This is a genomic window from Streptomyces sp. P3, assembly GCF_003032475.1.
Lineage (GTDB): Bacteria > Actinomycetota > Actinomycetes > Streptomycetales > Streptomycetaceae > Streptomyces.
This window is the reverse complement of the sequence record NZ_CP028369.1, coordinates 6,531,392-6,589,062: the sequence shown is the minus strand read 5'-3', so window position 1 is coordinate 6,589,062 and position 57,671 is coordinate 6,531,392. Positions and strand designations below refer to the sequence as shown.

The 57,671-nt window shown below is 71.9% G+C and carries 46 protein-coding genes (2 of these 46 running past the window's edge); 29 read left to right on the top strand and 17 right to left on the bottom strand.

Annotation, left to right across the window (positions count from 1 at the left end; translation table 11 throughout):
• On the top strand, window positions 1-148 hold the end of the coding sequence (locus C6376_RS28945; protein WP_254076108.1) for an ATP-binding protein. It extends 338 nt beyond the left edge of the window; only the last 148 of its 486 coding nucleotides appear in the window; its start codon lies off the left edge, out of view; it ends in the stop codon at window positions 146-148.
• A 258-nt stretch (window positions 149-406) separates the two neighbouring features.
• On the opposite strand, the gene argF is transcribed toward C6376_RS28945, so the two are convergent.
• Both argF and C6376_RS28935 read right to left on the bottom strand, forming a co-directional pair.
• Window positions 407-1,432: an ornithine carbamoyltransferase gene (gene argF, locus C6376_RS28940; protein WP_107446104.1), complete on the bottom strand. Its 1,026-nt coding sequence runs from the start codon at window positions 1,430-1,432 to the stop codon at window positions 407-409.
• Window positions 1,433-1,491: 59 nt separating this feature from the next.
• Window positions 1,492-2,715, bottom strand: coding sequence for an arginine deiminase (locus tag C6376_RS28935; protein WP_107446103.1), 1,224 nt, complete (start codon window positions 2,713-2,715; stop codon window positions 1,492-1,494).
• Between the two features lie 185 nt (window positions 2,716-2,900).
• Here C6376_RS28935 and C6376_RS28930 point away from each other — a divergent pair, with 185 nt between their 5' ends.
• Both C6376_RS28930 and C6376_RS28925 read left to right on the top strand, forming a co-directional pair.
• Window positions 2,901-4,064 carry an SPFH domain-containing protein gene (locus tag C6376_RS28930; protein WP_107446102.1) on the top strand — a complete coding sequence of 388 codons (1,164 nt, stop codon included), beginning with the start codon at window positions 2,901-2,903 and terminating at the stop codon, window positions 4,062-4,064.
• A complete protein-coding gene (locus C6376_RS28925) occupies window positions 4,061-4,975 on the top strand; it encodes an NAD(+)/NADH kinase (RefSeq protein WP_107446101.1) in 915 nt (304 codons plus the stop codon). The genes C6376_RS28930 and C6376_RS28925 overlap by 4 nt, the downstream gene beginning before the upstream one ends.
• A 110-nt stretch (window positions 4,976-5,085) precedes the next feature.
• Here C6376_RS28925 and C6376_RS28920 read toward each other — a convergent pair whose 3' ends face one another.
• The 11 genes from C6376_RS28920 to C6376_RS28865 all read right to left on the bottom strand — a co-directional run bounded on the left by C6376_RS28920 (window position 5,086) and on the right by C6376_RS28865 (window position 16,306).
• Window positions 5,086-7,656, bottom strand: a complete 2,571-nt coding sequence (locus C6376_RS28920) for a polynucleotide kinase-phosphatase (RefSeq protein WP_107446100.1) — start codon at window positions 7,654-7,656, stop codon at window positions 5,086-5,088.
• A complete protein-coding gene (locus tag C6376_RS28915; RefSeq protein WP_107446099.1) occupies window positions 7,653-9,182 on the bottom strand; it encodes a 3' terminal RNA ribose 2'-O-methyltransferase Hen1 in 1,530 nt (509 codons plus the stop codon). The genes C6376_RS28920 and C6376_RS28915 overlap by 4 nt, the downstream gene beginning before the upstream one ends.
• Window positions 9,183-9,223: 41 nt before the next feature.
• On the bottom strand, window positions 9,224-9,382 hold the full coding sequence (locus C6376_RS28910) for a helix-turn-helix domain-containing protein (RefSeq protein WP_254076413.1): 159 nt from the start codon (window positions 9,380-9,382) through the stop codon (window positions 9,224-9,226).
• 28 nt (window positions 9,383-9,410) lie between these two features.
• The gene (locus C6376_RS28905) at window positions 9,411-9,815 is read right to left on the bottom strand and encodes a VOC family protein (RefSeq protein WP_107446098.1); all 405 of its coding nucleotides are present in this window, start codon (window positions 9,813-9,815) and stop codon (window positions 9,411-9,413) included.
• Window positions 9,816-10,553: 738 nt separating this feature from the next.
• Window positions 10,554-11,555, bottom strand: coding sequence for a DUF4232 domain-containing protein (locus C6376_RS28895; RefSeq protein WP_107446097.1), 1,002 nt, complete (start codon window positions 11,553-11,555; stop codon window positions 10,554-10,556).
• Between the two features lie 140 nt (window positions 11,556-11,695).
• Window positions 11,696-12,619: an LLM class F420-dependent oxidoreductase gene (locus C6376_RS28890; protein WP_107446096.1), complete on the bottom strand. Its 924-nt coding sequence runs from the start codon at window positions 12,617-12,619 to the stop codon at window positions 11,696-11,698.
• A gap of 153 nt (window positions 12,620-12,772) precedes the next feature.
• Entirely contained in the window at window positions 12,773-13,252 is a 480-nt protein-coding gene (locus tag C6376_RS28885) for a DUF6099 family protein (protein WP_107446095.1), read from the bottom strand.
• Between the two features lie 211 nt (window positions 13,253-13,463).
• Window positions 13,464-13,793 carry a nucleotide pyrophosphohydrolase gene (locus tag C6376_RS28880; protein ID WP_107446094.1) on the bottom strand — a complete coding sequence of 110 codons (330 nt, stop codon included), beginning with the start codon at window positions 13,791-13,793 and terminating at the stop codon, window positions 13,464-13,466.
• On the bottom strand, window positions 13,790-15,169 hold the full coding sequence (locus tag C6376_RS28875) for an ATP-binding protein (RefSeq protein WP_254076107.1): 1,380 nt from the start codon (window positions 15,167-15,169) through the stop codon (window positions 13,790-13,792). Before C6376_RS28875 ends, C6376_RS28880 begins: the two co-directional genes overlap by 4 nt.
• Window positions 15,170-15,251: 82 nt before the next feature.
• On the bottom strand, window positions 15,252-15,641 hold the full coding sequence (locus tag C6376_RS28870) for a cell division protein SepF (protein WP_107446093.1): 390 nt from the start codon (window positions 15,639-15,641) through the stop codon (window positions 15,252-15,254).
• A gap of 149 nt (window positions 15,642-15,790) precedes the next feature.
• A complete protein-coding gene (locus C6376_RS28865; RefSeq protein ID WP_107446092.1) occupies window positions 15,791-16,306 on the bottom strand; it encodes a YceI family protein in 516 nt (171 codons plus the stop codon).
• 120 nt (window positions 16,307-16,426) lie between these two features.
• Here C6376_RS28865 and C6376_RS28860 point away from each other — a divergent pair, with 120 nt between their 5' ends.
• From C6376_RS28860 to C6376_RS28755, 22 genes are all read left to right on the top strand, one after another.
• Entirely contained in the window at window positions 16,427-17,011 is a 585-nt protein-coding gene (locus tag C6376_RS28860) for a MarR family winged helix-turn-helix transcriptional regulator (protein WP_107446091.1), read from the top strand.
• A 1,079-nt stretch (window positions 17,012-18,090) separates the two neighbouring features.
• Window positions 18,091-19,569 (top strand): sugar transferase, encoded by a 1,479-nt coding sequence (locus C6376_RS28855; protein ID WP_107446090.1) that lies wholly within the window; start codon window positions 18,091-18,093, stop codon window positions 19,567-19,569.
• Between the two features lie 102 nt (window positions 19,570-19,671).
• The gene (locus tag C6376_RS28850; protein WP_107446089.1) at window positions 19,672-20,988 is read left to right on the top strand and encodes a nucleotide sugar dehydrogenase; all 1,317 of its coding nucleotides are present in this window, start codon (window positions 19,672-19,674) and stop codon (window positions 20,986-20,988) included.
• Complete coding sequence (locus tag C6376_RS28845) at window positions 20,978-22,249, top strand: glycosyltransferase family 4 protein (RefSeq protein WP_107446088.1); 1,272 nt, start codon at window positions 20,978-20,980, stop codon at window positions 22,247-22,249. Before C6376_RS28850 ends, C6376_RS28845 begins: the two co-directional genes overlap by 11 nt.
• Entirely contained in the window at window positions 22,239-23,615 is a 1,377-nt protein-coding gene (locus C6376_RS28840; protein ID WP_107449252.1) for a Wzz/FepE/Etk N-terminal domain-containing protein, read from the top strand. The genes C6376_RS28845 and C6376_RS28840 overlap by 11 nt, the downstream gene beginning before the upstream one ends.
• On the top strand, window positions 23,612-25,165 hold the full coding sequence (locus C6376_RS28835) for a Wzz/FepE/Etk N-terminal domain-containing protein (RefSeq protein ID WP_107446087.1): 1,554 nt from the start codon (window positions 23,612-23,614) through the stop codon (window positions 25,163-25,165). The genes C6376_RS28840 and C6376_RS28835 overlap by 4 nt, the downstream gene beginning before the upstream one ends.
• Window positions 25,166-25,168: 3 nt before the next feature.
• Window positions 25,169-27,094: an asparagine synthase (glutamine-hydrolyzing) gene (asnB, locus tag C6376_RS28830; RefSeq protein ID WP_107446086.1), complete on the top strand. Its 1,926-nt coding sequence runs from the start codon at window positions 25,169-25,171 to the stop codon at window positions 27,092-27,094.
• A gap of 28 nt (window positions 27,095-27,122) precedes the next feature.
• On the top strand, window positions 27,123-29,321 hold the full coding sequence (locus C6376_RS28825) for a bi-domain-containing oxidoreductase (RefSeq protein ID WP_107446085.1): 2,199 nt from the start codon (window positions 27,123-27,125) through the stop codon (window positions 29,319-29,321).
• A complete protein-coding gene (locus tag C6376_RS28820) occupies window positions 29,318-31,294 on the top strand; it encodes an alginate lyase family protein (protein WP_107446084.1) in 1,977 nt (658 codons plus the stop codon). The genes C6376_RS28825 and C6376_RS28820 overlap by 4 nt, the downstream gene beginning before the upstream one ends.
• A 12-nt stretch (window positions 31,295-31,306) precedes the next feature.
• Window positions 31,307-32,833 carry a right-handed parallel beta-helix repeat-containing protein gene (locus C6376_RS28815; protein WP_107446083.1) on the top strand — a complete coding sequence of 509 codons (1,527 nt, stop codon included), beginning with the start codon at window positions 31,307-31,309 and terminating at the stop codon, window positions 32,831-32,833.
• A 1-nt stretch (window position 32,834) separates the two neighbouring features.
• Window positions 32,835-34,082 carry a hypothetical protein gene (locus C6376_RS28810; protein ID WP_107446082.1) on the top strand — a complete coding sequence of 416 codons (1,248 nt, stop codon included), beginning with the start codon at window positions 32,835-32,837 and terminating at the stop codon, window positions 34,080-34,082.
• 2 nt (window positions 34,083-34,084) lie between these two features.
• On the top strand, window positions 34,085-35,359 hold the full coding sequence (locus tag C6376_RS28805; protein ID WP_107446081.1) for a glycosyltransferase: 1,275 nt from the start codon (window positions 34,085-34,087) through the stop codon (window positions 35,357-35,359).
• The gene (locus C6376_RS28800; RefSeq protein WP_107446080.1) at window positions 35,356-36,591 is read left to right on the top strand and encodes a class I SAM-dependent methyltransferase; all 1,236 of its coding nucleotides are present in this window, start codon (window positions 35,356-35,358) and stop codon (window positions 36,589-36,591) included. The genes C6376_RS28805 and C6376_RS28800 overlap by 4 nt, the downstream gene beginning before the upstream one ends.
• Complete coding sequence (locus C6376_RS28795) at window positions 36,588-37,397, top strand: glucose-1-phosphate cytidylyltransferase (protein WP_107446079.1); 810 nt, start codon at window positions 36,588-36,590, stop codon at window positions 37,395-37,397. The genes C6376_RS28800 and C6376_RS28795 overlap by 4 nt, the downstream gene beginning before the upstream one ends.
• The gene (locus C6376_RS28790; protein ID WP_107449251.1) at window positions 37,394-38,041 is read left to right on the top strand and encodes a PIG-L deacetylase family protein; all 648 of its coding nucleotides are present in this window, start codon (window positions 37,394-37,396) and stop codon (window positions 38,039-38,041) included. Before C6376_RS28795 ends, C6376_RS28790 begins: the two co-directional genes overlap by 4 nt.
• 3 nt (window positions 38,042-38,044) lie before the next feature.
• Window positions 38,045-39,070 (top strand): NAD(P)-dependent oxidoreductase, encoded by a 1,026-nt coding sequence (locus tag C6376_RS28785; RefSeq protein ID WP_107446078.1) that lies wholly within the window; start codon window positions 38,045-38,047, stop codon window positions 39,068-39,070.
• Window positions 39,058-40,341 (top strand): DUF4910 domain-containing protein, encoded by a 1,284-nt coding sequence (locus tag C6376_RS28780; RefSeq protein ID WP_107446077.1) that lies wholly within the window; start codon window positions 39,058-39,060, stop codon window positions 40,339-40,341. The genes C6376_RS28785 and C6376_RS28780 overlap by 13 nt, the downstream gene beginning before the upstream one ends.
• A gap of 5 nt (window positions 40,342-40,346) precedes the next feature.
• The gene (locus C6376_RS28775; RefSeq protein ID WP_173985927.1) at window positions 40,347-41,651 is read left to right on the top strand and encodes a hypothetical protein; all 1,305 of its coding nucleotides are present in this window, start codon (window positions 40,347-40,349) and stop codon (window positions 41,649-41,651) included.
• Window positions 41,648-42,595 (top strand): glycosyltransferase family 2 protein, encoded by a 948-nt coding sequence (locus C6376_RS28770; protein ID WP_107446075.1) that lies wholly within the window; start codon window positions 41,648-41,650, stop codon window positions 42,593-42,595. Before C6376_RS28775 ends, C6376_RS28770 begins: the two co-directional genes overlap by 4 nt.
• Window positions 42,592-43,866 (top strand): polysaccharide pyruvyl transferase family protein, encoded by a 1,275-nt coding sequence (locus C6376_RS28765; protein ID WP_107446074.1) that lies wholly within the window; start codon window positions 42,592-42,594, stop codon window positions 43,864-43,866. Before C6376_RS28770 ends, C6376_RS28765 begins: the two co-directional genes overlap by 4 nt.
• Window positions 43,863-44,414, top strand: a complete 552-nt coding sequence (gene rfbC / locus C6376_RS28760) for a dTDP-4-dehydrorhamnose 3,5-epimerase (protein ID WP_107446073.1) — start codon at window positions 43,863-43,865, stop codon at window positions 44,412-44,414. The genes C6376_RS28765 and rfbC overlap by 4 nt, the downstream gene beginning before the upstream one ends.
• A 7-nt stretch (window positions 44,415-44,421) precedes the next feature.
• Window positions 44,422-45,756 (top strand): glutamate-1-semialdehyde 2,1-aminomutase, encoded by a 1,335-nt coding sequence (locus C6376_RS28755; protein ID WP_107446072.1) that lies wholly within the window; start codon window positions 44,422-44,424, stop codon window positions 45,754-45,756.
• A 41-nt stretch (window positions 45,757-45,797) separates the two neighbouring features.
• Here C6376_RS28755 and C6376_RS28750 read toward each other — a convergent pair whose 3' ends face one another.
• Window positions 45,798-46,568, bottom strand: coding sequence for a phosphatase PAP2 family protein (locus C6376_RS28750; RefSeq protein WP_107446071.1), 771 nt, complete (start codon window positions 46,566-46,568; stop codon window positions 45,798-45,800).
• 370 nt (window positions 46,569-46,938) lie between these two features.
• Here C6376_RS28750 and C6376_RS28745 point away from each other — a divergent pair, with 370 nt between their 5' ends.
• The 3 genes from C6376_RS28745 (at window position 46,939) to C6376_RS28735 (ending at window position 51,801) form a co-directional block, all read left to right on the top strand.
• Complete coding sequence (locus tag C6376_RS28745; protein ID WP_254076106.1) at window positions 46,939-49,731, top strand: LuxR family transcriptional regulator; 2,793 nt, start codon at window positions 46,939-46,941, stop codon at window positions 49,729-49,731.
• Between the two features lie 179 nt (window positions 49,732-49,910).
• Window positions 49,911-50,942, top strand: coding sequence for an alpha/beta hydrolase (locus tag C6376_RS28740; protein WP_107446069.1), 1,032 nt, complete (start codon window positions 49,911-49,913; stop codon window positions 50,940-50,942).
• Window positions 50,943-51,030: 88 nt separating this feature from the next.
• A complete protein-coding gene (locus C6376_RS28735) occupies window positions 51,031-51,801 on the top strand; it encodes a helix-turn-helix transcriptional regulator (protein ID WP_107446068.1) in 771 nt (256 codons plus the stop codon).
• Between the two features lie 83 nt (window positions 51,802-51,884).
• Here the strand turns inward: C6376_RS28735 and C6376_RS28730 are convergent, their stop codons facing one another.
• A complete protein-coding gene (locus C6376_RS28730) occupies window positions 51,885-55,853 on the bottom strand; it encodes an NACHT domain-containing NTPase (protein WP_107446067.1) in 3,969 nt (1,322 codons plus the stop codon).
• A 437-nt stretch (window positions 55,854-56,290) separates the two neighbouring features.
• Between C6376_RS28730 and C6376_RS43970 the strand changes: the two genes are divergently transcribed.
• Window positions 56,291-56,506 (top strand): hypothetical protein, encoded by a 216-nt coding sequence (locus C6376_RS43970; protein ID WP_159083288.1) that lies wholly within the window; start codon window positions 56,291-56,293, stop codon window positions 56,504-56,506.
• 110 nt (window positions 56,507-56,616) lie between these two features.
• Here C6376_RS43970 and C6376_RS28725 read toward each other — a convergent pair whose 3' ends face one another.
• Window positions 56,617-57,060, bottom strand: a complete 444-nt coding sequence (locus C6376_RS28725) for a hypothetical protein (protein ID WP_107446066.1) — start codon at window positions 57,058-57,060, stop codon at window positions 56,617-56,619.
• Window positions 57,061-57,379: 319 nt separating this feature from the next.
• On the bottom strand, window positions 57,380-57,671 hold the end of the coding sequence (locus C6376_RS28720; protein ID WP_254076105.1) for an amino acid transporter. 1,517 nt of this gene lie beyond the right edge of the window; 292 of the gene's 1,809 nt are visible here — the last part of the coding sequence; its start codon lies off the right edge, out of view; its stop codon occupies window positions 57,380-57,382.

The following is a 57,671-nucleotide window of genomic DNA, read 5'->3' as shown; positions in this document are numbered from 1 at the left end:
GCCCGACCCCTGGCAGGAGCACGGCCGCGGGCTGCTGCTGATCCGCGCCCTCAGCTCGTCCTGCGGGCACCGGCCCACCGAGCAGGGCAAGGCGGTGTGGTTCCGGTTGTCCTCGGTCCCCCCGCAGCGCGGTCCGCGTCCCGCGTGAGCATCGCGCCCCGGGCCCGCCCCGAGCCCACCCACACGCCCGCCCGCCCCCACCCCAGTGATCCCTGATCAGGCCTGACCGACGAGCGAACCGGCGAGCGGACCGGCGAGGTACCCGCAGGCGCGGCCCGCGCACGGACCGACTAGGCACCCGTGACCGCGGCCCGCGACCGGACCGGCGAAGCACCCGCAGACCCGCAGCCCCCGCAGACGCCGCCCGCGACCTGAACGACGCCGACCGGGCCGGCCCGGGGCCCGGTCAGCCCCGCGGGTTTCCGGCGAGGGTGGCGACCAAGACGGCCTTGATGGTGTGCAGACGGTTCTCCGCCTCGTCGAAGACGACGGAGTGGGACGACTCGAAGACCTCGTCGGTCACCTCGAGGCTTTCGAGGCCGTGGCTCTCGAATATCCCCTGGCCGACCGCGGTGCCCAGGTCGTGGAAGGCCGGCAGGCAGTGCAGGAAGCGGACGTCCGGGTTGCCGGTGGCGCGCAGGACGTCCATGGTGACGGCGTAGGGGCCGAGGGCGGCGATCCGCTCGTCCCAGACCTCCTTGGGCTCACCCATGGAGACCCAGACGTCGGTGGCGACGAAGTCGGCGCCCCGCACGCCCTCGGCGATGTCCTCGGTGAGCAGGACCGCGGCCCCGCTGTCCGCGGCGAGTTCGCGGGCCTTCGCGACGACCTCGTCGGCGGGCCAGTACTCCTTCGGCGCGACGATACGGACGTCCATGCCGAGCAGGGCCCCGGTGATCAGGTAGGAGTTGCCCATGTTGAAGCGTGCGTCGCCGAGGTAGGCGAAGACGATCCCGCCGTCCAGGCCCTTGGCGCAGTGCTCGGTCATCGTCAGCACGTCGGCGAGCATCTGGGTGGGATGCCAGTCGTCGGTGAGGCCGTTGAAGACCGGCACGCCCGCGTGGGCGGCGAGTTCCTCGACCTTGCGCTGACTGTCGCCGCGGTACTCGATGCCGTCGTACATCCGGCCCAGCACGCGCGCGGTGTCCTTCACGGACTCCTTGTGACCGATCTGGGAGCCGGCCGGGTCCAGGTAGGTGGTCGAGGCGCCCTGGTCGGCGGCGGCGACCTCGAACGCGCAGCGGGTGCGCGTCGAGGTCTTCTCGAAGATGAGGGCGATGTTCCTGCCGCGGAGGTGCTGCACCTCGGCCCCGGCCTTCTTGGCGGCCTTCAGCTCGGCGGCCAGCTCGATCAGGCCGCGGAACTCCTCCCCCGTGAAGTCCAGCTCCTTGAGGAAGTGGCGGCCGGCGAGGGCGGTCGGGACAGTCGCCATGGGGGCGCTCCAGAGGTACGAGAACAAGACACTGGAACTCTATACGAAGATTAGCATTTCTATACAGGGCTGCGTTCGACCGGGCAGCTCATGCAGCGCGGGCCCCCTCTCCCCCGGCCCAGCTCGCTGCCGGGGATCTCTATCACTTCGATGCCCTGTTTGCGCAGGTGGGTGTTGGTGGTGACATTGCGCTCGTAGGCGATGACGACGCCCGGTTCCACGGCGAGCACGTTGCAGCCGTCGTCCCACTGCTCGCGTTCGGCCGCATGGACGTCCTGGGTGGCGGTGAGCACACGGATCTCGCTGAGGCCGAGGGCCGCGGCGACGGCGCGGTGCATGTGCTCCGGCGGATGGTCGGTGACCTTCAGCTCCTTCTCGCCGACGCCCGGTTCGATGGTGTACGAGCGGAGCATGCCGAGGCCCGCGTACTGGGTGAAGGTGTCGCCGTCGACCATCGTCATCACGGTGTCGAGGTGCATGAAGGCTCGCCGCTTGGGCATGTCGAGTGCCACGATCGTCTCCGCCGAGCCGGCGGCGAACAGCTTGTGGGCGAGCATCTCGACGGCCTGCGGGGTGGTGCGCTCACTCATGCCGATCAGCACGGCGCCGTTTCCGATGACGAGGACGTCCCCGCCCTCGATGGTGGACGGGTAGTCGGCCTGCCCCTCGGACCAGACGCGGAACGTCTCGCCGCGGAAGAGGGGGTGGTGCCGGTAGATGGCCTCGAAGTGGACGGTCTCGCGCTGCCGGGCCGGCCAGCGCATGGCGTTGATGGCGACGCCGTCGTAGATCCAGGCCGAGGTGTCGCGGGTGAAGAGGTGGTTGGGGAGCGGGTCGAGGAGGAAGTCGTCGAGCTCCATGACGTGGAAGCGCACGGAGGTCGGTTCCGGATGCGCTTCCAGGAACTCCCGCTTGGTCATGCCGCCGACAAGGGCCTCCACCAGCTGCGGGGCGGGCAGGTCCTCGAAGGCGGCGCGGAGGTGGTCGGTGGCGAGCACCCCGTACTCCTTCTCGTCGAAGACGCGGTCCAGGACGAGCGCTCGGGCCGCCGGGATCGCCAGGGCCTCGGTGAGCAGGTCGCCGAAGAGATGGACGGCGACGCCGCGGTCGCGCAGCACGTCGGCGAACCCGTCGTGCTCGGCGCGCGCCCGGCGCACCCAGAGCACGTCGTCGAAGAGGAGCGCGTCCTTGTTGCTGGGTGTGAGCCTTTTGAGCTCGAGATCCGGCCGGTGCAGGATGACGCGGCGCAGGCGCCCGGCCTCGGAGTCGACATGGAGTCCCATGTCTCCATCCTGACCACCGGGGACCGCCTTCACCCGCTCCTGGACCGTTTCCGCACGGACCTGTTCTGCTCCTCCCGCACGGACCTGCTCCGCTCCGGTTTTCGTCCTCTTGACGACAAGGGGAGGTCGGGCTATCGTTTTCTTATCGTCGCTTTGACGAGAATCGAGACCGAGGGGGGTCACTCATGGCCGACATCACCCGGCGCCTGGGCTGGCGCCATCTGCGCGGCGCGCCGACCGCGCACATCCGCCACCACCGTTCCGGCAAGCTGGCGCACGACGGGCCGGGGCTCAGCTTCTGGTTCCGCGCGCTGAGCGCCGCGCTCTCCGAAGTGCCGGTCGACGACCGTGAGTTGGCGATGACGTTCCACGCCCGCACCGTCGACTTCCAGGACGTGGCGGTTCAGGCGACGGTGACGTACCGGATCAGCGACCCGGCGGTGGCGGCCGCCCGTCTGGACTTCTCCGTCGACCCGGACACCGGAGCGTGGCGCGGCGCGCCGCTCGAACAGCTCGGCACTCTGCTGACGGAGACGGCGCAGCAGCACGCGCTGGACGTCCTCGCCCGCACCTCCTTGTCGTCGGCGCTGGTGGACGGTGTGACGGCCGTGCGGGAGCGGGTCGCGGCGGGTCTGGCGGCGGAGCCCCGGCTGCCGGCCACCGGCATCGAGATCGTGGCCGTCCGGGTGGTGGCGCTCCGCCCGGAGCCCGAGGTGGAGCGGGCACTGCGGACGCCGGCACGCGAGCTGATCCAGCAGGAGGCCGACCGGGCGACGTACGAGCGGCGGGCGGTGGCCGTCGAACGCGAGCGGGCGATCGCCGAGAACGAGCTGGCCAGCAAGATCGAGCTGGCCCGACGCGAGGAGCAGCTGGTCGAGCAGCGCGGCACGAACACCCGCCGCGAGGCGGAGGAGAGCGCCGCCGCGGACAAGGTGCGGGCCGAGGCCGAGGCGACGCGGACCGTGCGGCTCGCGGAGGCGGAGGCCGCCCGGTCGGTGAAGCTCGCTGAGGCGGAGGCAGCGAAGCAGATACAGCTGGCGGACGCCGAGGCGCTGCGCACCGAGCGGCTGGCGCAGGCGGAGGCGGTACGACTGGTCCGGCTCTCCGAGGCGGAGGCGGCGCGCTCGGTCCAGCTCGCCCGAGCCGAGGCGGAGGCGGCGCGCGAGGTCGGCGAGGCGCGGGCCCAGGCGCAGGCCGCCTGGCTGCGGGTGCACGGGGACGTCGACGTGGCGACGCTGCACGCCCTCACCGGGACGCGGCTCGCGGAGAACCTGCCGCACATCGACAGCGTGACGATCTCGCCGGACGTGCTGACGGGGCTGCTCGCCAAACTGGGAGCCCGGGAGTGAGCCTCGCCCCGCGGGCCGTGCTGGTCCATCGCACCACGGAGTACGAGGAGTTGACGGCCCGGCACGGCACGCACGGCCAGGCCGCCTTCTTCCTCTCCTCGCGGGGCCGGGACATCGAGGAGGTCGCCGAACGCCATCGACGCACCCGGCGGGCGCTGGCGGAGGTGACCGCCGCGATTCCGCTGACCTGGCGTCAGACCCAGGTGGAGAGAGCCGACTTGGACCGGTTCCTCTTCGCGCCCGAGGACGTGGTGGTGGTGGTCGGGCAGGACGGTCTGGTGGCGAACGTCGCCAAGTACCTCACCGGGCAGCCGGTGGTGGGCATCGACACCGACCCCGGGCGCAACCCGGGCGTCCTGGTCCGTCACCGGCCGCAGGACGCCGCGACGCTCCTGCCCTCCGTCCTCGCGGCCGGCGTCGGTGCGGACGAGCTGACCATGGTGGAGGCGGTCGCGGACGACACCCAGCGACTGCTGGCCCTCAACGAGATCTATCTGGGTGCGGCCGGTCATCAGACCGCCCGCTACCGCCTGGGCCTCGACGACGACGGGGGTGCCGTCGAGGCCCAGGCCTCCTCCGGAGTACTGGTGGGCACCGGCACGGGGGCGACCGGCTGGCTCCGGTCGGTGTGGCAGGAGCGGGGCGGGGCCGGAAGCGAGGGCCGCCTGCGGCTGCCGGGGCCGACGGAGGACCGGCTGGTGTGGTTCGTCCGGGAGGCCTGGCCGTCCCCGGCGACCGGAACGTCCCTGGTCGCGGGGGAGCTCGCGGCCGGCGGCCGGCTGACGCTGACGGTCGAGTCGGAGCGCCTCATCGCCTTCGGCGACGGCATCGAGAGCGACGCTCTGGAACTGACGTGGGGGCAACGGGTCCGGGTGGGGGTGTGCGGGGAGCGGCTGCGGCTGGCGGGGTGAACGGCGCCGATGTTCCACCGGCGCCGGTGTGGGACGGGTCGGACCCCCGCCGTGGGACGGGTCGGACCCCCGCCGGACGGGGCAGGGGCCGAGCGTCGTCGGCTACGGCTTCACAGCCGGGGGTCCACCGGTTCCGATTCCAGGGCCAGGACTCCGAAGACCGCCTCGTGGACGCGCCACAGCGGCTCGCCCTCCGCCAGCCGGGACAGGGACTCCAGGCCGAGGGCGTACTCACGGATCGCCAGCGACCGCTTGTGGTTGAGGAAGCGGCCGCGCAGCCGGGCGAGGTTGTCCGGGCGGGTGTACTCCGGGCCGTAGATGATCCGGAGGTACTCGCGGCCCCGGCACTTGATGCCGGGCTGGACCAGGCGGCCCTCCTCGTCCCGGCACAGCGCGCCCAGCGGCTTGACGACCATGCCCTCACCGCCGCGTCCTGTCATCTCCAGCCACCAGTCGACGCCGGCCCGGACCGATTCGGGGTCGGCCGTGTCGACGTACAGGCGGCGGGTGGTCCGGAGCAGGCCGGTGGTGTCGTGCTCCACCAGCCGGTCGAGGAGCGACAGCTGTTCGTCGTGCGGCAGGGCGGCGAGGCTGCGGCCCTGCACGGCGAGGATCTGGAACGGGGCGAGGCGCACGCCGTCCAGACCGTCCGTCGTCCAGCAGTAGCGGCGGTAGGCCTCGGTGAACGCAGCCGCGTCCGAGGCGCGTTCACGCTGGCGGGCGAGAAGGTCCGTGACGTCGACGCCCCGGGCCGCAGCACCGTCCAGGGCGGTGAGCGCCGCCGGGAAGACGGCGCCGGACGCGGCGCCCACGGCGGCGTACTGCGAGCGCAGCAGGCCCGACGCCTTCAGCGACCACGGCATCAGCTCCGCGTCCAGCAGCAGCCAGTCGGTGTCCAGCTCCGCCCAGAGGCCGGCCTCGTCCGCCGCCGCGCGTATCCGGCCGAGGATCTTTTCGGTGACCTTCGCGTCGTCGAAGAACGGGCGGCCGGTGCGGGTGTAGAGGGACCCGGTCGGGCCTTGGTCGCCGCCGACGGTTCCGAAACGCTTGCGGGCCGTTTCCGCGTCCCGGCAGACCAGGGCCACCGCGCGCGAGCCCATGTGCTTCTCCTCGCACACGACCCGCGCGACGCCGTCGCGTGCGTACTGCGCGAACGCCTCCGCCGGGTGCTCCAGGTAGCCGTCCACCGAGCTGGTGGCGGTCGGGGCCATGGTCGGCGGGAGGTACGGCAGCAGGCGTGGGTCGACGGCGAACCGGCTCATGACCTCGAGGGCCGCGGCGGCGTTCTCCTCCCGGATCGAGATGCGGCGCTGGCCGTCGTAACGGGTTTCGACGATGCGTCGGCCGTGGACGTCCGCCAGGTCCAGCGGGCGGCCGTCGTTGCCGCCCGGAGCCTCGGACCTCAGCGGTTTCACCGGCTCGTACCAGACCTGCTCCGCCGGGACGTCGACGAGTTCGCGCTCCGGCCAGCGCAGCGCGGTCAGCTTGCCGCCGAAGACGGCGCCGGTGTCCAGGCAGATGGTGTTGTTCAGCCAGGTGGCCTCGGGCACGGGCGTGTGGCCGTACACCACGGCCGCACGGCCCCGGTAGTCCTCCGCCCACGGGTAGCGCACCGGCAGGCCGAACTCGTCGGTCTCGCCGGTGGTTTCCCCGTAGAGCGCGTGCGAGCGGACACGACCGGAGGTGCGGCCGTGGTATTTCTCGGGCAGACCCGCGTGGCAGACCACCAGCCGGCCGCCGTCGAGGACGTAGTGGCTGACCAGTTTGTCGATGAACTCCCGCACCTCGGCGCGGAACTCGTCGCTCTCGCCCTCCATCTGCTCGATGGTCTCGGCGAGTCCGTGGGTGTGCTGGACGTTGCGGCCCTTGAGGAAGCGGCCGTACTTGTTCTCGTGGTTGCCGGGGACGCACAGGGCGTTGCCCGACTTGACCATGGACATCACGCGGCGCAGCACGGCCGGGCTGTCCGGGCCCCGGTCGACGAGGTCGCCGACGAACACGGCCTGCCGGCCCTCCGGGTGGACGCCGTCGGCGTACCCCAACTTGCCGAGCAGCGACTCGAGTTCAAAAGCGCAGCCGTGGATGTCGCCGATGATGTCGAAGGGACCGGTGAGGTGGGTCAGGTCGTTGAAGCGTTTCTCGGTGACGATGGTGGCGTTCTCGACGTCCTCGACGCCCCGCAGGATGTGCACCTTGCGGAAGCCTTCGCGCTCCAGCCCGCGCAGGGAGCGCCGCAGTTCACGGATGTGGCGCTGGATGACGCGGCGCGGCATGTCGGCGCGGTCGGTGCGGACGGCGTTGCGTTCGGCGCACACCTCTTCCGGCACGTCCAGCACGACGGCGATGGGCAGCACGTCGTGCCGGCGTGCCAGCTCGACGAGTTGGCGTCGGGACTCGGGCTGCACGCTGGTCGCGTCGACGACCGTGCGGCGGCCGGCAGCGAGCCGTTTGCCGGCGATGTAGTGCAGGACGTCGAAGGCGTCCCGGGTGGCGCTCTGGTCGTTCTCGTCGTCGGAGACGAGGCCTCGGCAGAAGTCGGAGGAGATGATCTCGGTGGGCTTGAAGTGGCGGCGGGCGAAGGTGGACTTGCCGGCCCCGGACGCGCCGACGAGCACGACGAGGGAGAGGTCGGTGACGGGCAGCACACGGCCTCGCTGCAGGGGAACCTCGGCGACGGTCATACGGCCTTCGCCTCCTTCTTCTCGGTGCCGGCTCCGGCGGTGGCGCCGGCGGATTCGGTCTCGGATGCGGTCGCGGATGCGGATGCGGTGGTCAGCTCGAAGACGGCCATCTGGGTGGGCGGGCCGACCTCCGGGTCGTCCGGTCCGACGGGGGTGAACCGGACGTCGTATCCGTGACGCTCGGCGACCTGGGACGCCCAGCCGCGGAACTCCTCGCGGGTCCACTCGAAGCGGTGGTCGCCGTGCCGGACGTGACCGGCCGGCAGGCTCTCCCAGCGCACGTTGTACTCGACGTTCGGGGTGGTCACGAGGACCGTGCGCGGGCGGGCCGAGCCGAACACCGCGTACTCCAGGGCGGGCAGCCGTGGCAGGTCGAGGTGTTCGATCACCTCGCTGAGGACGGCGGCGTCATAGCCCTTGAGGCGGGTGTCGGTGTACGCGAGGGAGCCCTGCAGGAGCCGCACACGCGAGGCCTGCCGCTCTCCCATGCGGTCGAGTTTCAGCCGACGGGAGGCGATGGTGAGCGCGCGCATCGACACGTCGACGCCGACGATCTCGGTGAACCGCGGATTCTTGAGCAACGCCTGCACCAGCTGGCCCTGGCCGCAGCCGAGGTCGAGGACCCGGGCGGCGCCCGCCTCGGTCAGCACGGCGACGATCGCGTCGCGGCGCTGCACGGCCAGCGGGGTGGGCCGGTCCTCCGTCTCGGTCTCCGCCTCGACCGCGTTGTCGATCTCCTCGATCTCACTGTCGTCGGCCTCGGCGAGCCGGACCAGTTCCAGCCGCTCCATCGCCTGCCGGGTCAGCGACCAGCGGCGGGACAGGTAGCGGCTGGTGATCAGCTTCTGCTCGGGGTGGTCGGGCAGCCAGCCCTCGCCGGCGCGCAGCAGTTTGTCGACCTCGTCGGAGGACACCCAGTAGTGCTTGGCGTCGTCGAGGACGGGCAGCAGGACATACAGGTGGCGCAGTGCCTCGGCGAGGGTCAGCGTCTGCGACTCCAGGACCAGGCTCACGTACCGGGAGTCGCCCCACTGCGGGAACTCCGTGTCGAGGGCGACCGGTTCGGCGCTCACCGTCCAGCCGAGCGGCTCGAACAGGGCGCGGACCAGGCCGGGGCCGCCGCGGGCGGGCAGCGCCGGCACCTCGACGCGCAACTGCCGTGCCTGTGCGGGCAGTTCGGGCTTCGCTGCGCAGACGCCGCGCATCGCGCTGGAGAACACCCCGCTGAGCGCGACCGCGAGCAGCGAGGAGGCCGCGTAGGGGCGGTCGTTGACGTACTGGGCGAGGGCCGCGTCGGGGGCGCCGCCGCGGCCCTTGCCCTTGCCGCGCCGGACCAGCGCCACGGCGTCGACCTCCAGCAGCAGCGCCGCGGTGCAGCGCTCGGCGTCGGCCTGCGAGTAGAAGACATGGGCCGTGCCGTGGGACAGGTTGGCCGAGAAGGCACGATCCGGATGCTTGTGGAGCAAGAACCCCAGGTCAGTAGCCGGGTGCTGCTCGTTGCCGGTGGTGGAGATCGTCAGAAACACAGGTCCGAGTATGGGTGCCGCCGGGCCATGCCGGTAATGGATTACCTCGGACAGCAGAAGACCCCCGCCGTTTCGGCAGGGGTCCCGTTGGACAGCGTGAGGGGCTGTCCGATGTGCCGGTAGAGAGTCGCGCGGGAGACTCCAAGAGTGTTGGCGATGGCGGTGACGCTCTCCCCCTTGGCCTTACGCGCCTTGGCCACAGTCAGCGCGGCCTGACCTGCCACTGCCTCACGAAGCCGTCGGTGTCTGCTCGTGGCTGCCGTAGGGCCGCGTGATGATCTCCATGCCGTGCCCGGCCGGATCCATGAAGTACAGGCCGCGTCCACCGTGGTGGTGGTTGATCTCTCCAGGCTGCTTCAGATGCGGATCGGCGTAGTACGTGATCCCGGCCTGCTGGATACGGTCGAAGGCCGCGTCGAACTCCTCGTCGGAGACCAAGAACGCGTAGTGCTGCATGACGATCGACTCCGCCGGGATGGCGGCGAAGTCCAGGGTGACCCCGTTACTGGTGGCCACGGGAATGAACGGGCCCCACTCGGTCCCGACCTCAAGCCCCAGGATGTGCGCCAGGAACTCGGCCGACTCCCGGCTGTCCCGGGCATGGATGATGGTGTGATTCAACTCGACTGACATGTGTGGAATGCCTCCGCAAGGCACCTCACGGCACCTCCATGCCTCACCCAGCCGGTGACCGACACGCGATGCGTGCGCATGATCCTAAACAGCAGCGCTCACGCCGTCGAGGCGCCTTCCCAGGAAGTAGCCCTTTTCGGCCACGGAGCGTCACCCACCCCCAGCCCAGGCCGAGCACTGGCGACAGTTGAATACGCGAGCCCACCAGTACCAGCCCCCGGGAGTGCCGTCGGTCCATGCCAACTGGAGAGATCTCCGTGGGAACCCAAGGGGCCGTCGTCGTGCTCCACTGAGCTGATTCCGTGAGTTCGGTTCCAACTCGCGACCATGAATCCGACGATCCCCGCCTCGGTTTCGGCTACCGGCACTCCCGATGAAGGCCATTGTGTCTCCGCGATGCGTGTCTTCCACTCGGACTCTTCGTGGCTTGGGTCCATGGCGTCGAGGTGGTGCTGTGGAACAAGACCGGCAAAGGCTGCCTGCCAGGAGCGCACGTAGACACCGGCGACCGCTGATGCGTCATCAGGCCATGCCTGTCGAGTCTGCATGGCCGTATTTCTTCGAGTCCCGTTGATCCCGGCCAAGTTCTTTTCCCGATGGCGATGCCGAGTGGTCGGCTGTTAGTTGCAGCAGTGCCCGCACGGAGTCCGCTTGGCGCATCGCGGTCTCTCGTCGAGCCCGAACACCTCGGCGAGGTCGGGATCGGCAAGGAGACGCCGTCCACATACGGGACAGCGCTCAGGAGCCGGGGACGCCGGTCTGCTCCGCCGTCCTTCGCCACGGGCTGACGCCCAGTTTCCCCGTGGTGCCGAGGTCCAGGTGGGGGGTGACCGTGACCGGTGCGGCGCCGGCCGTGGCGAGCACCCTGACGTACGGGACGTCTACGGCCTCGCCGAAGCCGGTGGTGTTGCGCCACATCAGCCCGGCGCTCGCCCGCTCGCCGGGCTTCAGGGTGACGGCCCGGGGCGGGTCGTCGAATCCCGCGACGGTGGCGATGCCGCCGCTGCCCTTCATCACCTCGACGCCACGGACCGGCTGGAGATCGTCGTCCAGCAGGCTCAGTCGCGGGTAGCCGTCGAGGGTGCGGACCTCGGTCCCGCAGTTCTCCAGGAGCAGTCCCACGACCCGCAGTCCCATGGCGGAGTCGCCGTCGTCGGCGGTGATCCGGATGCCGGAGGGCGGGCAGACTCCCGGTTCGGACGGCGCCTCGGCGGCGGGAACCCTGGTCACCTCGGCGACCTTCACCCTCGTCACCGGTGGCGCTCCCGGTGCGAGCGTCCCCAGCCGTACGGTCCCGGTGACCGTACGGCCGGCTCCGACCGAGCGCACGGTCACCTTCTGGTTGCTTACGGCCCCGCCCGTGCTCGTCGTGAAGCCGAAGATGACGGTGTACGTCAGCGCACCGGCGGTGGAGTTGACCACCTCGTAGGCGGCCGAGACGCCCGGGTCGGCGGGAAGCCCGTCGGGGAGCCGCTCGGCCCGGACGCCTCCGCCGGTCTCGGCGGGCGAGGTGGAAGCGGAGGCGGAGGCGGCAGCGGAAGGAGAAGTGGAGCGGGACCCGGAAGGGATGGTCACCGAGGTGATCCGCACCCCGTCGACCGCCGGCTGGTCGACGGGGGAGGGCGACGTCGGACCGCCCGAGCCCGCGCCGGGGCTCTGCGTACCGGCGTGCTCCGATCCGCACGCCGTGAGCAGCACTGCGGCGGCCACGGCCGGAAGGAGGAGGGCGGGTCTGCGCATCCGGCAACCCCATCAGGGCCGCGCAGGGCCGGCCGTGACGGAGGCCACTCCTCCGGTCACAGCCGTGTCACAGTCACCGGACGGCACCCTTCAGGTGGGCGCGCACCCCGCCGTTCCTCTCGCGTCCCGCCCTCCCGGGACTACGGCAGCTGCGTCTGCACCTGCGTGGAGATCAGTTCCAGGTGGTCCAGGTCGTGCAGGTCCAGGACCTGGAGGTACATCCGCCGGGAGCCGGCCTCGGCGAAGCGGCCGATCTTGTCGACGACCTCCGCCGGGGAACCGGCCAGCCCGTTGGTGCGCAGCTCGTCGACCTTGCGGCCGATCGCGGCAGCCCGCCGGGCGAGTTCCTGCTCGTCCTTGCCGACGCAGACGACGAGGGCGTTGGACAGGGTGATCGCGTCCGCGTCACGTCCGATCTCCTCGGCGGCCGCCCGTACCCGGCCGAACTGCCGCTCGCTGTCCTCGACCGTGCCGAACGGCATGTTGAACTCGTCGGCGAACCGGGCGGCGAGGCGCGGGGTGCGGGTCGCGCCGTTGCCGCCGATCAGCACGGGAACCTTCGCCTGGGCGGGCTTGGGCAGTGCGGGCGAGGCGGTGAGCTCGTAGTACGTGCCGTGGAAGTCGAAGGTCTTGCCGGGCTCGGTGGCCCACAGGCCCGTGACGATCTCCAGCTGCTCCTCCAGCCGGCCGATCTTCTCCTTCGGGAAGGGGATGCCGTACGCCGTGTGCTCCTCCTCGAACCAGCCCGCGCCGAGACCCAGTTCGATGCGCCCACCGGACATCTGGTCCACCTGGGCGACCTGGATGGCGAGCACGCCGGGCAGCCGGAAGGTGCCGGCGGTCATCAGGGTGCCGAGGCGGATGCGCTTGGTCTCCCGGGCGAGACCGGCGAGGGTGATCCAGGCGTCCGTGGGGCCCGGTAGGCCGCTCACGTCGCCCATCTTCAGGTAGTGATCGGACCGGAAGAAGGCGTCGAACCCGAGGTCCTCGGTGGCTTTCGCCACGGTGAGGAGGGTGTCGTAGGTCGCCCCCTGCTGGGGCTCGGTGAAGATGCGAAGATCCATGTCTCCATCCTGCACGCCGGCCGGCCTGTCGACCCCACCGGACCCCGGCCGCCACCGGACCCGGGTTCTCGTCGTCGGACAGGGTCCCCGTCGCTCCCTCGCTCCCGTCGCGTCGGCGAGTGCTCATCGTCTGCCGTCGCGCCGCCGGGGTGCTCATCGCTCCGGTAAGGCGGCCTCCCGCTCCTCGCGTTCCTCGCGCGCCGTCAGTTTGCGCAGCATCTCCAGGACCCGGTCCCTGGACTCGTCCGCCGCGTCGATGGCCTCCATGCACTTCCAGTACGTGCCCTGGTCGTCCGCCGAGCTCGCCAGGCCGACCAGGGCGATGCCGACCTCGCCGAGCAGGCCGGCCAGATCGAGCAGCGCCCGGCGGGCATCCTCCAGTTCGGTCAGCCGGGCGGCGAGCAGATCGCCCGGATCGAGGTCCGGAGCGCCCAGCACGCCGCAGCCCCGGCCGGCCAGTTCGGTCAGGCCCAGTGCCTCGCCGCGCAGTTCGGGCGGGCCCGAGACGGCGAGGCGGCTGCCGATCGCCTGCGCCAGGGCCTGCGCCTGCCATACCTGCGTGAGGATCTCCGCGCCCTCGCCGCTGCCCGCCAACTCGCGTCTGCTCGTCCAGATGAGCCGCACCGCGTCCATACGCCGCCCCGTCTGTCCCGACGTGCTGGTTCGCACGTCCGCCCGAACACCCTTGTTCACTACCCAGAGTGAAGGCGTGAGGGGCGAAAAGCCAGAGGATGACGGAAATTTGTGGACAACAAATCGATTTCGGTCCGCCGGTCGACTGCGGAGAGTGAAAGTGGACTTGGCTGCTCCGCCGGAGTCGCCCGGTCGCCGCTGCGGAGTGCCGCTAGGGAGCCGGAAATCTGCGCTCGTTGCGGTCGATCTTCGCGTCCAGCGCCGCCAGCGGGTCGATCCCGAGCACCTCGCACAGTTGCAGCAGATACGCGAGCACGTCGGCGACCTCGTCCATCACCCGGTGGGCGGTGTCCGGGTCGTCCATCACCCGGGCCGACTCCTCCGGCGTCAGCCACTGGAAGATCTCGACGAGTTCGGACGCCTCCACGCTGAGCGCGGCGACGAGGTTCTTGGGCGTGTGGAAGGGCTGCCAGTTCCGCGCGGCCGCGAAGTCGGCCAGTCTGCGCTGCAGTTTCGCCACATCAAGGTGTCGTTCTGTCACGGACCCAGGTCTACCACCGTCACCCCGTCGGTACGGGCGACCCAGGAGCCGTCGCCCACCGCCGCGACGCAGCGGATGTGCCCGCGTTCGGCCATCCGCACCGCCAGGCGCAGCAGTTCGGCGCGCTGGCGGACGTCGAGGCCGCGGTCCAGGCCGTCGGCGAGCAGGGTGAGGGTCTGCGTCGCGGCCGGAACCTCTCCGGCCGGATCCACGTCGAGGACGCCCGGCCCGGTGAGCAGCACCAGGGCGAGGGCGAGGTAGCGCAGTTCGCCGTATCCCAGCCGGGCGAGTTCCGTGGGTCCGCCGGCAGCGCGGTCGAGCACCGCGCGGACCGTGCCGTCGGCCAGCGGTTCGGCGCGCAGGTCCACCACCGGCCCCGCGGGTCCGGCGGATCCGGCGGACAGCGCGGCCACCAGGGCCGCATGCCGTCGTCCGCACTCCTCGCGGGTGCGCCACAGGACGTCGGCGAGGTTGTCGCAGCCGGTCAGCAGGCGGCCGGAGCCGGTGGGGACGGGGACGCCCATCCAGTCGGGCTGCGGGTCGCAGGCGAAGACGGACCGCAGGGCGACCACCATCTGCTCGGCGGCGGCCAGCACCTGTCGCTGGCCGTCGGTCCTGCCCGCCACGCGCAGCGGCAGCAGGGCGGTGCCGAGCCGGTCGTCGGGCAGCGGGGCGCGCGTCACCGGCGCGGAGCCGCCGGTGTGCCAGGCGGCCTGCACCGTGCGCCGTCCGGGATCACGCAGGGCCGTCTCCAGCAGCACGACACCGCCCGCGCTGAGCCGCTCACCCACGATGCGCAGTTCCGGCTCGGCCTGCACGGCGATGTCGAGCCGGACCGGCCCTGCGGGGCCGTCGGCCGTGCAGCCGATACGGAACCCCCGGCGTCGCTGCGCGTCGGGCCGCGCCCCCTGCGGCACGCACGCGACCGGATCGGCGAACACCTCGGCCAGCCGCGCCCCTCCCCCGAGCCGCGCCAGCGCCTCGTACGCCCGCAGCGCCGTGCTCTTGCCGCTGCCGCTGGCCCCGGTGAACAAGGTGACGGCTCCCAGCAGGAACCGCGCGCGGCGATGCCCCGCGAAAGCGGAGAGCCGCAACTCGGTGACGCACGACCGCGGGTACCGCGCGGGTGCGGGCGCCGTGTCGGCCGGCTCGGACGCCGGGCGGACGCGCGGTGCCGCGAGCGGTACGACGGTCGCCGTCCGCACGCCGCCACGGGGCGCAGCCTGCTGCTCCGCCCCGCAGTGCGCCTGCGCCTGCGCCTGCGCCTGCGGGGGCACGGTGGGGGGCGCGTCCTCGGCGGGCGCTCCGTCGTGCGTGGTGTGCGGCAGCGAGGTGGTCTGCGGCAGGGGGGTGGGGGAGGAAAGCGACGAGGGCATGTCCGGACGGTAGGACTCCGCTGTCAGCCGAACCGTTACGCCCCGACAAGCTTCCCACCATCGAGCGACGTGGCCCGCACCCTCAGAGCCCCGGTGCGCCCGCCCCCTCCATGATCCCGCCCACCTCGGTGCCCGGCGGGGTGAGCAGGAAGACGTTGCGGTCGACCCGGTGCATACCGCTGGCCAGGCCGAAGACGACCCCGGTGGAGAAGTCCAGCACCCGTTTGGCGGTGTCGGTCTCCGCCCCGGTCAGGTCGAGCAGTACCGGGATGCCCGCCATCAGCGTCTCGGCGACCTCACGGGCGTCCGCGAAGACGTTGACCCGCAGGACGACGAATCGGCGTCGGGTCTCCGTCTCGGCGTCCGGGAGCGAGCGGTGGTCCACCGCCGAGGGCCATGCGTCCCGGCCGCGCAGCGGAACGACCTGAGCGAGCCCTTCCCACTGTTCATCGGTGACGTCGTAACGGTTCACCGGTACCCCCAGAACTGACTCGCCTTCAATGCATGCACCAGTCAATTCTTACGCCAAGTCACCCGTTCGGCCCAACAGCGACACGGACCGCCACGGCACCGGTTCCAGGCGGCGCCCGCTCGCTCGCCACCGCCGGGAACCGGCCCGCGTCAGGCCGGCTTGCGCGTGAAGCGGAGGGTGGCGGTGACGGCGGCCGTCCCGCGGATCATGCCCAGCTGGTTCCAGCCCAGGCCGAACTCGCCGCGGTCCACGGCGAACTGCGTGTCCAGGGTGACGGCGTCAAAGTCCGCTGCGCTCACCCGTGCGGTGAGGGACTGCGGTCGGCTGATGCCGCGCACGGTGAGCTGACCGGACACCGCGACCGACCCGTCGGCACCCGGTACGGCGGAGCGCACCGCGAAGGTGATCTCGGGGTGGTTGTCGGCGTCGAAGAAGTCCGCGCCGCGCAGATGGGCGTCCCGCTTGGCGTTCTTCGTGTCGAGGGACGCCGCCCGGAGGGTCAGGGTGCCGGTCGCGGTGCCGTCGGCCGCCACCTCGCCCCCGCCGTCGACGGCGGTGAACACGCCCTTGACGGTGACCAGGCCCCACATCGTCCGGTGCCTGAGGACGACGGTGGAGGCGCCCGCGTCGAGCTGCCACAGTCCGGTTTCCACGGCGACGGTCATGGCGGTACTCCTTGATGGTCCTCGGTGGTCCAAATTTGGATGACGCGGTCCACGCTAGCCGGTAATCCAAATCTGAACAACAGAGTCGTGCAAATTTGGACTACGGATACACTGGACGCCATGGCAGACCCCGCTGAGCACCCTTCCGACCTGCCCGCCTGCCCCTCCGCGCAGGGCTCCGGCGCTGGACTGCTGCCTCCCGAACTGCGCGGCTGGATGCTGCTGCTGGCGGCGACGGGAGCGGTGGAGCAGCGGCTGCGCACGGTGGTCAAGGACCGGCTGGACGTCTCGCACGACGAGTTCCTGGTCCTGTGCCTGCTGGCCGAGCAGCCCGGACAGGGCCTGCGCATGACCCGCATCGCCGAACTGCTCGGACGGCCCAAGACCCGGCTGACGTACCAGATCGCCTGTCTGCAGCACGCCGGTCTCGTCACCCGCCAGTCGGTCTGCGGCGACAAGCGAGGGGTCGAGGTCGCCCTCACCGACAGGGCCCGCCGGCTGCTGCGGGAAGCCTCCGGGGCGCTCGCCGAGACGGTCACCGCGGCGCTGGACCACGTCATGGGTCCCGAGCAGTGCGCCGCCCTGAGCGGTCTGCTGCCGGACACCGCGGCCAGGGCCCAGGCCCACGCCGCCGCGAGCATCGGGGTCGCGGCCCGGGACGGCGCCCAGACCGGCGCGGCTCCGGAACCGGCGGCCTCCGACTGACGGCCCCAGTGCCGAGCGGTGTGCGGTGCCGCTTGTTGGTCCAGCGCCGCTTCGGTGGTGCGGTGCGCCCTTCGGTGTGCGGTGCCGCTTTGCGTGGTGCGTTCCGACCGCGTGGTCTCGGTTCTGTGCGGTCGCGTTCGTGCCGGATGCGCTCGTGGCGTGCGTCGCACCGATCGATCATCAGGTTCCGCTCCCGTAAAGCAAGCCGATCACCCCTCTCGGTGCTCTCCCCGCCGGGACGACGAGAGTGGAGTGAATTGCCTGTGGCATATTCCGGCGTGTTCGAAGGGATTTCCCGGGCCGCCGGCCGACGGCCCTCGACACGCAAGGCCCAGGCGGTTTCGCTCGTACACGGAGAGGTCGCCGCCGATTGCTCATGATCAATTCGTGCGGTCGCGGCACCCGGTCGATCGCGCCGCCGCCCGGCACGCCCCTGCGGCACACGGCCGTGCGCAAACCGGGCGGTCGCAACCGAACCCGCTTGCACAGAAAGGCAGTTGTGGCTCGCCGCCCGCCGACGCGCGAAGGCCGGGCCCGAGGACCGGGCGAGCTGCGGCAATGCGCTTCGGTCACAACGAACCCGCAGGCGGTCACCGGTCGACGGATCAGCCCCAAACCTTAAACACAAATTACACACATCCTCTCTTCATACCGGCTCCCCATGGTCTAGATTGACCTTGCTTCGGCCGTTCGAACACGAGGCGACCGTAATGATCTATTGGTCTGGCGCTGCGGAAGGCCGGTAAGCGCGTCCTCGACGCCGGACGTGGGGGTGATCAATTCCTGGGGCCCGAGAGGGGCTTGGGTGCGGGGAGCACTCAAGGTCTTCGACGGGTCGCCGCACACCTCGAGAGTCGGGCAGGACATACGAGTCCACTGCCGCCGGGGTGGGTGTTCGAGTAGCGCCGGGATACCGGGACGTCATGCGCGGGAGGCGGGGGCCTGCCGCGGGAGGACCGGCGCGGCACGGGGGGCGGGGGCCTCCCGAGGGGAGGGACAGTACGGGGGGCGGGGGCCTCCCGGGGGAGGAATCAGTGTTAGGCGAACACGTCGAACCACTGGGGAACCTGGGGGGTTCTGTGCGGCAAGGGGAGCTAGTCAGCCCGTTTCCGTCGGCGCGCGGGCGTCTGGAGAACGGTTCGATCAGCCGGCCCGCGATCGACTGGGAACAGCGGTACCGACGTACCGTGATCATCAGCGATACGGTGGCCACCGCCTTCGTGGTGGCGGGGATAGGCAACTTCTTCGGGGCCCGGGACGCTGCCAACTGGCATGAGAAGTGGGGCATTCTCGCGTTCGGCACCGAGCTGCTGGTGCTGGGGGCGCTAGCGGTCAGCCGGTCGTGGGCGCCGGCCGTGCTCGGCCAGGGCGCCGAGGAGTTCCGCCGGCTCGGACGCTCGCTGTTCGCCGCGACCGTCGTCCTGGCGCTCGGCGGGATCGCGCTCACCTCGCGCAACATCAAGCTCTGGATCTTCGTGGCGATCCCCGCGATCGCGCTCGTCACCATGACCGCGCGCTATCTGCTGCGCCTCTCGCTGCACCGGCAGCGCAAGGAGGGCCGGTGCCTGCGACCGGTGCTCGCCGCCGGCAGCCCGGCCACCGTGAGCGACCTGATCACCCGCACCCGCAAGTTCCCGCACCTGGGCTGGCGGGTGGACGCGGTGTGCACCACGGACGGTCCCGGGCTCGACGGTGATCTGCTGGACGGAGTGCCGGTGGTCGGCCGACTGGCCGACGTCGCCAAGCACGTCCACGGCGACGGCTACCGCGTCGTCGCCGTCACCCCGGACCCGCACTGGTCGCCGCACCGGCTGCAGCGGCTGGCCTGGAACCTCGAGGGCACCGAGGCCGAGATGGTCGTGGCCCCGGTGCTGATGGAGGTGGCCGGCCCGCGGCTGCACATCGACGCGGTGCTCGGCATCCCGCTGCTGCGGGTCAGCATGCCGACCTTCACCGGGGGGCGCCGGGCGGTCAAGGGCGTCGTCGACCGGATGGGCGCGGCGGTCCTGCTGGTCCTGTTCGCGCCGCTGATGGCGGTCGTCGGACTGCTGGTGCTGATGGACAGCCGGGGCGGGGTGTTCTACCGCCAGCGCAGAGTCGGCAAGGACGGCGGCGAGTTCACCATTCTCAAGTTCCGCACCATGGTCGCCGACGCCGACCGGGCACGGGCCCAGCTGGCCGACCTCAACGAGGGCGCCGGTCCGCTGTTCAAGCTCCGCCGGGATCCGCGGGTGACCCGGGTGGGAGCGGTGTTGCGCCGGTACTCGATCGACGAACTCCCGCAGCTTTTCAACGTGCTCACCGGATCGATGTCGCTGGTCGGTCCGCGGCCTCCGCTGCCGGAGGAGTCCGCCGCGTACGGCCCGGACATCCGGCGGCGGTTGCTGGTCAAGCCCGGCCTCACCGGCCTGTGGCAGATCAGCGGACGCAGTGACCTGTCGTGGGAGGAGGCGGTACGGCTGGACCTGCGGTACGTGGAGGACTGGTCGCTCGCCCTGGACACGGTGATCTTGTGGAAGACGATGCGTGCGGTGCTCTACGGCCAGGGGGCCTACTGATGTGCGGGGGGCAACTGACGCGCGGGGGGCTGCGGTCCAACGGCCCCGCCGGCGTGCGGAACGCAGGCCGCAAGGGCCTGCCCGGGGGGGGAGGAACGGGTCATGAAGGTCAGCGTTTTCGGGCTCGGCTACGTGGGCTGCGTGTCGGCCGCGTGCCTTGCCAGCATGGGGCACGAGGTCATCGGGGTCGACGTCAACCAGGTGAAGGTCGACCTGGTCAACGACGGCAAGGCCCCGGTGGTCGAGGAGCGGATCGGCGAGCTGATCGCCGACGTCGTGCGGACCGGGGCGCTGCGCGCCACCGTCGACGTCCGCGAGGCGATCGTGGACAGCGAGATCTCGCTGGTCTGCGTGGGCACGCCGTCGGAGCCCAACGGCAGCCTGTGCACGACGTACCTGGAGCGGGTCACCGAGGAGATCGGCGCGGCGCTGGCCGAGCGGGGTGGGCGGCACACCGTGGTGTTCCGCAGCACCATGCTGCCGGGCACCTGTCTGAACCTGCTGGTGCCGATCCTGGAGAAGTACGTCGGCGGGACCGCCGGGGTGGACGTCGGGGTCGCGGTCAACCCGGAGTTCCTGCGCGAGGGCACGAGTGTGCGGGACTTCTTCGACCCGCCGAAGACCGTCATCGGCGAGCTCGACCCGGCGAGCGGCGACGCGGTGGCGGCCCTGTACCGGGACCTGCCCGGTGAGGTGTTCCGGGTGCCGGTCCCGACGGCCGAGGCGATCAAGTACGCGGACAACGCGTTCCACGGTCTCAAGATCGGCTTCGCGAACGAGCTGGGCGCGGTGTGCCAGGCCCTCGGGGTGGACTCGCACCAGGTGATGGACGTGTTCCTGGCCGACCGCAAGCTGAACATCAGCCCCGCCTATCTGCGGCCCGGCTTCGCCTTCGGCGGGTCCTGCCTGCCCAAGGACCTGCGCAGTCTGGTGCACGCGGCGCAGCGGGCGGACGTCTCGGTGCCCATCCTGTCCCATGTGCTGCCGTCGAACTCCGACCATCTGCAGCGCGCGGTGGAGCTGGTGGAGCGCACCGGGAAACGCCGGGCGGGCCTGTTCGGGCTGTCCTTCAAGCCCGGCACCGACGACCTCCGCGAGAGCCCGCTCGTCGAGCTGGCGGAGCGGCTTTTCGGCAAGGGGTACGACCTGAAGATCTACGACGCCAACGTGAGCCTGTCCCGGCTGCTCGGCGCGAACCGCGAGTACATCGAGACCCGGCTGCCGCACCTCGCGCAACTGCTCGCGGACTCCGTCGAGGAGGTGCTCGAGCACGCCGAGGTGTGTCTGGTCGGGACGAAGGATCCGGCCGTGCTGGCGGCGCTGCCGCACGGCGACGCCCCGGTGATCATCGATCTCGTCCACCTTCCCGACGCCGACGCGCGCCGGGCCGAACAGGGGTACGTGGGCCTTGCCTGGTGATGCGGGAAGCGGCGACCGGCCGGGCCGGAGCGCGCTGATCCTGGTGGAGAACCTGTCGGTGCCGTTCGACCGGCGGGTGTGGCAGGAGTGCACGACGCTGCGCGACGCGGGCTGGACGGTGCACGTCATCTGTCCGCAGGGGACGAAGCGGGACACCGAGCCGGAGGCCGTGATCGACGGGGTGCGGATCCACCGCTACCCGTTGCGCGCGGCCACCGGAGGGCCGTCCGGCTATCTGCGGGAGTACGGCTCGGCGTTGTGGCACACGGTCCGGCTGGCCCGCAAGGTCGGCCCGGTCGACGTGGTCCACGCCTGCAACCCGCCCGACCTGCTGTTCCTGCCCGCCCTGTGGCTGAAGCGGCGCGGCGCGCGGTTCGTCTTCGACCAGCACGACCTGGTGCCCGAGCTGTACCTCTCGCGGTTCGGCCGCGGCAAGGACCTGCTCTACCGCGCCGTGTGCGCGCTGGAACGGCGGACCTACCGGGCCGCCGACGTGGTGATCGCCACGAACGAGAGCTACCGGGACGTCGCGGTGCGCCGCGGCGGGAAGCGGCCGGCGGACGTGTTCGTGGTGCGCAGCGCGCCCGACATCGAGCGGTTCCACCCCGTGCCGGCCGAGCCGGAGTTGAAGCGCGGCAAGCCTCATCTGCTGTGCTATCTAGGCGTCATGGGCCCGCAGGACGGCGTCGACTACGCCTTGCGGGCTCTGGCGAAGCTGCGCGACGAGGTCGGTCGGAGCGACTGGCACGCGGTGTTCGTGGGCGGCGGCGACACCTTCGACGCGATGGTGGAGCTGTCCGGGCGGCTCGGGCTCTCGGAGCAGGTGCAGTTCACCGGGCGCATTCCGGACGCCGACCTGGTGCGCTACCTGTCCACCGCGGACGTGTGCCTCTCCCCCGACCCGAACAATCCGCTCAACGACGTGTCGACCATGAACAAGGTCCTCGAGTACATGGTGATGGGCCGCCCGGTCGTCTCGTTCGACCTCCGGGAGGCGCGGGTCTCCGCCGGTGACGCCGCCGTGTACGCGGCCGCCGACGACGAGGCCGAGTTCGCCCGGCTCATCGCCCTGCTGCTGGACGATCCGGAGAAGCGGGCCCTGATGGGCAAGATCGGCCAGGAGCGGATCGGCGGGCCGCTGTCCTGGCGGAACTCCCAGCGATCACTGCTCGCCGCCTACGAGGCTGCCTGCGGTGACCGGGCTCCCGTCACGGCGCGCGACCCTGACCCGGCAGGGGAAGGCCGCCCCATTGAGCGATGACACGATACGCCTGGTCACCATCGGGCGGATTGTCCGCCGGCGCTGGCGGCTGCTCACCGTCCTCGCCCTGGTGGGTGCGCTCGTCGGTTACGGCGCGTCCCTGCTGTTTCCGCCGCGCTACACGACCTCGGCGTCGGTGCTGCTGCCGGGGACGTGGGAGGAGCGCGAGCTGCTGACGCAGACGGAGGTGGCGACCAGTTCGGTGGTGGTCGACCGCGCGGCCGCCACGCTCGGCTGGAGCGGGGTGAGCGGCAGCGATCTGCGGGATCAGGTCGGCGCCAAGGCCACGGACGGGAACATCATCAAGATCTCCGGCACGGCCGAGACCCCGGAGCGTGCGCAGCGGCTCTCCGACCAGGTGGCCAAGGAGTTCGTCTCCTACGCCACCCGGATCGCGAGCGACACCGCGGACCCGGGAGCGGCGGAGGAGCTCGCCGCGCTCCAGCAGTCGGTGGAGGACACCAGCCGCCGCATCAGCAAGCTGGCCGACGCGACCGATCCGGGGGAGACCGTCGAGAGCGTGCAGACGCGCACCGAGCTGGAGAAGCTGCGCACCGCGCTGCGGGAGGCCATCAGCACCATCAAGCAGGCCGATCCGGTCGACGACGAGGCGAAGAACATGGTCGTCATGGGGGCGGCGGCCCGGCCGACCGGCGAGGCGCCGCCGACGAGGACACAGCTCGTCGCCGGCGGAGCGCTGCTGTTCCTGCTGTGCGCGGTGATCGGCCATCTCGCCGCCGCGCGGATGAGCCGCCGGCTGCGCGGTGAACCCGAGATCGCCGCGGCGCTGGGCTCGACGCTGCTGGGGACCGTCGACGTACCCGTCGGACGTCCCACGCACCGGTCGCAGGGCCGTGGTCCGCGGGCGTGGATCCGCCGGCTGCTGGGCCTCGACGTCCGGTGGAACATCCCGGCACCGCAACTGTCCGGCGACGAGGCCAGCAGGCAGATCCGCTACCGGCGGGTGTGCTCGCGTCTGCGGGACCGGCTGCCGTCCCCGCAGCGGCTGCTGGTCGTCTTCCCCGAGGGCGACGAGATCGCCCGCCGGGCGGCGGGGCAGCTCGTCGACCTGGCCGGGAGCGATCCGCTGCTGCGCGCGGTGGCGGTGCCGGTGTCCCGGCCGATGGTGCCGGACCGCGGGCGCGAGTCGGGCGCCCTGGTCGTGCTCAGCGCCGGGAGCTGGACCGCGGGGGAGCTCGCCGGCATCTCCGAGGCGTGTGCGGACGCGGGGCACGCGGTCGTCGGCGTCGTCCTCGCCGGTCCGGTCCGTGCGACGCGGTCGGCGGACCGCCCTCGGCGTACCTCCGTGCCCGCGCCCGCGAGCTTCGACGGCGAACGGGACGACGCGACAGGAGTCACAGGGTGACGACGAGTACGACCGCGGAGTCGTCGGCCGCCGCTCCGCTGCTGGATCTGCAGACTCTGGTGGCGGCGGTGCGACGGCGGCGGCGCATGTGGTGCTCCCTCGCGCTGCTGGGGCTGCTCGCCGGCGCGGCGGTGGCGTTCCTGCTGCCGGCGCCGCCGACCGCGGTGACCAAGGTGCTGGTCGCGCACGCGGAGGACCAGCCGAACGACCCGGGAACGCTGATCCGCACCGATGTCGCGCTGCTGCAGACCACCAGGATCGCCGAGCAGGCGCTGAAGTCCCTGCGGTCCCGGGAGAAGGCCGAGGACTTCATGCAGGACTACAGCGGTGCCGGCGTGACCAACAATGTTTTGCAGATCACCGTGACCGGTGACAGCGACGCGGAGGCGGTGGCCCGCGCCAAGGCGTTGGCCGACGCGTTCGTCGCGGACCATGTGAGGCGGATACAGGAGGCCTCGAAAGCCGAGGCCAAGGCCCTGCTCGACCAGCGTGACCAGCTGAAGGGCCAACTGGCCCAGGTCAACAGGACGATCGGGAAGGGGACCGAGGCGAGTGGTCCGGGGGCGTCGGCGGACCTGGAGTCCCTCTACGCCCGCCGGGCCGAACTCACCTCGCAGATCACCGACTTCAGCCAGCGCGCCGGGGAGGCGAGCATCGGCATGCCCCGGCTCGTCGCCGGCACGCAGATCGTGGACGCCCCGTACGCGGTGCGCCACCCCCTGCTCAGGACCGCTGCCACCGACGCCGGGATCGGGCTCTTCCTCGGCCTCTTCCTCGGGCTCGCGTCGGCGGCGGTCGGCGCGGTGGTGGCGGACCGTCCCGTGCTCCGCCGGGAGATCGCCGCAAACCTCGGCGCCTCGGTCATCGCGGAGCTGCCCCACCGGCCGGGCGGGCGGTGGCGGCGCCGCCGGGTCCGGGCGGCACGCGAACGGCTCACCACGTCCCTGGCCCGCGCCGTGCGCGGCTCCGCGGAACCGGTGTCGCTGCTGGAACTGGGCTGCGCGCGCAACACGAGCGTGATCGCCCTGGACCTCGCCGGGGCACTGGCGGCGGAGGGGCCGGTGGTCGTCGTCGACGGTCTGCCGGGCCGGCAGCTCGCCGACCGACGCCCGAAGCCCGGGGACCCGGCCGTGGTCACCGGCGAGCGCGCCGCGGCCGAGTCGCCGCAGGGGCGCAGGATCGGCGTCGGCTCGGTGGCGCCCGGTACGGCGTGGACCGACCTGCAGTACCTCGGCACCCGGGCCGTCCTCGTCGTGCGGGCCGGGCACGGCAGCGCCGCGTGGCTGCACACCGTGGCGCGCCAGCTCGCGGACCAGCACATCGCGGTGATCGGTGTGGTGCTGATCGACCCCGACCCGCGTGACCGGACCGACGGCACGCTGTGGGACGGGCCGCCCGCCTCGCCGCGCGGCCGCGCCGAGCGGCCGGCCCGGCAGATGGGTGGGGGTGCCTCCCACGCCGTTCAGGCAGTGGGGGAGGTCCCGCGGCGGGCGGAGCGGCAGCCGATGTGGGCGGCACGGGTGCCGGACAGCGACCAGGAGGCTCAGTAACACATGTGTGGCATCGCAGGTACCTACCGCTGGCCGGACGGAAAGGCCGTGACCGACCGGCTCACCGACACCCTCGCGCACCGCGGTCCGGACGGGGCGGGACGCTACGGCCACGCCGTCGGGGACGGCGAGGTGCACCTCGGGCACCGCCGACTGGCCATCATCGACCTGTCCGAGACGGGCGCCCAGCCGATGGTCTCGGACGGCCTCGTGCTGACGTACAACGGCGAGCTGTACAACGCGCCCGAGCTGCGCGCCGAGCTGGCGGCCGCCGGGGTGCGCTTTCGCGGCACGTCCGACACCGAGGTGCTGCTGGAGGCCTGGCGGCGCTGGGGCACGGACTGCCTGCCCCGGCTGCGCGGCATGTTCGCGTTCGGGATCTTCGACGAGCGGACGGGCGACCTGGTGCTCGTCCGCGACCAGCTGGGCATCAAGCCGCTTTTCCTGCTCCGGCGCGGCGAGGGCCTGGTGTTCGCCTCCGAACTGAAGGCGCTCGCCGCCGTGACGGGCGGGTCGCTGGAGGTGGACCACGCGGCGTTGGTGGCGTCGCTGCTCTACTACTGGGTGCCCGACTCGCGGTGCGCGTTCCGTGAGGCGGAGAAGCTGCCGCCGGGGAGCTGGCTCAGGTGCCGGCCCGACGGCCGGGTGGAGCGCGGCCGGTTCTGGAACCTGCGGGACGTCGCCGCCGAGGGCAGGGAGCGGGCCCTGGCCGGCGAGCAGCCGGACATCGCGGCCGTCGTCGAGGAGTCGACCCGGCGCCACCTGATCTCCGACGTGCCCGTCGCGACCTTCCTCTCCGGGGGGCTGGACTCCAGTTATCTGACCGCGCTGGCGGCCCGCGACCGGCCCGGGATCTCCGCCTACACGATCGGGTTCCGCGCCGAGGACGCCAGGTTCGAGGCGATGCCGGACGACCTGCGCTACGCCCGGCAGGTGGCCGAGCGGTTCGGCGTCGACCTGCGCGAGATCGAGATCGCCCCGAACGTGCTGGACCTGCTGCCGCGGATGACGTACCACCTGGACGAGCCGATCGGCGACCCCGCCGCGATCAACACGTTCCTGATCTGCTCGGCCGCCCGGGAGGCCGGGGTCAAGGTGGTGCTGTCGGGGATGGGCGCCGACGAGCTGTTCGCCGGGTACCGCAAGCACCTGGCCAACCTGCTGGCGTTGCGTTACCAGCGCGTCCCGCGGCCGCTGCGGCGCGGTCTGTCCGCGGCCGTGGACCGGCTGCCGGTCGCCTCGGCCCGCCGCGGGTACCGGTCGGTGCGTTTCGCGAAGCGGTTCCTGTCCTTCGCCGATCTGCCGGAGGAGACCGCGTTCCGGCGCAGCTACACCATGTACGACCGGGGGGAGTTGCTGGCCCTGATCGATCCGGACCTGGCCCCGACGGTCGACGACGTGCTGACCGAGCACGCGGACGTCTACCGGGACAACGACCTCGACGACTTCGTCAACCGTATGTGCCTGGGCGACGCCCGCATGTTCCTGCCGGGCCTGAACCTCGCCTACACCGACCGGTCGAGCATGGCCGCGTCGATGGAGGTGCGCGTGCCGTACGTGGACGTCGAGGTGGTCCGGGCGGCGTTCGCCGTGCCCGGCGCCCGCAAGATCGTCGGACGGCAGGGCAAGGCCGTCCTGAAGGAGGCGGCGGTCTCGGTCCTGCCCCGGGAGATCGTGTACCGGCCCAAGGGCCTGTTCAGCGCCCCGCTGCGGGCCTGGATGAGCCGGGATCTGGCGCCGCTGGTGCGTGAGGTGGTGAACGACGGCGAGCTCGTCCGTTCCGGGATCCTGCGCCGTGACGCGCTGGCGCGGATGGTCGCCGAGGACGCCGCCGGGCAGCGGGACTTCTCCAAGCATCTGTGGCATGTGCTGACCCTCGAGCACTGGTATCGCGGCGCGACCTCCGGGTCCGGCCGGAACTCCCTTTGACGACGGCGTAGAGACAAGAGGACTTCGGGTGAAACAGGTCGTACAGAACTACAAGAGCGGTGAGCTGGCGCTGCTCGACGTGCCGGTGCCGGGGTGCAAGGCGGACGGTGTGCTGGTCCGCAGCGCCTACTCGCTGATCTCCACCGGGACCGAGCTGATGAAGGTGTCCGAGGCCGGCATGTCGATGCTGGGCAAGGCGCGTTCGCGGCCGGACCAGGTGGCCAAGGTCGTGCAGAGCGTGGCCGCCAACGGGGTGCCCGCCACCTACCGCAAGGTGATGGGCAAGCTGGACTCGTACACGCCGCTGGGCTACTCGCTGTGCGGGGTGGTCGAGCAGGTCGGCGCCGGCATCGACGACGTGAAGGTCGGCGACCTCGTGGCCTGCGCCGGCAACGAGCACGCGCTGCACGCCGAGCTGAACTGGGTGCCGAAGAACCTCTACGCCCCGGTGCCGGACGGCCTCGCGCCGCGGCACGCGGCCTTCGGCACCGTCGGGTCGATCGCGATGCAGGGTGTCCGTCAGGGCGAGTCGCGGCTCGGTGAGGTGGCCCTGGTCATCGGCCTCGGGCTGATCGGGCAGCTGGTGGTGCAGCTGCTCGCCGCCTCGGGGGTCCGCGTCGTCGGCGCCGACCCCGATCCGGTGCGCTGCGAGCTCGCCGAGCGGCTGGGCGCGGCGGCCTGTGGCGATCCCGGGTCCGCGGCGGTGGAGAACGCCGTCGCCGAACTCACCGACGGGCACGGCGTGGACCAGGTGTACCTGGCCGCCGGCGGCGGCAGCAACCAGCCCGTCGAGCTGGCCGCCCGGCTGTGCCGGGACCGCGGCCGGGTCGTCGACATCGGCAAGTGCCGCCTGGACCTGCCGTGGAACGCGTACTACGAGAAGGAGCTCGACGTCCGGTTCTCCCGCAGTTACGGCCCCGGTCGTTATGACCCGGCGTACGAGCTGGAGGGGCGGGACTACCCGATCGGTTATGTGCGCTGGACCGAGCGGCGCAACCTGGCGTGCTTCCTCGACCTCGCCGCCCGCGGCCGGGTCGACGTGGAGCCCCTGATCTCCCACATCGCCGACTTCGACGAGGCCGTCCCGACGTATCAGCGGCTGAAGGACGGCGAGTTGAAGGCCGTGGCCGTGCTGTTCCGGTACCCCGAGCAGCAGGAGGACGCGGCGCGGGCGCCGGAGGCCGAGGCTCCCGCGGTGACCGTGCCGGCGGTGCGTCGCGGCACGGCGGCGCCCGCCCCGGCCCGGACCGCCGGGAAGCCGGTGCGGCTGGCGTTCGTCGGCGCCGGAAACTACGCGACCTCGATGCTGCTGCCGCACCTGGCACAGCGCGACGGTGTGGAGTTGTCCACGGTGGTCACCACGACGGCGCTGTCGGCGGCCAACGCCAAGCGCAAGTTCGGCTTCGCCGCGGCGACCACCGATCTCGACGCGGTGCTCGGCGATCCGTTGGTCGACGCGGTGTTCGTGGTCACCCGGCACAGCTCGCACGCCGAGCTGACCCGCAAGGCGCTGCTGGCCGGCAAGACGGTGTTCGTGGAGAAGCCGCTGGCGCTGTCCGAGGACGAGCTGGCCGGTGTGCTCGCCGCGGTGGAGGAATCCGGCAACGACCGGCTGCAGGTGGGCTTCAACCGCCGCTTCGCGCCGCTGCTCAACGAGGCCAGGAAGCGGTTCGGCGCCCGGACCGGACCGGCGAGCCTGCGCTACCTGGTCAACGCGGGGCGCCTCGATCACGGCAGCTGGTACCTCCGCCAGGGCACCGAGGGCTCGCGGTTCGCCGGCGAGGGCGGCCACTTCATCGACACGGCGAGCTGGCTGCTCGACGCCGACCCGGTGTCGGTGTACGCGACGGCGGCTCCCGGCAACGAGGACCTTCAGGTCGTGCTGCGCTACCCGGACGGGTCCACCGCCACCATCAGCTATGTCACCACCGGGGCGCCCGGCTTCCCCAAGGAGACGCTGGACCTGGTCGCCGACGGCAAGGTCCTGCGGCTCGACGACTTCGTCCGTGCCTCGGTGTACGGGCGCAAGCGGTGGGTCAGTTCGCGGCTGCCCAAGGCCCGGGACAAGGGCCAGTCGGCCGAACTGGCGGCGTTCGTCAGGGCCGTGCGGACCGGTGGGCCGATGCCGGTGCCGCTGGAGTCGCTGGTCGCCACCACGGCGGCCACCCTCGCCGTGCGGACCGGCCTCGCCGGCGGCGCGCCGGTGGCGCTCGCGGAGGCCCGATGACGGTGAGTTCGGGGAGTCCGGGCTGGTACCTGCGGCGGCTGTCCCGGATGGGGCCGCGGGAGATCGGCGGCCGGGTGGGCGACACGGTGCGCAGGCGGCGGTGGCGGTCGGCGCCGCCGGACGGCCCGGGCGTGACCGGCGCCCGGTTCACCGCGGCGCTGCCCGCGGGGACGCTCGACGCGGTGCCGCCGGACGCCGCGAAACGGCTCGTCGCCGAGGCGGACCGCCTGATGGCGGGGCACGCCGAGTACTTCGGGGTGGTCCGCGACGACCTGGCCGACCCGGACTGGTTCCTCGACCCGAAGACCGGGCGCCGGGCACCGGAGGGCTACGCCTTCGACGTGCCGTACCGCGACGAGGACGCGGTCGGTGACATCAAGCAGATCTGGGAGCTGTCCCGGCATCACCACCTCACCGTGCTCGCCGCCGCCTACGCGGTCACCGGGGACGAGCGGTACGCCGAGCGGGTGGCGGGGCACCTGCGGTCGTGGTGGGCGGCCAACCCGCCGCTGCGCGGGGTGCACTGGACCAGCGGCATCGAGCTGGGGATCCGGCTGCTGTCCTGGGTGTGGGTCCGCCGACTGCTCGACGGCTGGCCGGGCGCGGCCGAGCTGTTCGAGGGCAACCCGGTGGCGCACCGGCAGATCTGGCACCACCAGCGCTGGCTGGCGGCCTTCCCGAGCCGGGGATCGTCGGCGAACAACCACGTCATCGCCGAGACGGCCGGGCAGTTCGCCGCGGCCTGCGCGTTCGGCTGGTTCCCCGCCTCGGCGCGCTGGCGGGCCGACGCGCTGCGGTCGCTGGAGCGGCAGTTGCGCGCCAACACGTTCCCGTCCGGTCTCAACCGGGAGCTGGCGAGCGAGTACCACGGGCTGGTGCTGGAGCTCGGTCTGGCCGCGGTGGCCGAGGCGGACGCCGCGAACGTGCCGGTCCCCGCGACGGTGCGGCTGGTGCTGCTGCGGATGACCGACGCGCTCGCGGCCGTCGTGGACGACCGGCTGCGGCCGCCGCGCCAGGGGGACGCGGACGACGGGCACGGTCTGGTCGTCGACGGCGCGGGCACCGATCGCTGGGGCTCGCTGCTGGCCACCGGGGAGGCCGTGTTCGGCCGGCTCGCCTGGTGGCCGGAGGTGACCGGCACCGATGTGCGCACCGGGTTGCTGGCCGCGCTCGTCCGGCCGGACGCGAAGGCGGGGACCACGCCGGCCGTGTCCCGCCCGGTGAGCCGGCCGGCCCATTTCTCCGACGCCGGGATGACCGTCCTGCGGGGGCCGGAGAAGATCTGGTGCCGTTGCGACGGCGGCCCGCACGGATTCCTGTCCATCGCCGCGCACGCCCACGCGGACGCGCTGTCCCTGGAGGTGCGGCACGACGGGGTAGACGTGCTCGCCGACCCGGGGACGTTCTGCTACCACGGGCAGCCCGAGTGGCGGCGGTACTTCCGCTCGACCCTCGGCCACAACACCCTGGAGCTGGACGGCGCCGACCAGTCGGTCTCCGGCGGCCCGTTCCTGTGGACCCGGCACGCGCGCAGCCGGGTCCTGGTCGCGGACACGTCCGGCGCCGGTGACGGGGGGACGGTCCGCTGGTGCGCCGAGCACGACGGTTACCGGCCCTCCGTGCACCGCCGCCGGGTGGAGCTGACGCCCGCGAGCGGGGAGCTGCGGGTGGTCGACGAGGTGCGCGGTGCGCGGCGGGCCGTGCGCCTGGCGTTCCACCTCGGCCCGGCGGTCGGCGCCGAGCTGGCGGGGAACCGGGCGAAGCTCACCTGGACGCGGGACGGCGAGGACCGCTCCGCGGTGCTCGACCTGCCCGGGCGGCTGTCCTGGACGGCGCACCGGGGGGAGAGCGACCCGCCGCTCGGCTGGTACTCCGCCGGCTTCGGGCGCAAGGAGCCCGCCACCACCCTGGTCGGCGCCGGCTTCACCGACGGCGCGGAGGGCTTCACCACCGTGCTCAGGTTCGAGGGTTAGGGGGGAGGGCGCGTGCGGATCGAGTGGCGGCGCCGGGCGCTGCCGGCGGCAGCGCTGGCGCTGGTGTTGGCGGCGGCCGGCTGTGACGGTGGCACGACGGACGCGACGCCGAGACCGACCGCCGCGCCCTCCACTCCCCCGACGTCCGTGGCCCGGGTGTGCGCCAAGCCCGCCGCCGGGCCGGCGAAGGCGCCGGCGGGCGCGGTGAGCGTCGACCCCGCGGTGCCCGGCGACCTGGCCGCGAAGACCGAGAGCAGTCCCCCGCACACCACCTTCTGGCTTCGGCCCGGCAGGCACACGCTGCTGTCGAACCGCTACGACCAGGTGATCCCGAAGGAAGGGGACGTCTACGTCGGGGCGCCGGGCGCGGTGCTCGACGGCCGGGGGAGCAACCACTACGCGTTCGGCGGCGCGGCCTCGGACGTCACCGTCCGCTATCTGACCGTGCAGGGCTTCGCCGCGCCCCGTGACGAGGGCGTGGTCAACCACGACTCGGCCGACGGGTGGGTGATCGACCACGCGACGATCCGGGACAACTCCGGGGCCGGGCTGATGGCCGGGGCCCGCCAGCAGGTCCGCGCCAGCTGTCTGCGCGACAACGGCCAGTACGGGATGAACGCGTACAAGGCCGGTGATGTCGGCGGGCTGGTGGTCGAGGGCAACGAGATCGTGGGCAACAACACGGACGACTGGGAGCGGCAGCGGCCGGACTGCGGCTGCAGCGGGGGCGTCAAGTTCTGGGCCGTGAACGGCGCGGTCGTACGCGGCAACTGGGTGCACGGCAACCGGGGAACCGGACTGTGGGCGGACACCAACAACAACGACTTCCTCATCGAGGGCAACCTGATCGAGGACAACGACGGTGCCGCGCTGATCTACGAGATCAGCTACAACGCGATCATCCGGAACAACACGATCCGGCGGAACAACTGGGTCGAGGGCCGCGCCTACGCGGCCGCCGGCGACACGTTCCCGTTCGCGACCGTCTACATCTCCGAGTCGGGGGGCGAACCGCGGGTCCGGGCCCGCACGGACAGGATCGAGATCTACCGGAACGTGCTGGAGAACAACTGGTCCGGGATCACCCTGTGGGAGAACGCCGACCGGTTCTGCAACAGCCCGGCCAACACCTCCTCCGGTGACTGCACGTTGCTGGTGAAGGACACCGGCCGCTGCGTGCAGCCCGCGATCGCCGAAGCGCCGCTGTACTCCGACTGCCGGTGGAAGACCCAGCGGGTGGACATCCACCACAACCGCTTCGTGCTGGACAAGTCCGTCGTCGGCTGCACGGCGAAGTGCGACCTGATGGCGGTGCTCTCCAACTACGGCACCTATCCGGACTGGTCGCCCTACCAGGGCGAGCGGGTGGCCGAGGCGATCACCGCGGGGCAGCACAACCGCTGGCACGACAACGTCTACGTCGGACCGTGGACCTTCGTCGTCCACGACGCGAGCCGGACGGTCGGTGTCGAGCAGTGGCGGGCCGCGCCGTACCGGCAGGACGCGGGCAGCAGCTTCCGCGCCGGGAAGGGTGGTTGAGATGAGATCCACGGACACCGGCACCGCTCGCACGTCGAAGATCGTCGGGACGGTCTGGGGGCTGCTCGTCCTCAACACCCTCGGCTCCGCCGGGGCGGTGACCATCGTCCCGCTGCCCCGGTCCCTCATCCAGATGGTCACCATGGGTTCGCTGGTCGCCGCGTTCGCGCTGGCGCTCGTGGCCAACCCCCGGGTGCGTATCCGGGCCAGCGCCTACGTGTTCCTGCTCACCCTGCTGCTGGTGCCGAGTCTGATCTCCAGCGTGGACCAGGGGGCCGGGCTCGGCGCGCTGTTCCGCTGCTTCCGGCTGGCTCTCTTCGTCGGCACGCTGTGGCTGCTCAGCCGCTGGTGGGACGGCGGCCCCACGTTCGTCCGGCACCACATCCGGATGTACTTCGCGGTGCTTGCCTCGGTGGCCGCCGGCCTGGTCGTCTCACCGGGCGCCGCCATGCCCGACCTCTACGGCGGGCGGCTGGTGGGCGCGTTGTGGCCGCTCACCCCGCCGCAGATCGGCCAGTACGCCGCGGTGATCACCGGGCTCACCGTGCTGCTTCTCCTGGGCCGCCGGGCCGACCGGACCAGCGCGGCGGTGGTCGTCGTGCCCTCCCTCGCCCTGCTCGCGCTGACCCACACCCGCACCGCCACGCTCGGCCTGATCATCGCGCTGACGCTGGCGATCACCTCGCTCGTGCTGACCAGCGCCGCCGCCCGTCGGGTCTTCTCCTGGGCGGTGCTGTGCGGCGCGGTGGCCGCCGTGGGGTTCAGCTCCGCCCTCCAGGCGTGGTTCCTGCGCGGGCAGAGCCAGGAGAACTTCGCCAGCCTCACCGGCCGGGCCAAGGTCTGGAACGCCCTGCTGGCGGCGCCCCGGACGACCTCGGAGCACCTGTTCGGCACGGGTCTCGGCGACAAGTCGTTCGGCGGGCTGCCGATCGACAACAGCTGGCTGGCCGTCTACAACGAGCAGGGCGTGACCGGCATCGCGCTGGTGGCGGCGATCATCATCGTGCTGGGCGGCGTCGCGCTGCTGCGGCCGCCGTCGCTGTCGAGGGCCTGCGCGATCTTCCTGATCAGCTACTGCGCGATCGCCTCCTACACCGAGGCCGGTCTCGGCGACGCCTCGCCGTATCTCCTGCACCTGGCCGTGGCCGCCTCGCTGCTGGCGGCGCCCGCCGAACCCGCTCCCCCGTCGGGGCCCGACGCGCCCCGACGTCCCGTCCCGCGCTGGGCCCGTACTTCGGAGGTGACCTGAGCATGCACGTCGTCGTGGTGCACAACCGCTACGCCTCGGCGCAGCCGAGCGGGGAGAACAAGGTCGTCGACCAGGAGGTGGCGCTGCTGCGCGGGGCCGGGCACCGGGTGGAGGTGTTCGAGCGGCGCAGCGACGACATCGCCGCCCGGTCGTTGCCGGGCAAGGCCGCGATACCGCTGCTGGTGCCGTGGAACCCCGCGGTGCGCGGAGAACTCGCCGCGAGGCTCCGCGCCGAGCGGCCGGACGTGGTGCACGTCCACAACGTCTTCCCGCTCCTGTCGCCCGCGGTGCTGGCGGCGTGCGCCGACGCCGGTGTGCCCGCCGTCGCCACGCTGCACAACTACACCCAGGTCTGCCCGCCCGGCACCCTGCAGCGGGACGGCAGGCCGTGCACCGAGTGCGTCGGAACCGCGCCGCTGCCCGCCGTCCGGCACGGCTGCTACCGCAACTCCCGGCTGGCGACGGTGCCGCTCGCGGTCAGTCTGTCGGTCAACCGGCGGCGGTGGTGGTCCGGCGTGGAGCGGTTCTTCTGCATCTCCGCCGCGCAGCGCGACGTCCTGGTGCGGTCCGGCATGCCGGCCGAACGGCTGGCGGTGAAGCACAACTTCGTGCCCGATCCGGACGACCGCCGCGTGGGCGCAGGCGAGCATCTGCTCTACCTGGGCCGGCTCGCGGAGGCCAAGGGCGTGCGGCTGCTCATGGCCGCCTGGGACGAGCTCGCCGCCGGCGGCGGTGTGGGCGTCCCACTCGTGATCGCGGGCACGGGGCCGCTGGAGCGGGAGGTGGCCGCCTGGGCGGCGGGCCGCGACGACGTGCGCTACGTCGGCCTGTACGACTCGGCGCAGTGCCGCGAGGCCATCGCCCGGTCGGTGGCCGTGGTGGTTCCCTCCACCTGGCTGGAGGCCTTCGGCCTGGTGGTGGTGGAGGCGATGGCGGCCGGGGTCCCGGTCGTCGCCGCCGGGCACGGCGCCTTCGTCGAACTCGTCGAGGAGGGGGTGACCGGGCTGCTGCACCGGCCGGGCGAGGCGGCTTCGCTCGCGTCGTGCCTGCGCCGGATCACGGACGGACCGGTCCGCAACCAGGAGATGGGCCGGGCGGCCCGGCGACGGTACGAGCAGGGCTTCAGCCCGGCCGTCGGCCTGGAGCGCCTGGTGGAGGGGTACCGCGCCGCGATCGCGGGGCGGTCCGGCGGCGGGGACAGCCCGCCGCCGGTAGGGGACAACAGCACTGGCTCGCGGCGGGGGCGCCCGCGCGAGCGGGATGGGGGCAGTAGATGACACGATGCCGACTCTGCGGCTCGGCGGCGCTGGCGAGCGTCGTCGACCTGGGGGCGACCCCGCCGTGCGAGAGCTTTCTCGCCGCGGACCGACTGGACGATCCGGAACCGGCGTACCCGCTGCATCTGCGGGTCTGCACCGACTGCTGGCTCGCGCAGATCCCGCCGCTGATCACGCCGGAGGAGACGTTCAAGGAGTACGCGTACTTCTCCTCGTTCTCGACCTCGTGGGTGGAGCACGCGCGCACGTTCGTCGCCGACGCCGTGGAGCGGGTGGGCCTTCGCCCCGACGCCTTCGTGGTCGAGGTCGCGAGCAACGACGGGTATCTGCTGAGGCACGTGGTGGACCGGGGGATCCGCTGCCTCGGCGTCGAGCCCTCGGTGAACGTCGGCGCCGCGGCACGGGACGCGGGCGTGCCCACGCTCACGGAGTTCCTGAGCCCGCAGACCGGCTCGGCCGTCCGCGCCGAGCACGGCCCGGCGGACCTGGTCGTGGCCAACAACGTGTACGCGCACATCCCCGACGTGGTCGGCTTCACCCAGGGGCTGCGCGCCCTGGTCGCCGACGACGGCTGGGTCTCGATCGAGGTGCAGCACCTGCTGACGCTGATCGAGGAGAACCAGTACGACACGATCTACCACGAGCACTTCCAGTACTACACGGTCGCCTCCGCGATCCGGGCGCTGGCGAGCGGCGGACTCGCGCTGGTGGACGTCGAGTTGCTGCCGACGCACGGCGGCTCCATCCGGCTGTGGGCCCGGCCGGCCGAGGTGGCCGGCGAGCCGAGCCGGCGGGTGGCCGAGGTACTGGACCGGGAGAAGGCCGCGGGGCTGCAGGAGCTGTCCGGGTACACCGAGTTCTCCGCCCGGGTGGCCAAGGTGCGCAGGGACCTGCTGCGGTTCCTCATCGATGCGGCCGAGCGCGGCGAGACGGTCGTCGGCTACGGCGCGCCCGGCAAGGGCAACACCCTGCTCAACCACTGCGGCATCCGGCCAGACCTGCTGTCCTACACGGTCGACCGCAACCCCTACAAGCACGGCAGGTTCACCCCGGGCACCCGCATCCCGATCCTGGCGCCCGAGCAGATCGCCGTCGACCGGCCGGACTACGTCCTGGTCCTCCCGTGGAACCTGCGGGCCGAGCTGGTCGAGCAGTTGTCGTTCGTGCACGCCTGGGGCGGCCGGCTGGTCTTTCCCATACCGGAACTGAGCATCGTCGAGGTCACGTCATGAAGGTCGTACTGTTCTGCGGCGGTTACGGGATGCGGATGCGCAGCGGCGCCGCGGACGACGTGCCCAAGCCGATGGCGATGGTCGGGCCGCGACCGCTGATCTGGCACGTCATGCGCTACTACGCGCACTTCGGGCACACGGAGTTCGTCCTGTGCCTCGGGTACGGGGCCCACCACATCAAGGACTTCTTCCTCAACTACGAGGAGACGACGTCCAACGACTTCGTGCTGCGAGGCGGACGGACGGAGCTGTTGTCCACCGACATCTCGGACTGGACGATCACGTTCGCGCAGACCGGCATCGAGTCGCCGATCGGGGAGCGGCTGCGCCGGGTGCGGCACCACCTGGACGGCGACGAGATGTTCCTCGCCAACTACGCGGACGTGCTGACCGACGCCCCGCTGCCGGAGATGATCGACAACTTCGCCCGGCGCGACGCCGGTGCGTCGATGATGGTGGTGCCGCCGCAGTCCTCGTTCCACTGCGTGGATCTGGGCGAGGACGGCCTGGTGGGGGGCATCACCGCGGTGAGCGACATGCCGCTGTGGGAGAACGGCGGCTACTTCGTGCTCCGTCAGGAGGTCTTCGACCACATCCCGGAGGGCGGTGACCTGGTGGCCGACGGATGCGCCCAACTGGCCAAGCGCGGGCGGCTGGTGGCGCACCAGCACCGCGGCTTCTGGAAGCCGACCGACACGGTGAAGGAGCGGGCCGCGCTCGACGAGGCGTACGCCCGGGGCGAGCGCCCGTGGGCCGTGTGGGAACGGGACGGTGCCCGGGCGGGCGCCGGGACGGGGGCCGCGTGATCCGGCTCGGCGCGGGGCGCCTGGACCGGATCGTCGCGGTGGGCGCGCACTGCGACGACATCGCCATCGGCGCCGGCGGCACCCTGCTGACGTTGTGCCTCGCGCGGCCGGGCATCCGCGTCGACGCGCTGGTGCTCTCCGGCGGCGGGGGTGAGCGCGAGCAGGAGGAGCGGGCCGCGCTCGCGGCCTTCTGCCCGGGCGCCGACCTGCGGCTGACCGTGCTCAAGCTGCCCGACGGCCGGCTGCCGTCGCACTGGGGCGAGGCGAAGGACGCGGTGGAGGAGCTGCGCGGGCAGACCGAACCGGATCTCGTCCTCGCCCCGCGCACCGACGACGCGCACCAGGATCACCGCGGCCTGGCGAAACTGGTGCGCACCGCGTTCCGCGACCACCTCGTGCTCGGCTACGAGATCGTCAAGTGGGACGGCGATCTCGGCCGTCCGTCCGGGTACCAGCCGCTGTCCGCGGAGATCGCCGAACAGAAGGTGCGGCTGCTGCAGGAGCACTACCCCTCGCAGCGGCACCGGCCCTGGTACGACCGGGAGGCCTTCCTCGGGCTGGCCCGGATCCGCGGCATCGAATGCCACGCGCGCTACGCCGAGGCGTTCGCCGTCACCAAACTCACTCTCGACCTGGGGGAATGAACCATGCGCGTACTGCTGACCGGACACCAGGGCTATCTGGGAACCGTGATGGCCCCCGTGCTCACGGCCGCCGGGCACGAGGTGGTCGGTCTCGACGCCGGCCTGTTCGCCGACTGCGTCCTCGGTCCGACGCCCGCGGACCCGCCGGGGCACCGGGTGGACCTGCGCGACGTCACGGCCGAGCACGTGGCCGGGGTGGACGCCGTGATCCACCTGGCCGCGCTGTCCAACGACCCGCTGGGATCGCTGGCGCCGGAACTCACCTACGACATCAACCACCACGCGTCCGTGCGGCTCGCCCGGCTGGCCCGCGAGGCCGGGGTGGGGCGCTTCCTGTACGCGTCGACCTGCTCGGTGTACGGCGCCGCCGGCGGCGACGACCTGGTCGCCGAGGACGCCCCGCTGCGCCCGGTGACGCCGTACGCGGAGTCCAAGGTGCGGGTGGAGGACGACCTGCACGCGCTCGCCGACGGCGACTTCAGCCCGGTGTACATGCGCAACGCCACCGCCTTCGGCTACTCGCCCCGGCTGCGCGCCGACATCGTGCTGAACAACCTGGTGGGTCACGCGCTCCTGTCCGGCGAGGTGCTCGTGCTCTCCGACGGCACGCCCTGGCGCCCGCTGGTGCACGCCGCCGACATCGCCCGCGCCTTCGCGGCCGCGCTGGTCGCGCCGCGCGAGGCGGTGCACGACCGGGCGTTCAACATCGGCAGCGAGACCAACAACGTCACGGTCGCCGAGATCGCCGGGCAGGTCGCCGAGGCGGTGACCGGCGCGAAAGTGGTCATCACCGGGGAGAACGGCGCCGACCCGCGGTCGTACCGGGTGGACTTCTCCCGGTTCCGCACGGCGATCCCCGGCTTCGACTGCGAGTGGTCGGTGAAGCGGGGCGCGCTCGAACTCGCGGACGCCTACCGCGAGCACGGACTGACCCGGGAGACCTTCGAGCAGCGCTTCACCCGGCTCGCGGTACTGCGCGCGGCGTCCGACGCCGGCGCCGTCGACGACACCCTGCGGTGGCGCCGATGACCGTGGCCGGCGAGGAGATGCACGCTCTGGTGGAGCGGCTGTACCCGCTGTGCCGGAGCATCACCGGCGACGGTGTGCGCGCCACCCTGGACATCGTCGGCGAGTACGTCCCGCTGCGGGTGCACGAGGTGCCGACGGGGACCCGGGTGCTCGACTGGACGGTGCCGCAGGAGTGGAACATCCGGGACGCGTACATCGCCGACGCCGCCGGGAAGCGGGTCGTCGACTTCGCCGCGTCCAGCCTGCACGTGCTCGGCTACAGCGTGCCGGTGTCGGCGACCATGTCGCTGGACGAGCTGCGCGGACACCTGCACACCCTGCCGGACCACCCGTCCTGGGTGCCGTACCGCACCAGCTACTACAAGCCGGAGTGGGGGTTCTGCCTGGCCCAGGAGACCCTGGACGCGCTGCCGGACGGAGAGTACGAGGTGCGCGTCGACTCGACGCTCGCCGACGGCCATCTCACCTACGCCGAGCACGTGGTCCCCGGGCAGGTCGCCGACGAGGTGATCGTCTCCTGCCACGTCTGCCACCCGTCGCTGGCCAACGACAACCTGGCCGGCGTCGCGGTGGCGGTGTTCCTCGCGCGGGCGCTGGCGGAGCAGGGCCCGTACTACACCTACCGGTTCATCTTCGCGCCCGGCACCATCGGGGCGATCACCTGGCTGGCGCGCAACGCGGAACGGGTGGAACGGGTCAAGCACGGGCTGGTGCTGGCCTGCGCCGGCGACCGGGGCCATCTGACGTACAAGCAGAGCCGGCGCGGCGACGCGGAGATCGACCGGGTGCTGCGCCATGTGCTGGCCGTCTCCGGACGGCCGCACGACGTCAAGGAGTTCACCCCGTACGGCTACGACGAGCGGCAGTACTGCTCGCCGGGGTTCGATCTCGGCGTGGGCTCGCTCAGCCGGACCCCGTACGCGGGCTACCCCGAGTACCACACCTCGGCGGACAACCCCGACTTCGTCTCGCCGGAGGCGATGGAGGACACCCTCGCCGTCTGCCGCGAGGCGTTCGCCGTCCTCGACCGCAACCGGCGGTACGTCAACCTCAGTCCCTATGGCGAACCGCAGCTGGGACGGCGTGGGCTGTACGAGTCGCTGGGGGGCCGCAGCGACGCGAAAGAGGCCCAGATGGCCATGCTCTGGGTGCTCAGCCTCTCCGACGGCGAGCACAGTCTGCTGGACGTCGCCGAGCGGTCCGGGCTGCCGTTCGACACCGTCGCCGCGGCGGCCGGCGCCCTGCACGACGCCGAGCTGATCAAGGCATGACGCCGATGACCACCGGGGAGGGGAAGACGACGGCGGACGGGGCCACGGACGCCCGGCGGACCGCCCGGCGGGCCGTCGCCGGCCGGTTGTCCTGGGGACTGGCCGACCAGGCGGCCTCCAGCATGACCAACTTCGCGGTGGGCATCTATGTGGCCCGCTCGCTGGGGCTGACCGCGTTCGGCGTGTTCAGTCTGGCCTGGCTGACCTACGGCGTGGTGCTGAACGTCGCCCGCGGGCTGGCCACCGATCCGCTCGTGGTGCGCTTCAGCGGCGTGCCGGAGGCGTCCTGGCGCGCGGCGGCCGCCCGCTCCTCGGGTGCCGCGCTCGGCGTCGGCACCGCCCTCGGCGCGGTGTGTCTGCTGGTCGGGCTCGGCCTCGGCGGCCGCGTGGGGCCCGCGTTCGTCTGCCTCGGCGTCGTGCTGCCGGCGCTGCTGCTGCAGGACGCCTGGCGGTTCGCGTTCTTCGCCGCCGGGACCGGGCGCAAGGCGTTCGTCAACGACCTCGTGTGGGGTGTCGCGCTCGTCCCGGCGATGGTGGTGGCGGCCCGCGTGGACAGCGTGGCCGCGTTCGTGCTCGCCTGGGGCGCGTCCGCCGCGGTGGCAGCGGGGTACGGCTGTCTCCAGTCCGGGATCCGGCCCCGGACGACCGGGACGCGCGGGTGGCTGCGCGAGCAGCGCGACCTCGGCTACCGGTACCTGGTCGAGAACGTCAGCCTCAGCGGCGCGAGCCAGCTGCGGGCGTACGGTCTCGGCGCGATCGTCGGCGTCGGCGCGGTGGGCGCGGTGCGGGGCGCGGAGCTGCTGCTCGGCCCGTTCCTCGCGCTGCTGATGGGGCTGTCGCTGGTCACCGTCGCGGAGGCGGCACGCGTGCTGCGGCAAGCCCCGCACCGGCTGAACAGGTTCTGCCTGCTGCTGGGAGGCGGGCAGGCCGCCGCCGCGCTGCTGTGGGGCGCGGCGCTGCTGCTGATGCCGGACCGGGCCGGCGAGTTCGTGCTCGGCGACGTCTGGCCCTCCGCCTCGCAGCTCATCGTGCCGGCCACCCTCGGCGTCGCCGGCGCCGGCCTCGGCACCGGCGCGGCGGCCGGACTGCGCGCGCTCGCCGCGGCCCGGCGCAGCCTGCGCTGTCAACTGTTCGCCTCCGCCTGTTACGTCGGCGGCGGACTCGGCGGGGCCGCCGTGGCCGGCACGGTCGGCTCGGCCTGGGGCGTCGCCGCCGCGACCGTCGGCAGCTCGGCCGTGTGGTGGCTGCAGCTGCGGGCCGCGTCGCGCGAGCACCACCGGAACACCATCCGCGAAGTGAGGACCTCATGACCGCCCACCCCAGGCTGAGCGTCGGCCTGCCCGTGTACAACGGCGAGGAGTACCTGGCCGAGTCGTTCGACGCCCTGCTCGGACAGACCTACGAGGACTTCGAGCTGGTCGTCTCCGACAACGCCTCGACCGACGGGACCGAGGACATCTGCCGCCGGTACGCCGCCGAGGACTCGCGCATCCGGTACATCCGGCTGCCCCGCAACATCGGCGCCGCGCCCAACCACAACTACGTGTTCACCGAGTGCCGCGGCGAGCTGTTCAAGTGGGCCTCGCACGACGACCTGTACGCCCGGGACCTGCTGCTGCGCTGCGTGGAGGCGCTGGACGAGCGGCCGGACGTGGTCCTCGCGCACAGCGGCCAGGCGGTCATCGACGGCGACGGCCGGGTGAAGGTCCCCTACGCGTACGGGCTCGCCACCGACTCGCCGCACGCGCCGGAGCGCTTCCGCAGCCTGCTGTTCGAGCCCGGCGGCGACGACTTCTACGGGGTGATGCGGGCCGACATGCTGCGCCGGGTGAAGCCGCACGACAGCTACCACCACGCGGACCGCACGTTCGTCGCCGAGATCACCCTGCACGGTCCCTTCCACCAGGTGCCGGAGCTGCTGTACTTCCGCCGCGACCATCCCACCCGCGCCGAGCGGGCGAACCCCTCCAAGCGCTCCCGGTGCGTCAACCTGGACCCGCGCCGGGCAGGCCTGCTGCATCCGACGCCCCGGCTGCTCGCCGAGTACGTCTGGGGTTTCGCCTCGGCGATCCGGCGGGCGCCGCTGTCCCCGGCGGACCGGCGCGCGTGTTTTCGCCACCTGGCCGCGTGGATGACCAGCCGGGTCCGGCCGGGCGCCGGGGAGCGGGTCGAGGACCGCGCCCCGGTCGATCCGGCCCGGCTCACCGTCTCCGTCGACGACCTCGTCGCCGGCCGCGAGGGGAGGCGGGCATGACGTCCGCGGGCGCGTCCCCGGTGCGCGTCGGGGTGTTCGGGCTGCTCGGCTCCGGCAACCTCGGCAACGACGGTTCGCTCGAGGCGGTGCTCGGATATCTCCGCGCGGAGCACCCGGAGGCGGTCGTGGACGCGCTGTGCGGCGGACCCGAGGTCGTCACGGCCCGGTACGGCATCCCCGCGACGCGGCTGCACTGGTACCGCGGGGAGTACCGGACCGCGTCCCGCGCGGGCGCGATCGCCGGGAAGGGGCTGGGCAAACTCGTCGACGCCTTCCGCACCGCCGCCTGGGTGCGCCGGCACGACGTGGTGATCGTGCCGGGCATGGGCGTCCTGGAGGCCACGCTGCCGCTGCGGCCGTGGGGCTTCCCGTACGCGCTGTTCCTGCTCTGCGCGAGCGGCCGGCCGGCCGGCGCCCGGGTCGCGCTGGTCGGCGTCGGCGCCGCCCCGATCGCCAACAAGTCGACCCGCGCCCTGGTGCGCTGGTCGGCGCGGCTGGCCGCCTACCGGTCGTACCGGGACGTCCAGTCCCGCGACGCGATGCGGGCGATGGGCGTGGACACCGCGCGCGACGAGGTCCACCCGGACCTCGCGTTCGCCCTGCCGGCGCCGCCGTCGGGCGCGTCCTCGGTACCGCCGGGCCGCGTCTGCGTCGGCGTCATGGACTTCCACGGCGGCGACGACGACCGCGACCGCGCCGAGGAGATCCACCGGCGCTACCTCGAGGGGACGACCCGGTTCGTCCGCGCGCTGGTCGAGGAGGGCAGGCCGGTCCGGCTGCTCACCGGCGACGCGTGTGACGCGCCGGTGGTCGCCGCGATCCTCGACGCGGTGGACTCGCCGCTGGTCGACGCCGCCGAGGCGGCCTCGCTCGCCGACCTGATGAAGGAGGCGGCGGCCGCCGACGCCGTGGTGGCGACCCGCTACCACAACCTGGTCTGCGCACTGAGGGTCGGCACCCCGACGCTCGCGCTCAGCTATGCGGCGAAGAGCGACGCGCTCATGGCTCGGATGGGCCTCGGCGCGTACTGCCATCCCGCGCGCGAGGTCGACGCCGACCGGCTGCTCGAGCAGTTCCGGTCGCTGGAGAAGTGCTCGGCGCAACTGCGGCAGACGCTCGCCGAACAGAACCGGGCCGCCGCCCGCCGGCTCGAGCAGCAGTTCACCGCCCTGACCGCGGCACTGTTCCCGGCGACCGGCCGCACCCGCGCCAGCCACCAAGACCACGACCACGCCCGCGCACAGGGCCACACCCGGCAGGAGACTCCGTGAAGGCGATCGAAGTCCCGGAGATCTCCGGCGCATACCTCTTCGAACCGACGCCCTACGCCGACGAACGCGGCTTCTTCTGCCGCACCTTCGACGCCGACGTGCTCCGCTCGGTGGGCCTCGACCCCGACGCCTTCGTGCAGGACAGCCTGTCCCGCTCGGTCGGCGGCGTGCTGCGCGGCCTGCATCTGCGCTCCGGCGCCGGCGAGGCCAAGCTGGTGCGGTGCTCGTACGGGAGGATCTTCGACGTCGTCGTGGACCTGCGGACGGACTCGCCGACCTTTCGCAACGTGGCCACCTTCGAGCTGTCCGGCGAGACGCAGACCACCCTCTACATCCCGGCGGGGTGCGCGCACGGCTTCCAGGCACTGACCGAGACCGCCGACACCTCGTACCGGATCGACCGTCCGCACGATCCGGCCGAGGACGTGACGATCGCCTTCGACGACCCGGAGCTGGCCGTTCCCTGGCCGCTGCCGGTCACGTCGATGTCCCAGCGGGACCGGGAGGCGCCGAGCCTCGCCGACGTCCTGAAGCGCAAAGAGAGTTGAGGTCGGCGTGGACACCGAAGACACCGGAGAGCTCCTCCTGCCCCGGTCGCGGGCGGCGAACGAGCGGCTGCACGCCCTGGTCCCCGGGGGCGCGCACACCTACGCCAAGGGCGACGACCAGTACCCCGAGAACCTGGCCCCGGTCATCAGCCACGGTCACGGCGCCCATGTGTGGGACGTCGACGGCAACCGGTACATCGAGTACGGCTCCGGCCTGCGCTCGGTCAGCCTCGGCCACGCCCACCCACGGGTGGTCGAGGCGGTGCGACGGCAACTCGACCGCGGCAGCAACTTCGTCCGGCCGTCCGTTGTGGAGGTCGAGGCCGCGGAACGCTTCCTGGCGACCGTGCCGACCGCCGAGATGGTGAAGTTCGCGAAGAACGGCTCCGACGCCACCACCGCCGCGGTGCGCCTCGCCCGCGCCGCCACCGGCCGCCCGCGGGTGGCCCTCTGCGCCGACCACCCGTTCTTCTCCACCGACGACTGGTTCATCGGCACCACGCCGATGTCCGCGGGCATTCCGGACGCCACCAACGAACTCACCGTGGCGTTCCCCTACGGCGACCTGGCCGCCACCGAGGAGATGCTCACCCGGCACCGGGGCGAGGTCGCCTGTCTGATCCTCGAACCCGCCACCCATTCCGAGCCGCCGCCCGGGTATCTCGAGGGCCTTCGCGAACTGGCCGACCGGCACGGCTGCGTCCTGGTCTTCGACGAGATGATCACCGGCTTCCGCTGGTCCGAGGCGGGCGCCCAGGGCCTGTACGGCGTCGTCCCCGACCTCTCCACGTTCGGCAAGGCGCTGGGCAACGGGTTCGCCGTCTCGGCGCTGGCCGGGCGCCGCGACCTGATGGAGCGGGGCGGGCTGCGTCACTCCGGCGACCGGGTGTTCCTGCTGTCCACCACGCACGGTGCGGAGACGCACTCCCTGGCCGCCGCGATGGCCGTGCTCACCACCTACGTGGAGGAGGGCGTCACCGCGCGGCTGCACGCCCTCGGCGAACGGCTGGCCGCCGGTGTCCGCGACGCCGCGGCCGGCATGGGCGTCGGCGACCACCTCGTCGTCCGGGGCCGGGCCAGCAACCTGGTCTTCGCCACCCTCGACGAGCACGGGCGCCCGTCCCAGGAGTACCGCACCCTGTTCCTGCGCCGGCTCCTCGCGGGCGGCGTCCTGGCCCCGTCGTTCGTGGTGAGCGGCGCGCTCAGCGAAGCCGACATCGATCACACCGTCGACGTGGTGGCCCAGGCGTGCGCGGTGTACCGCAAGGCCCTGGACGCCGGTGACCCCACCCCGTGGATGGGGGGACGACCGGTGAAGCCCGTGTTCCGCCGCCTGGCGTGACGCGACAGGCTGAGCCCGACGTGACGTGACGTGGCGTGACGTCAGCGATGATCCGGCCGACCCGCGTCGGCCGGCGGGCCGGCAATTGGATCGGCCGGCGGACCGGCGATCCGATCGGCCGACCTGTCCGCCGTCAGGTCGGCCGATCGGTCGGCCCGCCGGTCGGCCCACCGGTCGGCCGTCCGGTCGATCAGCCACGCGGTCGCCGGCACCACCGTCAGCGCGGTGCACCAGCCGCCGAGGGCGTCGGTCGGATAGTGCGCGCCCAGGGCCACCTGCGCCCAGCCCATGGACGCGCCGGCGGCCAGCGCCGCGATGAGCACGAGTGAGGTGCCGGCCGTCCTGGCGAGGCCGGTCCGGCCGGTCGCGAGGAGCGCCGCCACGACGGCCAGCGCGGTGGCGAAGGCGGTGTGCCCGCTCGGGTAGGACAGGTTGTCGGCACCGTGGATGGTGCGTCCCACCACGGACTTGAGCAGCGTCGCCGCCCCCACGGTCAGTCCGGTGCCGACGACGACGAGCACCGCCGAGCGAGGACGCCGAAGCAGCAGACAGCCCGTCACGCCGGCGACGAGCAGCAGCGCCGCCCCCACGGGCTCTCCCAGGAAGTCCAGGGCCAGAGCGACGTTCCGCCAGGGCGGCCGCACGCTGTCCGCCGTCGGCCGGACGACCCACCGGTCCACCCTGCCGGGCTCGCCGTCGCCGGCGTACAGCACCCCCAGCGCGAGGACCACCAGCGCGGCGAGCGCCGCGATCGGCCCGAGCGACGAACGCAGCGACCCGGGCAGCACCGCGTGCGCCGAGCGGCCGTTCACCAGCCCACCGCGTCCGTAGCGTCCACCGCGTCCGTCGCGCCCGCCTGCCGACTCCCCACCGACGACCCCCCGTCGTGTCCGACGTGGCCCCTCCGGAGCCAGTCCCTGCCTGCCACCCTAACCAACACCGCGGTCACGTCCCGCGGCCGTCGGAAAGTCCGTGCCGTGCGGCTCACCCGCGGTCGGTGTGCCCGCGCTCCGGCGAGGAACGGCGCCGCCCCGCACGAGAAGGATGACAAAATGAGGGCCGTCTGCCTCGCGCGTCGTGACCGGCAGGGTGCTGCACATGAGGGCGAGGGGATGATCGTGGCCGAACCGTTCAAGGGAGTTCACCGCTTACGCGGCACGTGCGTGGCGAGCGTGGCCCGGCATGGGGGCTAGCGGCGGCGTGGACCCGTCCGGACCGAAGACGCCTCCCGTGGGCCGGGAGGCCGAGATCGCCCGCCTCGTGCGCAGCGTCGAGGGGCACGGCGAACAGCGGATGCTGATGCTGCTCGGCGAGGCCGGCGCGGGCAAGTCACGGCTGCTCGAGGTCGCCGTCGACCACGCGCGGGCCCGCGGAGCGCTCGTGCTGGCGTGCCAGGGCACGGAGGCCGAGTCGCGGCAGTCCTTCGCCTCCCTGCACCAGTTGCTCCTCCCCGTCCTGCCCGAGGCGGCCACGCTGGCCGGCCATCTGCGCGGGGCGCTCGAGACGGCGTTCGGCGTGGCTCCCGCGGAGGGACCGTCCGACCCCATGCTGCTGCGCGTCGCCGTCCTGACGCTGCTGACCGACGTCGCACGTCGGCACCGTGTCCTGCTGACGGTCGACGACGTCCAGCACTTCGACCGGGACTCCCTCGACGTGCTCGGCTTCGTGATGCGCCGCCTCGCCGCCGCCGACGTGCACGTGCTGCTGGCGGCACGCGGGCAGACTCCCCCCGACGGGCTGGCGCCGACCCTGCCCACCCTGCTGCTGGGGCCGCTGACCGAACGGGACGCGGTGGCACTCGTGGACGCCCAGCCGCACGTTCCCACCGGCCGGACCCGGATCGAACTGCTGCGGCAGGCCGGCGGAAACCCACTGGCCCTCATCGAACTGTGCCGCGCCGCGCAGTCGGACGGCGGCGCGGGCGTGCTGTCGGGCGGCGGTCTGCCGCAGACCGAACGCATCCAGGAGCTGTACGCCGCCCGCCTGCGCGACCTTCCGGGGATGACCCAGCGGCTGATCCTCTATGCGGCGGCTTCGCAAGACGAGGACCTCGACACGATCATGGCGGCCGCGGGCGCCGGGCCGGACCTCTGGGCATGGGCCTCGGCCGAGGAGGCGGGTCTCGTGACCGTCCTGGACAAACGGGTGGTCTTCCGTCACCCGCTGGCACGCGCGGCCTCCTACCACGCGGCGCCGGCCTACCTCCGGCAGCAGGCGCACCGGGACCTGGCGGCCGCCCTCACGGCCGACCCGGCCCGGCGCGCGTGGCACCTGGCCGCCGCCTGCGTCGGTCACGACGAGTCCGTGGCGGCGGCTCTGGAGGACACCGCCGAACTCGCCGAACGGGTCGGCGGGTTCTACGCGGCGGGCGAGGCCCTGCAGCGGTCCGCCGAGTGCACCCCCGCGGCCGCCGACCGGGCGCGCCGCTACGCGAAGGCGCTGCGGGCCGCCCAGAACACCGGTGACCCCTCCTGGGTCTGCGAACTCTACGAAAAGATCACCGCGCTGACCGAGGACCGGGACCTGCTGGGCATGGCGGCGTGCGCCGCGGGCATGGCCCTGTCGCTGTCCGGCCACCAGCGCGAGGCGTTCCAGACGCTGATGAACGCGCTGCAGCCGGACCCGCCCGAGGACGCCCTCACGGTGGTCGCTCTGGTCAGCGTGCTCGGCGCCGTCGCGTTCCAGTCGGGCCTGCCGGAGGTCGGGCAGCCGATCACCGCGCTGCTGAACGAGGTGGACGGCGCGCACCGGGGCTCCGCCTACGCCGAACTGAGGACGACCGACGCGACCGACTCGGTGCTCGCCGTGACCCTCAGCGTGGCCGAACCGACGCGTGCCACGGAGTTGTTGCGGGGCGTCCGCCGGCGGCCGGGCTCGCCGCGGCCGCCGCTCGACATAGCGGAGATGACCCGGGGCGTCGCCGTCAGCGCGCTGGCCTTCCTGGCCGACGAGTCGGACCTGTGCGTGGAGACCTACCGCCGGATGCGCCCCGTGCTCGACGCGTACGGCGCCTCGGGCTCCATGGCCAGCGTGCTCACGGTGACGGCCGCGGCGCTGATCGACACCGGCCGCTGGGCGGAGGCGGACCAGCATCTGGAGAGGGCGGCGTCGCTGGCCGCGGTGCACAAGTGGCAGCACATGCAGATCGACGTCGAGGCGCTCCGGGCGACCCTGCGGGCGCTGCGCGGCGAATCCGCGTCCATGCCGCCGGACCAGGCGTGGACGGCCCTCGCGCTACCGGAGAACCGCGCCACCCACGCACGCCTCCTGCGGGCCGCGGGCACGTCCGCCATGGCGGCGGGCGACTTCGACGCCGCGTTCCGCTGCTTTCGGTCCCTCTTCGACGAGGACGGCGCAGCGCTGCACTACTTCTTGTCCCCCCGGTCGGTGGCCGATCTCGCCGCGGCCGCCCAGCGGACGGGCCACCATGCGCAGGCGCGGCACGTCCTCGAAAGGGTGCGCGCCGGGACGGGGGAACGTCCGACCATCCGGATGACGCTGCTGATGCACCACGCCGCCGCGCTGACCGGGAAGACCGAGGACGCCGAACACCACTTCCGGCTCGCCGCGGTGAACCCGGTCGGCGATCAGTGGCCGCTCGCCCGGGCTCAGGCGCGGCTCCACTACGCGCAGTGGCTGCGCAGACGGCGGCGGCCCCTGGACGCCCGCCCGCTCCTGGCCACGGCGCTGGAGACGTTCACCCGGCTCGGCGCGTCCGGCCCGGCCGAGGAGGCCCGCGCCGAGTTGCGGGCGAGCGGCGTGGCCACCGGTCCCGCCCCGACCGATCCGCTGTCCGAACTGACCGCCCAGCAGCGCCAGATCGTGCGGCTGGCCGCCCGAGGGCTGCGCAACCGGGAGATAGCGGAGCAGTTGCTGCTCTCCCCGCGCACGATCAGCTCCCATCTCTACAACGTGTATCCGAAACTGGGCGTCAGCAGCCGCAACCAGCTCCGCGACCTGTTCGACGATCTGTGATCCCCGGCCCGTGACGCCGGGGCTGTGATCCCCGGTCCCGTGACAGCCGGGCCGTGATCCCACGGCGGGCCGCACCGGGCGGGGTCGCTCCCCCGGTGTCGTCGCAGTCCCCACGGGTAGCCGAGGACGGTGCGCGTGTGCCGGGACGGCCGATCGTGACGAGGAAGGAACGTGCGCCGTTGAACTCCGAACCCGCAGGGCCTCGCGGCGGGCGGGAACGCCCCGCCGTCGTGCTCGATCCCCTGGTGCAACGACTCGTCGACGCCTGCGCCGGGCCGCCCTACCTGCACCGGCTGGGACCGGCCGACGGACGGCAGGCCCTGCTGGAGATGCAGGGTCACCCCTTCGAAGGCTTCGGCCCGGAGGCCGAGTTCCGGGTGGCGCCGGTGGGTCCCCGCGGGCTCGTCGGTTTCTGGTTGTTCCGGCCGACGCGACCGCCGGCGGGCCCGCCTCCCGTCGTCATGTACCTGCACGGCGGACGGTGGATGCTGGGGGACGCCCGGACCCACGCGCGCCTGACGGAGCAGTTGTCGGCCCTGAGCGGCGCCGCCTTCGTGGTGCCCGAGTTCACCCGCAGCCCGGAGGCCCGGTACCCGGTCGCGCTGGAGGAGTCGTACGCGCTCCTGACCGCGGTGGCCCAACAGGCCGACGACCTGGGTCTGGACGGCCGCAGGCTGGCGCTGGCCGGCGACTGCACGGGCGCGACGATGGCCACGGCGCTCACCATGATGGCCAAGCAGCGGGGCGGTCCGCGCATCCGCGCACAACTGCTGTACTACCCGATGACCGATCCGCACGCCGCCACCCCGTCGCGGGACGAGTTCGGTTCCGGCTACCTGCTGCCGCGTGAGGCTCTGGACTGGTGCTGGCGTCAGTACACCGACGACTCGCGCGCACTCGCCGAGCCGACGGCCTCGCCCATGCGGGCGACCGCGGCGGACCTCGCGGGTCTGCCGCCCGCCCTGATCGTGACGGCGGAGGCGGACGTCGTCCGGGACGAGGGCGAGCAGTACGCCCGGCTGCTGCGGCAGGCCGGCGTCCCGGTGACCGCCGCCCGGTATCTGGGGACCGTGCACGACTTCGTGTCCCTGAGCATGCTGCGGGACAGCCCGCCGACCGTGGCGGCGATCGAGCAGGGCGGCCGCTTCCTCAAAGGGCTGCTCGCCGACCGGGTTTCGTCCCCTGCCGAAGACGGACCGTCACCTTACTGATGCGCCCGCAACGGGTCGCTTGCGAGAGTGGGAGCCGTGAAGCCGCCGTCGGCGGCAGTCCCCGCGCAGGAAGGCCACCACAACAGAAATGCTCCCAGGCGACGGCTGCGGCCCCTTCGTGAACCTGCCCTGGCCCGCCGGAGGCGACGACAGGCATCTGCACCTGGGCGTCAACCTGTCCGACGAGACCGTGCCCCTCCACCCGGGCTCCCCGCATGTGCTGGGCCCGGGCGACCTCGTCGTCCTGGGCACCGTGCCGCCTGGCGGTGACGTCGCCGGCGAAGTGGCCTTCTTCCGCGTGCCGCGCTTCCTCCTCGACGTGCCCGAAGAGGCGCTGAGGGGTGCTTCCGTGATCCGGGTGAGCGGCAGGAACGGCCTGGCGGAATGCGTCTCCCCGTTCCTGTCGACCCTCGCGAGGACATCGCGGCCCCGGGACTCTGCGGTCGGCAGACGGCTGGCCCTGAACACCGCCGACCTGGTCGCCCTGCTGCTCAGCGAGATCCAGGAGGACGACAGCAGCGGCGACCTCGCCGATCCCGCCCACGATCTGCTGCTGCGCGTCCAGACGCACATCCAGGAGAACCTCGCGGACAGCGGCATGTCACCGGACTCGATAGCGCGGGCGCACCACATCTCCGTGCGGTACCTGCACAAGCTCTTCCAGACGAGCGGCACCACCGTCGGCGCCTGGATCAGACAGCACCGGCTTGCCGCCTGCCGTCTCGAACTGCGCCGTCACCGCCGCAGCGTGGCCGTGGTGGCCCAGTCCTGGGGCTTCGCCAGCCCCTCCCATTTCAGCCGCGTCTTCCGGCAGACCTACGGCCTGTCCCCGAAGCAGTGGCAGAACTCGGTGCTCTGACCAGCGCCGGGTGCCGACGGGCCGCCCCCGCCCGGGCCGCCGTCCGCCCCCCGTCGGCCGTCGGCCGTCGGCCGTCGGGACGGTCACCTCGGAGCGCGGCCCGTGACTGCCGCGAAGACCTCGGGAAAGGCCCGGGTGCCGAAGCTGCGGTCGTGGCTGCGGATGAGCTCCAGAAGGAAGCTCCGCAGAGTGGCCGTGATGTCGGCGCGGCCGAGTGTTTGCAGGTGCTCGCGCGCGGCGGCGTAGTGGCGCTCGGCAATGGCCGTGGTGATGACCTCGGCGATCCCGTCGTCGAGGATGCCACAGACAGCGACAAGGGATTCGATGATCCTGTGATCACTGAGTGCGCAGGCGTGCTGGACGGCGATACGGAGTTCGCGTCGCCACCATGCAGGGTCGTTGCCATGGAATTCACCGGTCGAGAGAGCCGAGAGGTAGTCGAGGAGGTGGGCCCCGGCCCGGTGAGGGTCCACCGGGCCGAGGCGCGCGAGGTAGTCGCAGACGATCAGGAACCTCCTGCCCTCGACGAAGATCTCCTCCCCTTCGACCTCGTAGAGCCCGAGCGTCCGCACCACAGGCCACTGGTCGGTGGCGGCTTCGGTGCGGGTACCGAGGATGTAGAGCATCGCCCAGGCCGACGCGACGGCGACCGAGATGTCGGTCAGGCGTCCGGGTGGACGTGCCACCGGCCTGTCGGCACCGGGCCGGACCTCGATGAACCGGCCGAGGTAGTCGAGTTGGGCAGAGACGTCCCCGGCGGGAGTCTGCTGCCAGAGCGTCCGAATGAGCCGAACGAGGATCTTCGGGTCGTCAACGTCGTCGAGGACGACTCGTAGTTCGGGCCACGCCATCTCCGTGTCGATCTTGGCCATGAGTCCGGCGAGGAACCGGCTGCCACTGCGCTTCGACTCATCGGTGCCTGCCATCAGCTCTCGGGCGTGGGCCAGGAGCGAGGGACCGTACAGGTCCACACGTCCATCGCGTCGATCGGCGGACTCGACGATCTTCTCCAGGTCCGCCGTCCGCCCGGTCCGGGTGGCGATGGACACGATGGCGTCAAAGACCTCATCGCTTCGGGGCATGTGCGCGGTTCGAGTGGAGAAGAGCGCGTCGAGCTGAGCCGTCGACAGCATCTGCGGGGTGCGGCTCACCTCTTCCAGCAGGTGCTGAGCGGTGGGGTGTCCGTGATCGGCCGCGGCCGACGCGAGACGCAGGAGGCGGTGGTCGGCCTTCCAGTCCTGGGTTTCGAGATGCGGCGGGAGGACTCGGGCTATGGACGTACCGGGGAGATCTGCTTGGGCGAGCAGCTCGAGCAGAAGCTGCTGGCGCTCGTCGATCCTGCCCTTCTGCGCGGCGTACCCGATGGTCGCGAGTGAGGACCTGACGGCAGTGTCCAGGACAGCGGTGGCGTGTGATCCCGAGGCGAGGATGCCGCGGAGCACGCTGTGGCAGATGACGTCGCGCACACGGGGGTCCGATGCGTCGAGCAGGGCCTCGACGGCGATGCGGACGCAGCGGTCGTCGTCCGTGGTGACGGCAAAGGCGCCGACGGCGTGCAGCGTCGCCTCGTTCCGCAGCGTGAGCGCGGCGGAGCCGGGGTGCATGGCGTGTGCGAGGAAGTCCGCCCAGGGCTCGGCACCGTGCCAGGTGCCCGCCCGGTGCCATTCGGCGGCGATGACTTTCCCGAACCCGGCCGCGACGGTGCGGCTCGGCGGCCCCTCGGCGTCAAGGGTCCGGACGATCTCGGCCAGCAGGTGGTCGTCGCCGATGGAGGACCACTGGCGTGCCAGGTACTCCAGCTCGACGCATTCCCGGTCGTCACTACTCATGAGCATGGCGACGAGCGTGGACCGTACGAGAAGGCGCGCCTGCGAGGAGATCGCATGAAGGACACCGAGAAAACTGCGTCGCATCGCGGGGGTGACTGTGGTTCCCGCGAACGTGTGGAGCGGCTGCAGGTAGTCCACCGCCTCGGCCACGTCTCGCGGTGTGTGCAGGGCGAGACGGCCGAACGCGTCGAGCACCGCGGTACGGACATCCGACTCGTTCGTGGACTGCCAGATGAGCAGGAGCTGGCTGATGGTCTGCCCCGTCGGCTTGGCGGCGATGGTGGGGAGAATTCTCGTCGTGCGCTCCAGCGCCGATGCCCCGGCTGTTCGCAGGGTGTTGGTGGCGTCGTCAAGAAGCACCGGATAGTGACCCCAGGCCACAAGCCCGATCGCCTGGACCGCCTCGCTGTCCGAGGTGACCAGAGCGTTGACAGCATCGCGGGCCGCATCCCGGAGAAGCGGGTTCGCACCCGCGAGAATCAGGACCTGTTCGAGGACGGCGCCGACGAACAGGTCACCGCCGTGGCTTGTCGCCCGGGCCGTCAGCGTGCCGATCGTCGCTGGATCCGGCCGGGCGAGCAGACCCTTGGCGGCGGCGAACTCGAACATGGTCTGGTGGAGAAATCCGACCTGTTCTCCGCCGGGTACGAGCACACCGCGTTCGGTGAGGATCGCGAGCCCCTCCTCGAGCGACGCGGGATCGCCGGATGATCCGGCCGCAACGGCGGTCGTCTCGCGCAGCGTGGCGGCGGGCAGCCCCGGCAGGCCGGAGCCGAGCAATCCGACGGCTGCGTGGCCGGCCAGGGCGCTCAGGTTGTCGGCCGCACGGGCACGCAGGCCGGTCTCGGTATCCGTACGGGCGTCACGCATCACTCGCCGCTGCCAGTAGGCGTCGAAGAGCCGGGTGACGTCGACATCACCGAGTTCGGGCTCGGAGGGCGCGGAGAGGTCGAACAGCATGCGCAGCAGCAGCGGGCTCCGGCAGACCTCGGCGACCGGCAGGCCGCGCGCCGTTGCCTGCCGCACCCGCCTGGTGACCTCCGCGTGAGGAACGTCCGGACAATACCGAGTCACCAAGGCGGCGACAGCGTGATCCAGCTCGGCGTCGTCGTACGGCTGGAGGTCGTAACGACGCAGATGGTCGTCCGACAGGAGTGCGGCCTCCTGGGGCCTGGTGGAATACAGGCCGGAAAACCCGGCCGTATGGACGGAGTTGAGAAGACGCAACAGCCGCTGGCGCGCCTCTTCGTCGTGAAGCATCAGGTCGGCGGTGTCGAGAAGCAGGACCGGCCTTCTTCCTGCCCGGGCGATCCTTTGCAGCAACTCGGCGAGTCTTTCCGCAGGTTCGTCACCCCGGTCCCGCAGTAACCACGTAGCGGGCAGCAGCAGCGGCTCTGTGTCCGGCTCGGCGGCCAGGCTCTGGTGGAGCGACCACAGCAATGTGCTCTTGCCCGACCCGGCCTCTCCGACGACCACCCGCGGCCACGGACGACTCGTATTCCTGAGCTGTTCCAGCAGATCGGGTTCGAGGGTGCGCACCACATGGAGCATGGAATCGATGCGGATGTCGCGCACATAGACGTCAGAGATGGCGAGCAACTCGCGGACATCCACACCGTAGCCATCGTCCGATACCGACCGGGCGGCGGACGCTTCGCCTGCCGGCGCGGACTCAGACGCCGCGGTGAAGGGAAAACCCGGGTCGAGAATAATTGCGGCGAGTCGGTGACGAAGGTCTTTCAGATAAACCCGAAGTCTCACGTCGCTGATGTCAAACGCTATCGCATTCTTCAACGCGTGAAATACTTTGACGTAGCGATCGCCTCCGAGGCCGTCGAACGCTGCGTCATCGAAGTCGATGGACTCGACTCTTCCGAGATCCGTCGAACCGTCGAAGTTGAAATAGCGTAGAGCCACCTCTTCATTGGTGATCCGCCTGCTCGGTCTCCACGTCGAATTGCCGGCGAACTGTCCTTCGAGTCGGCCTATCGCCCGCCTGAGCGTCAACTCAAGCGCATGAACCCGGTCTCCCCGTCGCCACTCGGCGGGAAAGCTCCGTTCCGCGATCTCGCACAACACGGGGATGTGCAGCGGCTCCTGTGCCTTCTGGCCGTCCCTGGCGACGCCGCCGAACGCGCCAGGAACCAGTCTGTTCACCACGCTGCCCAACTCGCCCACCAGGGCCTCGACGTTCCGGGCATCGAACGACACCTTCACCTCCACCGGCCGAGTCTGCGGAGATTCCCCACCCGACCACCCTCCCGGGCCTGGTCGGGACGCACCTACCGGCACTGCGCCCCATCAGGCGGCGCACTGTCGAGACAGCGCGCAGGGGGCTCGTCGAACCAGTCGGCCTGCCCGACGAGTCGGGGCATAACCAAGACAGCCCGATCATAGGCCGGACCGCCGCTTCGAAGCACCGACACGAGGTGGCCGGCGACTGGCTTCCCCTCCTTGCCGATCCACCGGAGTCGCCCGCCCGATCGCTCCGCGGCCTCCTGCACCACCCCTTGCGCACCAGGTCACTCGACAATGCGCTGCGCCCGACCCGCCGGAGACCGAACGCCCTTCCCGGGCTTCTCCCTGTCGGGCGGGTAAGAAATCGCCGCGGACCGGTCCAGGACTTGCCGCTCGACTTGACGCTCGGGCCAAGAACCGAGATGAGCGCCAAGCCGAGCGGCAACCCCTATTTACCAGCGAAGGCCCTCCGTACTTTTGATTTCAGCGGGGCAATCGCCCGGCAAGAGCATGGAAAAGGGGTACAGATGCAGGTTCTGATCGCTATCAATCTTGTCCTTGCGGGCTTCAGCGCCGGGCGCGCATGGCAATTCGTTCGGGACGCCCGGTCGGCCATGGGAACCGACCGGCGCCGCTGACGAACAAGGTGGCGGCGCGGAAACCGATTAGGCTCCCGTGCCGCCACCTCCGACTGCGGTTCAGAATTGCCGTCTCGCTCCTTTGAAGAACGATCTGCCCGCTCGAACCGCTACACCTCACGAAAGATCGAGGTTAAGTCACTGGTATTGAGGCTAAGCGTCCCGTGCTTGTGAAGTCCGCGCAGTAAGTGATCCTGGCCGATGTACAAGTAGCCGGGACGAGCATGCGCGGCCAGGAAGCGGACCAGATTTGGGCTGGTCGCAATCACCACGTCCGCGTCGGTGTCACGCAAATATGCGAAGAGTCTGGTGTCGCCCAGGACATTCGGGGGTGACGGGACCGTTCGGAGTGGATCGTCCCGGGAAAGAGGGCGAAGATCAGTCAGGGGGCTCAGGGTGACACCAGGCATGGGCAGCTGCGGCAAGGCGGTGATCCGAAAGTAGGAGACGATCTCCACCTTGTGGCGCTTGGCAGGTGCTGAAGCGAGCGCAGCCGTGGTCACGGCGGTATTGTCCGCACTGTACGCATCATGGACCAAGAACGTGATCTTCATCGGGCTCGCCTCAGCGCGCGAGGTGGGACAGGCCCGTGACCACGCGGTGCACGACAACCGAGCACAGATCCGGTCGGACCACGGCCAGGATCACGCCCGCCACTGCGGTGACGAGGAACACTACCTCCCTCCATCCACTCACCTCGCACCCCCTGTCAGCCTTCGTCCGACATCGGGCCACTTGCCAACTGCGTGCTGTGTCATAACTCCAGCTTCGTAATTCATCTGGTCAGCTCCTCTCCACCAGCCTCGGGCCGCCCCCGCCGAATAGCGGAAGTCCCCTGGTGAGAGCGCCTGGAGCCCTGGAAGCGTGCAGGTGTCAGCCGACGTGGACGCGGGGGCGGCGGGTACGGTCCGGTTCGGACGCGCGGAGGATCTCCCGGGTGATGGGGGCGATATCTCCCCGGCCCAGAAGCAGGAACTTGAGGAGGTGGCCGAGCGGGCTGCCTTCGGTCCACTCGAAGTAGATGTGCGGTATCTCTCCGGTGGCATCGCGTACATGGAGCAGCAGTGCGGCCAGCGCGTTGGCGACGGCGGCGCTCTCCAGGGTCAGGACCAGATGGCCGTGGACGTGCAGACCTCGTACGTGAACCTCGCTCTCGAAGTCCGAC

Coding starts and splice junctions, on each gene's coding strand:
- C6376_RS28785 (WP_107446078.1), top strand. CDS start 38,045: ATGCGCGTACTGCTGACCGGACACCAGGGCTATCTGGGAACCGTGATG.
- C6376_RS28820 (WP_107446084.1), top strand. CDS start 29,318: ATGACGGTGAGTTCGGGGAGTCCGGGCTGGTACCTGCGGCGGCTGTCC.
- C6376_RS28935 (WP_107446103.1), bottom strand. CDS start 2,715: ATGGGACTCCATGTCGACTCCGAGGCCGGGCGCCTGCGCCGCGTCATC.
- argF (WP_107446104.1), bottom strand. CDS start 1,432: ATGGCGACTGTCCCGACCGCCCTCGCCGGCCGCCACTTCCTCAAGGAG.
- C6376_RS28865 (WP_107446092.1), bottom strand. CDS start 16,306: ATGACCGTCGCCGTGGAAACCGGACTGTGGCAGCTCGACGCGGGCGCC.
- C6376_RS28770 (WP_107446075.1), top strand. CDS start 41,648: ATGACCGCCCACCCCAGGCTGAGCGTCGGCCTGCCCGTGTACAACGGC.
- C6376_RS28875 (WP_254076107.1), bottom strand. CDS start 15,169: ATGCCCTCGTCGCTTTCCTCCCCCACCCCCCTGCCGCAGACCACCTCG.
- C6376_RS28800 (WP_107446080.1), top strand. CDS start 35,356: ATGACACGATGCCGACTCTGCGGCTCGGCGGCGCTGGCGAGCGTCGTC.
- C6376_RS28765 (WP_107446074.1), top strand. CDS start 42,592: ATGACGTCCGCGGGCGCGTCCCCGGTGCGCGTCGGGGTGTTCGGGCTG.
- C6376_RS28745 (WP_254076106.1), top strand. CDS start 46,939: ATGGGGGCTAGCGGCGGCGTGGACCCGTCCGGACCGAAGACGCCTCCC.
- asnB (WP_107446086.1), top strand. CDS start 25,169: ATGTGTGGCATCGCAGGTACCTACCGCTGGCCGGACGGAAAGGCCGTG.
- C6376_RS28920 (WP_107446100.1), bottom strand. CDS start 7,656: ATGACCGTCGCCGAGGTTCCCCTGCAGCGAGGCCGTGTGCTGCCCGTC.
- C6376_RS28860 (WP_107446091.1), top strand. CDS start 16,427: ATGGCAGACCCCGCTGAGCACCCTTCCGACCTGCCCGCCTGCCCCTCC.
- C6376_RS28725 (WP_107446066.1), bottom strand. CDS start 57,060: ATGAAGATCACGTTCTTGGTCCATGATGCGTACAGTGCGGACAATACC.
- C6376_RS28735 (WP_107446068.1), top strand. CDS start 51,031: ATGCTCCCAGGCGACGGCTGCGGCCCCTTCGTGAACCTGCCCTGGCCC.
- C6376_RS28885 (WP_107446095.1), bottom strand. CDS start 13,252: ATGGACGCGGTGCGGCTCATCTGGACGAGCAGACGCGAGTTGGCGGGC.
- C6376_RS28775 (WP_173985927.1), top strand. CDS start 40,347: ATGACCACCGGGGAGGGGAAGACGACGGCGGACGGGGCCACGGACGCC.
- C6376_RS28890 (WP_107446096.1), bottom strand. CDS start 12,619: ATGGATCTTCGCATCTTCACCGAGCCCCAGCAGGGGGCGACCTACGAC.
- C6376_RS28795 (WP_107446079.1), top strand. CDS start 36,588: ATGAAGGTCGTACTGTTCTGCGGCGGTTACGGGATGCGGATGCGCAGC.
- C6376_RS28895 (WP_107446097.1), bottom strand. CDS start 11,555: ATGCGCAGACCCGCCCTCCTCCTTCCGGCCGTGGCCGCCGCAGTGCTG.
- C6376_RS28905 (WP_107446098.1), bottom strand. CDS start 9,815: ATGTCAGTCGAGTTGAATCACACCATCATCCATGCCCGGGACAGCCGG.
- C6376_RS28805 (WP_107446081.1), top strand. CDS start 34,085: ATGCACGTCGTCGTGGTGCACAACCGCTACGCCTCGGCGCAGCCGAGC.
- C6376_RS28810 (WP_107446082.1), top strand. CDS start 32,835: ATGAGATCCACGGACACCGGCACCGCTCGCACGTCGAAGATCGTCGGG.
- C6376_RS28850 (WP_107446089.1), top strand. CDS start 19,672: ATGAAGGTCAGCGTTTTCGGGCTCGGCTACGTGGGCTGCGTGTCGGCC.
- C6376_RS43970 (WP_159083288.1), top strand. CDS start 56,291: ATGAGCGCCAAGCCGAGCGGCAACCCCTATTTACCAGCGAAGGCCCTC.
- C6376_RS28930 (WP_107446102.1), top strand. CDS start 2,901: ATGGCCGACATCACCCGGCGCCTGGGCTGGCGCCATCTGCGCGGCGCG.